Origin of the sequence: Roseburia sp. AM59-24XD (assembly GCF_003478445.1) — a bacterium.
Classification (GTDB): Bacteria; Bacillota; Clostridia; order Lachnospirales; family Lachnospiraceae; genus Jutongia.
The window spans coordinates 1-55,606 of sequence record NZ_QUET01000025.1; the positions used below are offsets into that span (position 1 = coordinate 1).

Genomic DNA, 55,606 nt, shown 5'->3' on the forward strand with positions numbered 1-55,606 from the left:
TGTATGAGGTAAAACATAGATTTGAGTTTTTTCGACTTTGATTCTAGTGAGAAAGTAAAATATAATAAAGAGGTTTTTTATAATATTAAAGGATATGTTGCCAGAATATATGACAATAATCAAAAGTCGGAGATTAAGGCTTTTTTGTCTATGTTTAGAAGAGCTATTATTTCTGGAAAACTTGATTTTGATGAAGAGGAGAAAATTGATTTAAAAACACATACAATAGCGTATATGTTACAGTTGGCTTGTTTGGAACCGATATTTGCATCGCGTTGTTATAGAGTTATAATTGAGATATTAGATTTAATTAATAAAGATGATAGAAAGGATGAAATTATTACTTTATTAAAATCAAAAAATGAATATATAAATTCTACATATCATGATTCGCTCTTGCAGATATGGCATTATTACGTTTTGAGCAAATATGATAATAAAGCTAATATTAAATGGTTAATAAGTAGCTTTGGTGGAGATGAAATAAATCCTATTATTTTATCAATGTTTGTAAAAGAAGAGAAGGCAGCGAATAAAGAAGTGTTTTGCTATATAAAAGACACATACTCTGCACATGTTCATAAAAAAGAAGAGAAGGATTTTTGGAAGAAAAGCATTATGTTTTCTAAATGGTGGTTGCCATTGCTGATTATATATTTAAGGGATGGAAAGAATTATTATAAATTTTATGAAAGCCAACACTTTCATGAAATTTACAAGAAAATAAAAGAAGATCAATAAATTTGGTAAAAAACATGTTGGCTTGATGGTTGAAATGGTCCTCAAGATAAATGGTAGGAATAAATCTTTGATATGATTGATTAAAGAATAGCCTATAGAACAAAGGAGAATTTAGAATGAATGGTAAATTAAGAAATATGACATCTTTGTATATATTGAAAGATGATAAGGTGTTACTTTTGTATCGTCAAGGAAGCAGAGTGGTTAATGATAAGTGGGTAGGATCTGCAGGTGGTCATTTTGAGCCGGAAGAACTAAATGATGCAAGAGCATGTGTGCTGAGAGAAATGCAAGAGGAATTGGGACTTACCCCGGATGATATATTTGAACTTGAGTTGCGCTATGTGACTTTGCGCAGGTGTAATGGAGAGATCAGACAAAATTATTATTTCTTTGCTAAACTTAGAGATGATGCTGATGTGAATATGCATTCCAATGAAGGAATTAGCCGATGGTTTGATTTGTCAGAATTGAACTCTTTGGAAATGCCGTTTACCTCACGATACGTGATTGATCACTATATGAGAATTGGATGTAAAAATAGTGATTTATATGGTGGAGTTGCGGATGGAGAAAAAGTTAATTTTATAAAAATGCCAGAGTTTTGATTGTCATGGCGAAGATGGTGATAAAAATGTAGCCTAAAAGAATTATTAGAGTCACATAAAAACACTTGTTTGTGCAACAAAGTATTGACATTGCCATACAACGGACTTATGATAGCTATATGAAATGGAGGAACAAATGAGATGAAAAAGTCAATTTCAATTAGTATAAGAGTAAGTGAAGAAGAATTAGAGAAATTCAAGCAGGCAGCCCGATTGGAGGCATATGCATCATATAGCGAGTTTGTAAGAAGAACAGCATTAATAGAAGCAGCCAGAATAATTAAAGAGAATAACGAAGGAGAGAATATCTATGAACATAATTAGTTTGTTTAGCGGCTGTGGTGGTTTGGATTTGGGATTTGAAATGGCAGGATTTGACATTCCGGTTGCAAATGAATTTGACGATAAAATATGGGCTACATATAAAGCTAATCATCCCTCTACTCATTTGATTGAGGGAGATGTAAGAAAAGTGACAAAAGAAGATATTGAACAGTTTATAACTGGCGAAGTTGATGGGATTATAGGTGGACCTCCTTGTCAGTCATGGTCTGAGGCGGGTTCATTAAAAGGGATTAAAGATTCCAGAGGACAGTTGTTTTTTGATTATATTAGAATACTCGAGGAATTTAAGCCTAAGTTTTTTCTTGCAGAAAATGTGAGAGGTATGTTAGCGAACAGACATTCCGAAGCGGTACAGAATATACTTAATCTTTTTGATGAGGCAGGATATGATGTATCGTTTACCCTTGTGAATGCAAAGGATTATGGGGTTGCCGAAGAAAGAAAGAGAGTATTTTATATAGGATTCAGGAAAGATTTAAAGATTGATTTTGGATTTCCTAAGGGCTCTACGAAAGAGGATGATAAGAAAATTACCCTTCGTGATATTATATGGGATTTGCAAGATACGGCGGTTCCATCAGGAGAGAAAAATCATCACAATCCAGAAGCAATCAATAACAATGAATATTACACAGGAGCATATTCTCCGATATTTATGAGTCGTAATAGAGTTAAGGCATGGGATGAACAAGCATTTACAGTGCAAGCGTCAGGAAGGCAATGTCAGCTTCATCCTCAAGCACCTAAAATGGTTAAGGTAGGACAGAATGATTGCAGATTCGTGGAAGGCAAAGAACATCTTTATCGTCGAATGACTATTAGAGAGGTTGCTAGAGTGCAAGGATTTCCTGATGATTTCAAGTTTATGTACGAAGATACCAATACGGCTTACAAAATGATTGGAAATGCGGTTCCGGTGAATCTTGCATATGAAATTGCGGTCGCAATAAAGAAATATTTAGAAGGTAAAGGCTCTGAGGTTGTTGTAGATATTGAGGTTGTGGATGCGAAGGAGGTTAATAAGAGAAAGGTGAGCACAAGGAGTAATGATCAAGGTAGGGCATACGAGCATGCTTGTATGCTGGCAATGTGTGAAAGAATACAGGATGTACGAAATATAAGAATAGTTGATAATTCTAGTTTACATGCGAATGAAAAGGCGTGGAAGCTTATGGATGAAGAGACACAACAGGTATTTATGACTTCGGCGGAAGCTGCTGTTGGTGCAGTAATTAAGATGGAACCTAAAATATTAGAGAATGATAATGATGACTTGATATTGGAATTCCAGCAGGATAGAGCCGGTGTAAAGGGCGATGTTAGAGATATTGTCATTCGTAGAAACGATATTGGATGGGAAATTGGCTTAAGTATCAAACATAATCACGATGCTGTAAAACACAGTAGATTGAGTCATAAGATTGATTTTGGAAAAGAATGGTTTGGTTTGCCTTGCAGTGATGATTACTGGGATGCTGTTAAACCTATATTTGATATGCTTAAGGACAAGAAAGATCGTGGAGTAAGATGGTCTGACATGGATGATAAAAATGAAAAAGTATATGTACCGTTATTACAGGCATTTATGGATGAAATTAACAGAGCATACAAAGAAGATTCGAATATACCACGTAAAATGATTGAGTATCTTATTGGCACAGAGGATTATTATAAGATTGTTAGTCGTGACAATAAGAAACTTACATCGGTTTATACTTTCAATATGCATAATACATTGGATATGGAAAGTGAAGATATGAGATCAGAGACTGTCGTTCCTGTTGTAGAATTGCCGATAAGAATTGAAACAATTCGCTTTAAACAAGGGAGTCGTAATACTGTAGAAATGTTTATGGACAATAATTGGCAATTAAGTTTCAGAATTCATAATGCAAGTACAAAGGTTGAACCAAGTCTGAAATTTGATATACAGTTTATTAAAATGCCGACATCTATATTAAATATAGAGTGTCAATGGCAATAAGGTGGTGTACATTTTGAGAAAAATGCTTTTAAGCTTCAGACCAGAAGTATACGAAAAAATTAAAGCGGGTCAGAAGATATTTGAACATAGAAGAAACTTTCCAGATGAATCTGTGATGGCATATATGTATGTTAGCTCACCAGTAAAGGCGATTACGGGGATTGTATATTTGGGGAAAAGACATTGTTTATTCGACTGGTTGGAAAAGTTTAAAGATGATAGTGATGCTGTTACACGAATAAAAGAATATATAGAAACTTATCATTATAGATATGCAATGGAAATAGAAAAGTTTCAAGAGACATCTCAGATAGCATTAGATGATTTAAGAGAAAATGTTCCCGGATTTGTAGCACCGCAGATGTATATATATTTGGATAATACAGAATTGTTGGAGTATATAGATAGTAACTTGAAAATGGCAGATTTGCAGGTAAAACATTTGTTTGAAAGAATAGAGGCTTGTCAGGTTTGCAAGCACTAATTATGTGTTTGCTAGAGAGGTGAGAATTAACGTTTTATAAAAAAATATGATTGTTATGATATATTGGAATATACATTTTATGCAAAAGGAATAGGAGATGAAATATTGGCTGATTATGAGGGTCAGGTGGAATTTGATGAGACCAAGATGCCAGTCTTTGATGCAGATAATGATGATTTTACATTGACTCTGTATAATCTGAATTATGGACATAATTATATTATGAATGTAAATGATATTCAGGGTGATAACAGGATTGATACTCAAGATGGCGCTCAAGGTGGCATTCAAGATGGCACTCAAGATGGCACTCAAGATGGCACTCAAGGTGGCACTCAAGATAAATTGCAGGAACAAATCTTTGATATGATTAAAGATAATCCTCAAATTTCTACATCAGAAATGGCAACAAAGTTAGGGGTTGGTGTAAGAACTGTGAAGAGAAGAATTAAGCAAATGACGAATATTGTATATGTAGGAAGTGGGTATAGTGGTCACTGGGAGATTAAATAGCGAAGATTTAGGTTGAACCGGAGGTTTGAAATGTATTTTTATGTTAGGCCGTAGGTGGGGGATATAATATGGTGCAATCTATGAAATACAATATCGGAGAAATAGTATGTGTGATCGAAAGACTAGATGAATTGGCATATAACACATATAAACCTATAGTTGAAAATATATGCATAAGAAAAGCATCGGAATTGGAAGTGGAACATTTGTTGGATTATATGGTCGGAATATGTAATAGCGACAGAATGGTTGAGTTATTTAAGCGGGTATGTAGAAAGTATATATATTTATATCCGGAAATAATTACATCAGCAATATACACATACAAAGAGATGTAGCCGTTGCCCTGCTCATTGCTACGATCAGGAACTTAATTGAGAACAATGCGACTACAATTAAGTTCAAGGAAATGATTTCTTTTGAATATGATGGTATAATAGGATAAATCATTAAGAATCAATTCCACCAGAAAGGAGCCCATGAAAATGAAAACACCACACACCTATCTCATACTCCCCCTCCTGTGCTTATTCCTGCTGTTCGCCCCGCTGACAGCCGCAGCCACCGCACAGGCTTCCGGCAGCGTCCGGCAAGCGAATGCGGTCACCGAGGTGACGCTGTACGATATGGACAGTTCATACGCCGAGGTGGTTTCCGTGCCTGCGTCCATGTCGCGGAGCTACCGGATTCCGCAGGACGGGACGGCAACGTACCGGGTTACGTCCGGCAGGAATTGCGTGCAGGTGTCAGCGGATGGACTGGTGACGACTGCGCGGACTTACTGGAAGAAAGGAAATGGTTATTCTTACTCGGTTTCGGAGGGAGAGGATTACGATTACTACACGGTTGAGCCGGGCGATGCGGAAATTACCGTGACCTCCGGAAGTGAGACTTGGACGTTGACCGTGCATGTGAAGGATTACGCCGAGGTTTATGTGGATCATGTGATGGATGCGTACATCACGGCAAATATTACGGCGGATATGAGTGACAGTGAGATTGCGGAGGCGATTGTGAAGTTTCCGGCGCAGTATGATTACAATTACAGATACCAGAGTGCACTCAGCATGGTGATCTACGGAGGCGGCGACTGTTGGGCGAGCACGAACACGATCATCCGGCTGGCAAAGAGAATGGGTTATGATGCTTGGACGAGAAGAGCCAATCAGGATGTCGGGGCAGGCAGTGGTCATGTGAATGCGCTGGTGGAGATCGGCGGCTGTTATTATGAGCTGGAGGCGGGCTATTCTTCCGGAAAGGATGAGAATGGTTTTCGTCCGTATGATGTGAAGAAAAGAAATTCTCTTTTTAGTTACTACACGACATATGAGAAAAAAGCGGTTGTTTATCAGTATGATGGGAAAACGTCCGAGGGAGAGATTGAGATTCCGTCCCGGCTTGGAGGATATCCGGTGACGGCGTTGGCGAAGTCGGCACTGGCGGGAACAGATTTTACGAAGGTGGTGCTGCCGGATACGCTGGAGAAGATTGGTGATTATGCGTTTAGTGCCTGCAGCAAACTGCGGGAGATTACGATCCCGGCATCGGTTGAGGCACTTGGAAACGGTGTGTTTACGCAGTGTGATGCGCTGGAGGAGTTTTCGATTGATCTGGCGAATCCTTATCTTAAGGAAACGAATCATGTGATCTATACGGCGGATGGAAAGACTTTGGTTGCGGCGGCAGGAAGAACCGATGAACGTATTGCTGTGCCGTTGACGGTGGAGAAGATTCAAAGCTATGCGTTTTATAATTGTGATACGTTGAAGGCGATTACGATTCCGGAATCTGTCCGGGAATTGGGAGAGGGCTGTTTTGGCGGCTGTGCGCATTTGAATCAGGTGGAGCTGCAGGACGGACTTGAGGTGATTGGCGCATATTGTTTCCGGGATAATTTTGATCTGTCAGTGATCCGGATTCCGTCGACGGTGAAACAGCTTCAGGCGGCGGCTTTTTATGGAGATTACAATCTGAGAAAGATTTATTTTTGTGGCGATGCACCGGAGTTTGGTTCGCAGATCAGTGGTACATATTATGACCGGGTATTTTACGGATGCGCAAAGGGCATGGAGGCGTACTATCCGGCTGCATACAGCACATGGGATGATACTGTGCTTTCGGATCATGACGGAAACGGTGTTGTCTGGGCGAACTGGACGAAGGGCAGCCTGAGCTCGATTGAGGATGCCGAGGTGACGCTCGATCGTGAAATATATGAGTATACCGGTGGGATTGTCCGCCCGGAGAAGATTACAGTTCGTATGGCAGGAAAGCTTCTGTCCGAGGGAGAGGATTATCTGGTGACATATCCGATTGCCGGAGAATATACGGAGGGAACGGCGACCGTCCTGATTATCGGAACCGGAGTTTACCGGGGCGTTAAAGTTGTAAATTATACGATTCGCAGAGCAGGTAGCGATACACCGGGCGTCACAGAATCACCGCATCCGGGAGCAAGCAGCACGCCGGGAAGTGCCGATCAGCCATACCCGGGGGCAAGCAGCACGCCGGGAAGCAGTGATCAGCCATACCCGGGAGCAAGCAGCACGCCGGGAAGCACCGAGCAGCTATACCCGGGAACAACAAGTACTGCTGCACCGGCAAGAACGATGAGTCCGGAGGAAGAGGAGGAGTTTCTGGCGTGGCTCCTCGGATATTCAAAGCCACAGAGAACGGCGACGCCATCCGCCAGTCCTTCTGCCGATGCAGAGGATGAGGAGGAAGATCCAAACCTTGGAGAGAAGTTCATTTACAAGAATGCGGTGTACTGCGTGACCGGAACGAAACAGGTTTCCTTCTGCAGACCGACGAAAAGCAGAAAGCAGGTGACCATACCGGCGAGCGTTGTGTTCTGCCAGAAGAGATATAAGGTGACGTCGATCGACGCGAAGGCATGTGCCGGGGATACGAAGCTTACCCGGGTTACCATCGGGAAAAATGTGACCCGGATCGGCAAGAGGGCGTTTTGGAAATGCAAGAAGCTTAAAAAGGTTATTTACAAAGGAAAAAAGATAAGGAAGAAAAACATCGGAAAACAGGCATTTTCCGGAACAAAAATAAAAAATCATAAAAGAGTATTGTAAGCCGTTGATGCACGAAATGAACTAAGGTTTAAATTTTGCCCGCTGAATAGCGGGCATTTTAGTATAAAAAAGATTTTAATAAACGTCGTTATAAATAATCGCTTCCTTCACGGCATCAGCAGTCGCTTTATCTTTCAGTGCTGCGATGATGGCTCCCGCAAATTCAATGCAGGTACCCATGCCGCGGCTGGTGATCACGTTGTCGTCTGTGACAACCGGCTGCTTCACATAATCGCCGGTCGCAAGCTTGTCTGCAAACGAAGGATAGCAGGTTGCTTTCTTGCCTTCCAGGATTCCAAGCTCGCCAAGAACGGTCGGAGCGGCGCAGACAGCAGCAACCTTCTTGCCGTTTGCAGCAAATTCCTTGAGCTTTTCGCAGAGAGCGGTGCAGGCGCGAAGATTTGGAGTGCCCGGAATACCACCCGGAAGGATCAGCATTTCTGCTTCCTCAAAGTTGACCTCGGAAAGAGTCTTGTCTGCGGTGATCGTGACGTTGTGGGAACTGGTAACCTCTTTCTGATCTGTGATGGATACCATATCAATGGAAATTTTGGCGCGGCGGAGCATATCTACTACCGTCAGCATTTCCACCTCTTCATAACCGGTTGCCAAAAAAATACATGCTTGTGCCATAATGAATTACCTCCTTTATCATTGAAAAGTTTATTGTCTGATTTTATAAAATTGCTGCGTTCCAAAAGAAATTATATTGTCTTATTCGGCAGAATAGTTTGTCTTGCCGGCTTCTCTGTGACAGACCAGACGGCAGATCGGGTTGCCCTTTTGGAAGAATTTCTCTTCGTATTCGGTCATAACGTTATTCGGTGCCGGACCGTTGGCATGCAGATCGAAGCTGCATTCATCGAGGATCCATCCGGTTTCCTTAATCTCCTCCAGAGAGAAATCGAACAGCGGACGGTTATCTGTCTTGAACTGGATCATGCCATCCGGTGCCAGGAAACGGTCGTACCGCTCCAGAAACTGGCGGGAGGTCAGACGGCGCTTGGAATGGCGGTCCTTTGGCCATGGATCGGAGAAGTTGAGGTAGATTTTCTGAACCTCGCCCGGCGCAAAATATTCGTCAATATCTTCGGCGTCCATGCGCAGAAAAAGAAGATTGTCGCTCTCGAGCTCCTCGCGGTGGTCCAGCGCACGCACCAGAACGCTGGAATATTTCTCGATGCCGATATAATTGATCTCCGGATTCTGACGTGCCATTTCCAGAATGAATTTGCCCTTACCCATGCCGACTTCGATGTGAACCGGATGATCATTGTGGAAATATTCGGCAGCCCATTTTCCTCTGTAATCAGCACCATCGGCACCGTCGGTCTGGATCGTGTATTTGTCTTCTAAAATGCGCTCCTGAGAGCCGGGAATATTTCGTAATCGCATATCAGTCCTCCATCAATAATATATTGAAATAAGCTGCCGGACAGCAATGGTATGGAAATATTGCTATCGTTTTAAATCCTGCAGCATGTCTTTATCCACAAGTAGTTTAAGATAATCGCCGGATAAAGTCAAATTGAAATGCCGCGCATAATTCGTTTTATTTTGGACACACTATCATTGTTATAAGGAAGATTAAGAAAAATGAGGCAACAAGTTGCTCAGAAAAGGAGGCAAGTGTGTAAAAATATTGCTGATGCAATCTTTTTACACAACTATTTGCTTTGGAGTACAAGCAAATAGCTCTGATGGCAGAAGAAAAATCACCTGCGTGAATTTTTCTTCGCCTCTTCGCAACAAGTTGCTCAGAAAAGAGGTAGTTATGGTATTAACAGAAAAAGAAACGGCGGCATTGAAGGATCTGCAGTCACAGGAGAAAATCTGTGCGAAGAAGTATGAGAAATACAGTCAGCAGGCGAAGGATCCGGAACTGAAGAATCTGTTTGAGACGATTCAGAAGGAGGAGCAGAAGCATTACGAATCGCTGGGGCAGGTGCTAGACGGAACCGTGCCGGAATGCGACTGCAATGACAGCAATGGCAAGGATTACACGCCGAAGGCAACGTATATGTCTGATGATAATTCGGAGGATAAGATGAATGACAGCTTTCTGGCGACCGACTGCATCGGCACGGAGAAGCTGGTGTCATCGGAGTACAACACGGATGTCTTTGTGTTTGGCGAGCCGGGGGTGCGCAAGCTTCTGGCAGACATTCAGGTCGAGGAGCAGAATCACGCGGAAATGCTCTATAAGTATAAGACCGTGAACCGCATGTCATAGAGGCAGCTTGCATAAGCAATTGTGCGGTGACGCGCAAAGTGGGTAAGCCCACTTTGTTCCGGTATAGGAAAATGCTCGTAACGTGGTGGAAGCAAGGGCAAAACGCTGGTTTTGCCCTTTTGTTCTTGGACGTATCGTGAATGCTCCGGGGGTAAACACTCCGGGGCGTTTCTACATATATTAAGAAAGTGTTCGCCGGGACTTTTGACACTCCTTTGACGATACCCGTGCCACATGTTATGATTGGGTTATCAATAACGGAGCATGAATGCCGCGTCAGGGGCGGCAGAATGGGGGCACGTATGAAGAAATTTCGATGGGTTGCAATTGTAGTTGGGATGATCCTTGTGGCAGCTATTGTGTTTTGCACGAAGGGAATCCGGCTGGAGCGTGATGAAGGCTCCTCACAGGGAGGGGAGCAGGTGGCAGTACAGACGGAGCTGCCGGCGGAAACGGAGACTACGCCGACCGAAGTGCCGCAGGATGAGACAGTAGATGATCTGGCGGAACAGGTGCCGGAGGATCCGAATCTGACGACGCTCTATGTGTATGATGAGGCGGCAGAGTCGTTCGGACTGCAGGACATGGGCTGGTTTGCGGATATCATGGCAAAGCGGTTCGGTGTGAGATTATATATGCTCAAGCATGTCGCGGCGACAAGGCTGGGCGATGATGTGTACCGAAAAATGGACATAGCGATCTGGGATACAGAGTCATCGTCCTATTATGTACAGGCGAAAGCGGAGGGGCGTCTGGAGAATATTCAGGTGTCGCATATGAAGAACGGAAAGGTAATCTCGATCGGTGTGCGGTCTGTGAATAAGAAGCTGTGCCGTAAGATCGTGAAATATATGAATTCTTCGGAGGCACAGATGGAGGCAACCTACGGTCCGAAGAAGATCTGCTGGTATTACCGGAAAGGAAAGGCGTATCTGACCGAGACGGGTGCGAGATGTATCGTCGATGCAGGCTGTAAGCTGGATGCCGGTCTGTCGGGACGCCGCAGCTTTTCGGAGGGACATTGCCCGATGTCATACCGTCTTGGTGAGATGTCGGACATTGATCCGAAGACCGGGGAGAGCTATGACGTTCTGGAAAAGACACGCCGCGTGGAGACGAAGGCGAAAAAGGGAGACCGGAATGCCGGTAAGGCTACGGCAGCTCCGAACCTTGCCGGGACTGCCAGAAATGACAAAAAGATCGGCAAGGATGTGTCCCAAATATTGGTCACATATAATATGAGAGGTTATCGTGCACTGGGAACGCGGACACTGGATGCATCACAGTTAAAGCAGGTGACCGAGTGGTTTGATGAGCTTAAGCTGACCAAACGTAAGAAGCCGGCGGAGGGGGATTCAGACTACACATCATGGCAGGATACGAAGGATAATTTCATTCACTACCGGTTAAAGGGTGGCAAATATAAGAATGTAATCTATTATCCGCAGACAGAGGTTGTACAGATTGATAAAAAGTGGTATAACAATTCTGTTTCCGTGGAACGGACACCGGCAGACACTTTCGCTAAGGGTGCCGGCAGTGATGGAACTTCATTCTATATTTATGGAAAGAAGTACGATCTGCGGGAGCAGGATGCGAATGTAAAGGCAATCCTGTACTGCGAGGATGTGGGAGCCGATGTTGCAGTGATCTGCCGTTTGAAAAAGGGCGGCGATGCCGCATTTATCTATGACCGCGTGTATCGAAAGTTTATCGCCGAGCGGAAGGGCACACACTTTGCGCTGAGCAGCCGCGAGGATGGCAATACGCTTGAGGACGGCATTTATGTGGATCCGAAGGGTGCTGTCAGAGATTACACCGGCGCACTGTACGGAAAAAAGATTGAACTCAAAAAGGGAGAGAAGATCTGCAGTCTGTATCAGCCGGATGGCAAGACGGAGTGGTGGACGATGATCGCAGATATCAGAGCCAATGATGTCCGCAATATCGAGATCGAGAAAGTGTCCGCTCAAAAGACAACGCCCAAAAAGCAGTGACAGAATGACCAAACAGAACGACAAAATGAAATGAGAAAAAGAGGTAAGGAAAGTGCATACATTAAAAAAGTTTATTCCATATTATTCTCCATACAAAGCAGTGTTTTTCCTGGATCTGATCTGTGCGGCAATGATCAGCCTGATCGATCTGGCATATCCGCAGATTCTTCGGACAATGACAAAGACGATTTTTGCGGGGGAGTCCGCTGCGATATTAAAGGCACTTGTGCCGATCGGGCTGGCGATGCTTGCCATGTACATTGTACAGATGCTTTGCAAATATTACGTCAGTTATCAGGGTCATATGATGGGTGCCAATATGGAGCGCGATATGCGGCAGCAGCTTTTTGATCATTATGAGAAGCTTTCCTTTGCTTATTATGACCAGAACAATTCCGGGCAGATGATGAGCAAGCTGGTGTCCGATCTGTTTGATATTTCCGAGATGGCACACCATGGACCGGAGAATCTTTTTATTTCACTGATTAAGATCATAGGCTCTTTTGTGTTTCTGTTTCTGATCAATGGACGGCTTGCTGTCCCACTTTTGGTACTCGTATTTTTCATGATCCTGTTTTCGTATGGACAGAACAAACGGATGCAGGCAACCTTTATGGATAACCGGCAAAAGATCGGTGATATCAACTCGAGCTTGCAGGACACATTGGCGGGAATCCGTGTTGTGCAGTCCTTTGCCAATGAAGAAATTGAGCGTGAGAAATTTTGCCACAGCAATGAAAATTTTCTGAAATCCAAGAACGCCAATTATCGCTGCATGGGGACGTTTATGAGCGGCAACCTGTTCTTTCAGGGGCTGATGTATCTGGTGACGCTTGTATTTGGCGGCTGGCTGATCGCGAAGGGTCAGATGGAGGTGGCAGATCTTGCCATGTATGCGCTCTATATCGGAATCTTTATCAGTCCGATCCAGATTCTTGTGGAGCTGACGGAAATGATGCAAAAGGGACTTTCCGGCTTCCGCCGTTTTCTGGCGGTCGTGGAGACGGAGCCGGACATTGTGGATGCACCGGATGCCACAGAGCTGACGGACGTGAAGGGCGAGGTGGAATACGACAATGTTTCCTTTCATTACAGCGATGATGACACGCTGGTGCTGGCAGATGTGTCCTTCCGTATTAAGGCTGGCAGATCGATTGCGCTGGTCGGACCGTCCGGAAGCGGTAAGACGACGATCTGTTCCCTGCTTCCGCGGTTTTATGATGTGACCGGCGGCACGATCCGAATTGATGGAAAGGATGTGCGCAGCCTGACGCTGGAGAGCCTTCGAAATCAGATCGGTCTGGTGCAGCAGGAAGTGTATCTGTTCTGCGGCACGATTCGGGAGAATATTGCGTATGGCAAGCCGGGGGCTTCGATGGAGGAGATCATTGACGCGGCAAAGAAAGCCAATATTCATGACTTCATTATGTCCCTGCCGGATGGATATGACAGTTATGTGGGAGAGCGTGGAACCCGTCTTTCGGGTGGACAGAAGCAGCGTATTTCGATTGCACGTGTTTTTCTGAAGAATCCGCCGATCCTGATCTTAGATGAGGCAACAAGTGCACTGGATAATGAAAGTGAGCGCTGGATACAGCACAGTCTGGAAGAACTTGCGAAAAACAGAACGACCATCACTATTGCTCATCGCCTGTCAACCATAAGGAATGCAGACGAGATCTTAGTGGTGGCCGATACCGGTATTGCCGAGCGTGGTACTCATGACGAGCTGCTGGCGTTAAATGGAATTTATGCACATTATAATGAAATGGCGTAATCCGAATGTCAGAAAAACATAAAGTTTTCTTAAGAAAAACGAGCGGATTTCTTAAAGCTTATCTGTTATCTTGATAATGGGAAACAAAAGACGGATGGCGGGCGCTTGCCGGAACGGATCAAAGCGCCCTGCCGCTTAGAAAGGTGCGATCATTATGAAGAGAAGAGGTAACGTAAGAAGCAGCGAGAAAAAGGGAAACGGTAAGAAAGTGGTTGTCAGCATGATCCTGCTGATCGTGGTGGCATGTGTGGCAGTGTACGGAATTGCATTATATCATGGGACGCCGCATGGCAATGATTATATAGAGATGGAGAATGGAAACGCATCATGACGAAGATATTGTTGGTAGAGGATGACCGGGAGATTGTAAAAAACTTAAGCCTTTTTCTGAAGGAGGAGGGCTTTAGCGTGCAGGCGGTCTCCGGCCAGAAGGCTGCCATGGAGCAGATCGAGGAGCATGGTCAGGAGATAGATCTGGTACTTTTGGATGTGTCTCTTGAGGATGGCAATGGATTTGCGGTGTGTGCCGCGATCAAGGCAAACACAGAGATTCCGGTGATCTTTCTGACGGCATCCGGCGATGAGTACAGCACTGTGACGGGGCTTGATATGGGGGCAGATGATTATATCAGTAAGCCGTTTCGTCCGAGGGAGCTGATCTCGCGCATGAAGGGTGTGCTGCGGCGGTGTGGCAGGACACAGTCGGTGTTAGAGCTGGGCGATGTCCGTGTGGACACGCTGGGCGGCACTGTAACGAAGAACGGACAGGAGATCATTCTGTCGGCACTGGAGTACCGGCTTTTACTGGTGTTTATCAATAATAAGGGAATCGTTCTGACACGGAATAAACTGTTGGAGGAAATCTGGGATGCCGCGGGGGAGTATGTCAACGATAATACGTTGACGGTTTATATCAAGCGGCTGCGCCAGAAGATTGAGGATGATCCGCAGGAGCCTGTGCTGATCCGCACGATCCGGGGCATGGGATACCGGGCGGACGCATAAATTAATGCGTTGGCATAGAAAGGGCACACTGGTATTATGGGATAAATTGCGACAAAATATTACGGCAGGACAGAAACGGACACGGTCGTTTGGCAGCAGTACAGAAGTGGGGATAATATATGAAGCTATTTCGAAATCCCGAGATCAAGAGGGAGATTCTTTACTATATAATTGTGTATCTGGCAGGAGCAGCGCTGGCATTCCGGCAGCTTGGCGGTAAGGGCGCAGGAATCGTCCTTCCGGCAGGCGCGGCAGCGCTGGTTCTGCATTTGTGTTTTACGGCGAAACGTTACCGGCGGATCGCACAGATGTCCGAAAAGATGGACAGTATTCTGCATGATGACGGAGAAACGCTACTGCAGGATTGTCAGGAGGGCGAGCTTGCAGTGCTTCACACGCAGCTAAGCAAGCTGGTGCTCCGAATGCGGGAGCAGGCGGGCAATCTTCAGCAGGACAAGATCTTTCTGGCAGATGCACTGGCAGATATTTCGCATCAGCTCAAGACGCCGCTGACCTCGCTGCAGCTTCTGGCAAGCTTTCTGCAGGAGGATGAAGTCAGCACTGAGCGTCGCCGTGAGATTGCGCGTGATATTGTGACATTGCTTGGCAGGATCGACTGGCTGGTGTATGCACTTCTGAAAATGTCGCGGCTGGACGCCGGAACATCCGGCATGAAGGAGGAGACGGTTTCGGTCGCAGAGCTTACGGAGCAGGCATATCAGCTTGTTGCGGTGTCCATGGATCTGCGGGATATCCGCTGGGATTGTCAGGTGGAGCCGGAGACGTCCTTTACGGGCGACATGTCCTGGAGCGTGGAAGCGGTCGGTAATATTTTGAAAAACTGTATGGAATATTCCGAACCCGGCGGGGCAATTCATGTGACGGGAACGGAGAATCCGCTGTATACGGAGCTTGTGATCCGGGACGAGGGCAAGGGGATTGCGCCGGAGGATCTGCCACACCTGTTTGAGCGCTTTTACCGTGGTAAGCAGAACAGCACAGAGAGCGTGGGAATCGGCCTGTCACTGGCACAGAAGATCATCGTGCAGCAGAACGGTACGATACAGGTGAAGAATGCGCCGGATCGGGGAGCGATATTTACGATCCGTTTCTATAAAACAGTGGTATAAGAACGAAAGTGACGAAACTGTCACAATAAAGTCACCGCCCTGTCATCTCATTCCATTATCATCTTATGATGTAAGATGCAAAGGGCAAAAGCAGATAGCAACGGAGTGATCTGTGACATCCGCTGCAATGAAAGCAGAACAGAAAGGAATGAGAAACGATGGAGATATTAAAGGTAGAACATCTGAAAAAGACATACGGAGAGGGAGAGAATGCGGTTCACGCATTGGACGATGTATCTTTTTCGGTAGAGAAGGGGGAATTTGTGGCGATCATCGGACCGTCCGGCTCCGGTAAATCAACCCTGTTGCACATTCTCGGTGCTGTCGATGTACCAACATCAGGAAAAGTATATATGGGCGGTCAGGACGTATTTGCACAGAATGAGGAGGAGCTGGCGGTGTTTCGGCGCCGTCAGGTGGGGCTGATCTATCAGTTCTATAATCTGATCCCGGTATTAAATGTACGTGAAAATATTACGCTGCCGATCCTGATGGATGGGCGCAAGGTCAATGAGAAACGTCTGCAGGACATGATTCACACGCTGCACCTCGAGGGAAGAGAAAAGCATCTTCCGAACCAGCTTTCCGGTGGTCAGCAGCAGAGAGTTTCCATTGGAAGAGCATTGATGAATGCACCGGCAGTTGTGCTTGCCGACGAACCGACCGGTAATCTGGACAGCCGCAACAGCCATGAGATCATGGGACTTTTGAAGGAGTCCAACAAGGCGTACGACCAGACGCTGATCATGATCACGCATGACGAAAGCATTGCCCTGCAGGCAGATCGTATCATTGCGATCGAGGACGGCAGGATCACAAGAGATGAGGTGATCCGGTCATGAATATATTCAATCAGTTTACACTTCGCACACTCCGCAAAAACAAGATCCGTACACTCGTAACAGTTGTCGGTATTGCACTTTCCGTGGCAATGTTTACCGCAGTGACATCATCGATCGCAAGCTTTCAGCAATATCTTCTGAATATGGAAGTTGTCAGAGAGGGTGCATGGGAAGGCAGAATGATGGCGACTGATCTGCAGAGTATTCAGAATATTACGGCAGATAAGCGGGTCAAGGACTGGACGCAGATGGATAATCTGGGCTATGCAGAATTAAAGGACTGTACCAATGATGACAAACCGTATCTGATGATCGAGGCGGTTGATAAGGATTTTACCAAATATAGTCCGATCACGCTGTTAGAGGGAAGAATGCCGAAGGATTCTTCGGAGATTGTGATCTCCAAGCATCTGGAATACAATGGCGGCGTGACATATAAGATTGGCGATACATTAAAGCTTTCGGTTGGAACAAGATACAGCAAGGCGATTTCGGGAGAAAAGTCAGAGGTACTGACGTCAAACGATCCGTACCGCCCGGGGGAAAACGTAAAAGAAAAGTCCTTAAAAACGTACACGGTGGTTGGCATCTGCGACCGCCCGGTGTCTGAGGATTATTCATCGGCAGGGTATACGGCATTTACAAGAAAGGACGACCAAAAGGCGGTTAACTATGATCTGTTTCTGACCTTCAACACGCCGGAACAGAGTTATGATATTATGACAAAATATGCTGCGACCGGTGTGTATAAAACGCATGAAGATCTGCTCTGTTTTGAGGGGAAAAGCACAAATAACAGTTTTAATGCCATTCTTTATTCGATGGGTGCGATTTGATGGCAATCATTATGGTCGGTGCGATTTCGTTGATCTACAGTGCATTTTCAATTTCGCTCAGTGAGCGTACCAAGCAGATGGGACTTTTAAAATCCATTGGTGCCACGAAAAAGCAGATAAGGCACAGTGTGGTCTTTGAAGCATGTGTACTTTGTATGGTTGGAATTCCTCTGGGAATCGCGGCGGGACTTGGAGGGATCGGAATTACGCTTCATGGAATTTCCGGATTGTTACTTAAGCTCTGGTCGGAAGACACGCCGCTCCGGATCCATCTTGTTGTGACATGGCAGGCGATTGCGATTGCGGTTATTGTCAGCTTTATTACCGTGCTGATCTCAGCGATGATCCCGGCTGCAAAAGCGGTGCGCATTCCTGCGATTCAGGCGATCCGCCAGAGTGATGACATTAAGATCCGTGCGGGCAAGGTTAAAACCTCCGGGCTGACATATAAGCTGTTTGGCTTTTCGGGAATGCTTGCCAGCAAGAATTTCAAAAGAAACCGTAAGAAATATCGTACCACGGTATTTTCCCTTTTCATCAGTATTGTGCTTTTCGTCAGTGCGACCAGCTCAGTGGTTATCTAAAGAAATCGTCCTCCATTGCGGACAGTCAGCAGGAAAGCTATGACATCGGCTGCTCTGTATCGGACAAGGCAGCGAACGGAAAGTCACCATCTGAGATTGCAGCCGGCATGGAGGCGATCGGTTCGGTCGACAGTGTCAGATACCTGAAGGAAAACTATAATCAGCAGATGGAGATTTCACGGGAATGTCTGTCCGACAAATATCTTTCCTATGTAAAGGAGAGTGATCCGGGGCGTATCAATGAAAAGAAGGGGACAGTGAGAATTCCGGTCAATCTGACCTTTCTGCAGGATGATGTATTCCGTGAATATCTGCAGGAGAAAAATATGGATGCGGACGAGTACATGACTACCAATCCGATGAACGCGCTGGTGTGGGATCGCTTTGTTCTGGAGGATGAAAAGAAAATCTATTCCATGGAGATCCTGAAGAAGGATAATGTTGATGCGACACTTGCCATGGCAAAGGCAGTAAAGGGATATTATTTCAGCTGGCAGGATGGAGACAAATATATTTATAACAGCGATGACAGCGAAGAGAGCAAAATGATCCCGGTGGACAAGGCGACGATCACACATCCGATTCACATCGGTAAAAGAATGACGGCAAATGCGCCGGCAGGTGTAAGTATTTCCAAGTGGGATGAGGCAGTCAACGTGGTTCTTCCGTACAGTCTGGTGAAGGATGGGATCCTGCGCGGAGTAGTTGACTCGGAGGATGGATATACAAGATATATTCTTATGGCAAAGCAGCATGAGAAAGCAAGCACAGATCTTGCGGGATATTTTGAGGAGGAGCTGTCCGGCGTGGATGCAGGTACGATCGTTGATGCTGCGGCAAGCCGTGATTCCGATCAGGCGCTGATCCTTATTCTCGATATCTTTTCCTATGGGTTTATTGTGCTGATCTCTCTGATCGCGATCGCCAATGTATTTAACACGATATCGACGAATGTTATGCTGCGCCGTCAGGAATTTGCGATGCTAAAATCCGTGGGCATGACCGGAAAGGGCTTCCGCCGCATGATGAATTACGAATGCATTCTGTATGGTATAAAGGGACTTATATTCGGGCTTCCGGTGTCTCTGGCACTTAGTTTTCTGATGTACAAGTCAATGGTGGATGGCATTGATGTAAGCTTTATGTTTCCGTGGCAGGGAATGCTGATCTCCGCTTTCAGTGTGTTTGCAATTGTATTTATCACAATGCTTTATGCAATGCGTAAGGTCGGCAAAGAGAATACCATCGAGGCACTCCGCAATGAAAATCTGTAATTATAAAAATTGAGCCGTGTATTATTTCTGTAACGTAAAAGTAATGAAATCTTATGATTTTTGTTATGGCGGTTTCAGAAAATACACGGTATAATTAGGGAAACAAACGACATGTTCAAGGGGGGAAGTGCGCGCAATCCGGTAGAACGGATGATCTGCACGGTTGTTTTGTGCCGGCGGTTTTAAGCCGAGGCTCTGAGAAAGGAATGAAAGATTAATATGCAGAATATTATTGTGCTTGACGATGAGAAGGAGATTGCGGATCTTCTGGAGGTGTATCTGACGAATGAGGGTTATCAGGTGTTTAAGTTTTACCGGGCAGAGGGGGTGCTCGACTGCATCCGGGACAATGAGATCTCACTGGCGATCCTTGATGTAATGCTGCCGGATATCGACGGCTTTCAGCTTTGCCGCAAGATCCGGGAGAACTGGTATTTTCCGATCATCATGCTGACGGCGAAGATCGAGGACGTGGACAAGATCACGGGACTGACCGTGGGGGCGGACGATTATATTACGAAGCCGTTCAATCCGATGGAGGTTGTTGCGAGAGTGAAGGGACAGCTCAGACGTTCCCAGACCTATAATCCGTCCATGAGCGGACAGGAAGAGGAGGAGTCCTACAACATCCGCGGGCTGGAGCTGGTGCCGAACATGCACACCTGCTATCTGTACGGCGAGAAGATCGACCTGCCGCCGATCGAGTATGACATTCTCGTTTATCTTTGCCGCCATCTGGGGAAAGTGGTTTCGGCAGAGGAATTATTTGAGGCGGTCTGGGGAGAGAAATATCTCAACAGCAATAATACCGTCATGGCGCATATCGCAAGGATCCGCGAGAAGCTTCATGAGAATGCACGCGCACCGAAGTTTATCAAAACAGTCTGGGGCGTTGGATATAAGATGGATCGGTAAGGATCCGAAACAGGGAAAGGAATGTAAGGATTTATGGAGGGTGACGTTCGTCAAAAGGTTGCAAAGCAGCTTGTAAAAGGATATCTGGTACACATGCTGGTCTATATTGTGGCAGTGCTGGCACTTCTTGGAATCGCCTATTGGTGGTGCAACAGCCAGATCTGGTATTCGTGGGACGAACTTTACCCTCTTGTTCATTGGCTTCATATCAATGTGGTCGCTGTCTTTCTTGGAGTGATGCTGATCGGCTGCGTGGCGATCACCTGTGTTCATTTCTATCAGATGGCACGTATGCTGGAGCTTGTCACTACGGCTGTAGATGACCTGTATTCCAACCGGATCAACAGCGTAAAGCTCCGGCTTCCCTGCAGGAGGTGGAGCGCAAGCTGAATGAGATCATGATAGGGATCCGTGACAGCCAGCAGGAGGCGAAGGATGCCGAGCAGCGCAAGAATGACATGATCATTTACATGGCGCATGATCTGAAAACGCCGTTGACCTCCGTGATCGGTTATCTGACATTGTTGAAGGATGAGCCGGAGATTTCACAGGAGCTTCGCCAGAAATATCTTGATATTGCCTGGAATAAAGCGGGACGTCTGGAGGATCTTGTCAATGAATTCTTCGAGCTGACCCGTATGAATTTTGCACATATGAGCCTGAATTGCAACATGGTCAATATGTCGATGATGGTGGAACAGTTTATGTATGAATTTAAGCCTCTTCTGACGGAGAAGGGGATGGATTATCAGCTGGAGACAGAGCCGGAGATCATGGTGTACTGCGACATCGAGAAGATGCAGAGAGTTTTCGACAACCTGCTTAAGAATGCGATCAATTATGGTTATCCGGACAGCATGATCCATGTTTATCTGGAGAAGAATGGCGAGAAGGGCATGCGGTTGATTGTTCAGAATCATGGACAGACGATCCCTGCCGAGAAGCTGAGCTATCTGTTTGAACAGTTCTTCCGGCTGGACAGCTCCAGAGATTCCCAAACCGGCGGAACAGGGCTTGGTCTTGCAATCGCCAAGCAGATCGTGGAGCTGCACGGAGGTAAGATTTCCTGCGAAAGTTCCAATGAAACAATTGTATTTATCGTGGAAATATGATCGGAGGCACGCCTGACATATGGAAAACCAGACCGGAAAACAACTGAAATATGTACAGATCGTTGAGGAGCTGAAGGGGAAGGTATTGTCCGGGCAGATCCAGCCCGGGGACAAGCTTCCTTCGGAAAATGTTCTTGCTGCTCAGTATCATGTGAGCCGGCAGACCGTGCGCAAAGCGATCGCGATCCTGGAGAACGAGGGCTACGTTTATGCGGAGCACGGAAGAGGAACCTTCTGTACGGAGCTTGTGCGCCACCGGCATGAATCGGGGAACATTGCTGTAGTGACGACGTATTTATCGGATTATATTTTCCCGGAGGTGATCCGCGGGATCGACGATGTGCTGACGAGAGAGGGTTACAGTATCATCCTTAAGAATACGAGAAATTCGCGGACGCAGGAGATACGTTGTCTACAGGAGCTTTTGCAGAAGGATATTGACGGCATTATTATTGAGCCGAGCAAGAGTCAGATCTACTGCAGACATACCGGGCTGTTTGAGCAGCTTAAGCAGTTTCAGATTCCGTATGTATTTATTCAGGGATGTTATGAGCAGATGAAGGATAGTCCGCAGGTGCTGATGGACGACTGTGCGGGTGGCTTTCTGCTTACGAAGCACCTGATTGAGCAGGGGCACCGGCAGATCGCCGGTGTTTTCAAGGCAGATGACATGCAGGGGCAGAACCGCCACAAGGGTTACGCCAGGGCGCTCGCCGAGGCGGGGATCGCATACGATCCGGACAAGGTTGTCTGGTTTTACACGGAGGATCGTGCACTGCACCCGTATGAGAAGCTCGGACAGATGGTGGCTGACGGAGTGCTGATGGATGGGGTTGTATGCTATAATGACCAGATCGCATTTGAGGTGATCCGTGCGCTGCAGCACGCAGGAGTGCAGGTGCCGGAGGATGTCTCGGTGTGTGGCTACGACAATTCGCCGATGGCGCATTCGGGGGAGCTGCGGCTGACAACGATCGCGCATCCGCAGGAACGTCTTGGCGCGATGGCAGCAGAGCTTTTGCTGCGGCTGATCGGCGGTGAGGAGCCGGGTGACGATAAGATTCTGGTGGAGCCGGAGCTTGTTATTGGCAATTCTACGATTTTAAGAAAAAACAACTTGTAAATACGAGTGTACAAGTTGTATCATGAGAATATAGAACAAACGGAGGAACAAGGCAGTGTGTCCGGGAGGGATGACCGCCTTGTTTATGTTATTCCGAAGGAGATCGTATCAGGGGATATCGGTGTAACTGTATATTTTGGGAAAGGCATGGTGAGTAAGATGAATGCAAAGGAAAGTATCTTAAACGGAAAAGCAGCACTTGGTATTGAGTTTGGATCCACCCGTATTAAGGCGGTGCTGATCGACGAGAACTGCGAGGCGCTGGCAGTTGGTTCCTATCATTGGGAGAATCAGCTTGTGGACGGTATCTGGACCTACAGTCTGGAGATGATACATACCGGTCTGCAGGCGTGCTATAAGGATCTGGCGGACAAGGTACGTGCACAGTACGATGTACCGCTTACGAAGCTGGCGGGCATCGGCATCAGCGCAATGATGCACGGCTATATGGCATTTAATAAGGAAGATGAGCTGTTGGTTCCATTCCGGACATGGCGTAATACCATGACGGAGGAGGCTGCGGCGAAGCTTACCGAGGAGTTTCAGGTCAATGTGCCGGAGCGCTACAGCATTTCACATCTGTATCAGGCAATCTTAAAGAACGAGGAGCATGTGAAGGACATTACGTTTTTCACAACGCTTGCCGGTTATATCCACTGGCAGCTCACCGGACAGAAGGTACTTGGCGTCGGTGATGCGTCCGGTATGTTCCCAATCGATTGTGCGACGAAGGATTATGACGAGGAGAAGCTTGCGAAGTTTGATAAGCTCATCGAGGGATATCATTTCCCGTGGACATTGCGTGAGATCCTGCCAAAGTCACTGACTGCGGGAGAGGAAGCAGGCGTGCTTACCGTGGCAGGCGCAAAGCTGCTCGATCCGACCGGTACACTGGAAGCGGGCATTCCGCTTTGTCCGCCGGAGGGCGATGCAGGTACCGGTATGGTCGCAACCAACAGTGTGAAGATACGCACAGGAAATGTTTCTGCGGGAACCTCAGTCTTTGCAATGATCGTTATGGAGAAGGAGCTTCAGAAGCTTCATACGGAGATCGATCTTGTGACAACACCGGCAGGCGATCTGGTGGCAATGGTGCACTGCAACAACTGTACCTCAGATATCAATGCGTGGGTCAACCTGTTCGGAGAATTTGCAGCGAAAATGGGTATGCCGGTGGTTGACAAAGGGAAATTATATGATCTGCTGTTTAAGGTTGCATTAGAGGGCGAGCCGGACTGCGGCGGACTTCTTTCTTATAACTACTTCTCCGGCGAGAGCATTACCGGCTTTGATGAGGGACGTCCGTTGTTTGTCCGTCATGCAGATGATAAGCTCAGCCTGGCGAACTTTATGCGCGCGCATCTGTTCACGGCGCTTGGTGCATTGAAGAACGGTCTTGACATTCTGCTCAAGGAGGAGAATGTGCCGGTTGATAAGATTTACGGGCATGGTGGCTTCTTTACCGTGCCGGGGGCCGGTCAGAAGATCATGGCAGCAGCGATGAATACGCCGGTTTCCGTGATGGATACGGCAAGCGAGGGCGGTGCCTGGGGCATTGCCGTGCTTGCTCAGTACATGGTAGACGGAGCAGACGAGGCGCTGGCAGATTATCTGGATCATCAGGTATTTGCCGGTCAGACGGGAACAACACTGGAGCCGGATCCGGCAGACGTTAAGGGCTTTGACGACTTCCTGATACGTTATAACAAGGGACTTGCGATCGAGCGGGCTGCCGTAGAGAGCATATAGAGTATATAAAGGCAGTGTATGTATATATAAAAAGTGTATGTATAAACATGAAAGTGAAGCAGAAAGGGGCAATTGCGATGTTAGAGGAATAAAACAGCAGGTATACGAAGCAAACATGGAGCTTCCGAAGAGAGGACTTATTACATATACATGGGGCAATGTCAGCGGCATTGACCGTAAGACCAATTATTTTGTCATCAAGCCGAGCGGCGTTGACTACGATAAGCTGAAGCCGGAGGATATGGTTGTGATGGATCTGAACGGCAATAAGATCGAGGGCGAATATAAACCGTCCTCCGACACTCCGACACATCTGGAGCTTTATCTGAGATATCCGGAGATCGGTGGTATTGTGCACACACACTCGCCGGAGGCAACCGCATGGGCGCAGGCGGGACGTTCCATTCCGCTGTACGGAACCACGCATGCAGACTACTTCTATGGAGAGATCCCTTGTGCCAGAAGCCTGACTCCGGAGGAGATTGACGAGGCATATGAGGCCAATACCGGTCTTGTCATCATTGAGACATTTGAGCTGGCGGGCTTAAATCCGATGTACACGCCGGGCATCCTCTGCAAGAACCACGGTCCGTTTACCTGGGGTAAGGATGCGGCAGAGGCGGTTCACAACGCAGTCGTGCTGGAGGAGGTTGCGAAGATGGCGACCAAGACCGAGCTGATCAATCCGAAGGTACAGCCGGCACCGGACAGTATCCGCGACAAGCATTTCTTCCGCAAGCATGGAGAGAATGCGTATTATGGACAGTGATCGGGAAAGTGAACGATACATGATATTTCAAAAACGAATAATGAATAAGATTTTATGGGTGTATGAAAATGCACCCATTTTTTGCTTTTGCATTATAGTTTCGGGGATTAAAGATAGCCAATTTTATATGGATTTGATACAATAAAACTAAAAAGAAAGGACTCGGGATCAGTAAGAAAGGGGGAGCATTTATGTACAAAGTATTTTTGATCGAGGACGAGATCGTGATACGGGAAGCGCTGGAACGGATGATTCCATGGAATGAATATGGTTTTGAACTGGTAGGAAAGGCAAAGGACGGAGAGATTGCGCTTCCTATGATACGCAAGACAAAACCGGACGTGCTGATTACAGATATTAAAATGCCGTTTATGGATGGTCTGACATTAAGTGGCATAGTGAAAAAGGAATTTCCGGATATTCGTATTGTGATCGTTAGTGGGTATGATGACTTTGAATATGCCAAAAAAGCGATTGCTCTCGGGGTGGACGACTATCTGTTGAAGCCGATCGCTAAGGCGGAGTTTGTCAATGTTCTTCAAAAAATTTATCAGGATTTTGAAGAAAAGGGGAAACAGCAGGATTACTATGAAAAATTCGAACAGGAATTTAAGAAATATGAGAATCATTCCAGACGTGATTTCTTTGAATTGCTTGTAACGAAGCATGTGGATCTGCAGGAGATTTACGAGAAGGCAGAAAAGCTTTCGTTTGATATTATGGCAGAAAGTTACAATATGGTGTTTTTCTCGTTGTCAGAGAGCAAAGACACAGATACGGTTGATCAGAGGTATTCGCAGAGAGTGGCAGATCTTCAGAAGCAGATTGATGATGCACTGCAAAAAGAAAAGGAGCTTTATGTGTTTCGCAATCAGACCTTCAGCTATGTGGTGCTTTTGATGGGAGATCATGAAAATATACAGGAAAGAACGAAACAGTGTGTAAAGCTGCTTCAGGATATTCTTGAAAATGATCAGAGCGGACTGGAGTGGATCGTGTGTGCATCAGAACCGGTGGAACGCCTGAGTCAGCTTCCGGAGTGTTATAAGAAGGGCATGCAGATATTTGCATACCGTTATTTGGGATATTCCCATGTCGTGTCGTCGGATATGGTTCCGGTGGGCGAGCATGAATCGGAGAACAGTGAGATCAAGGATCTGGTCAGCGTAGACAGTAATGTGGTGAATCCGGCGATATTCCAGAATTTCCTGTGCAATGCATTGGAGAATGAGGTGGAGGAGTTCGTGGACAATTATCTTCAGATGGTCGGAGAATCCGCACTGAAGTCGAAAATGTTCCGGCAATATATATTGTTGAACATTCATTTTTGTATTGTATCGTTTCTGCAGAAGCTGGGCTATGAAAAGGACGCAGCAGACAACTCGCTGCTGGAGGCATCCGGAATGAGTCAGCCGTTAGATATTGACCGGATTGAGGGGAGTATCTCTGCATCGTTAAAGCAGGCGATACAGCTGCGCGAAGAAAAGAGCAAGGGAAAATATCAAAATGTTTTACAAAATGCAGTTCAATATATGGAAGAAAACTTTGCAGATGAAAATCTTACCTTAAATAAAGTGGCATGTGTGGCAAATGTCAGTGCAAATCATTTCAGTGCAATGTTCAGCCAGAAAATGGGACAGACCTTTATCGAATACCTGACCTCTCTGCGTATGCATCGGGCGAAGGAGCTTTTACGCTGTACCGACAAACGTTCCGGAGAGATTGCATTGGAGGTCGGTTATAAGGATTCGCACTATTTCAGTTTTCTTTTCAAAAAAACGCAGGGATGTACACCGAGTGAATATCGTAATCAGGGGGCGGTTTAGTGAAGAAGCATCGAAGAACATATGAAGAGTTAAATCTTGACAAGAAAATACAATATCTGATATGGACGCTGGCAATCCCGATGGTATTCTGTATTTTGCTGCCGGTGGTATCCATGTTTATTTCGATTGGAAATTATTCAACGATCACACACAATATGAATCTGAGCAGTGATTTCAGTTTGAATTTTAAGGAAAATATGGATCTGAAAATGTATCACTACTGCGTTGGAAGTGCAGAGCAGAAAACACTTCCGATGAAGGATGTCAACAGGGCGATTCGTCTGGCGGAGGAACTGGAGCAGACAACAGTGCGTAAGGAAAGTAAACGTGCGATAGAGTTAGTGCTTCTTGACTGCAAAAATCTGAAAAAGAAAATGCGTGCGATAGAGGCAACGAAAGGGTACGATTCCAGACAGACGCAGCTCACGAATAATATTTATGTACTCACGGAGCTGGCGCAGAAAGCAATGGGAGATTACATATATTATGAAGCAGGATATCTGAAGCAGGTTGAGGATGATATGTTTGTGAGGATCCTGACAGTCGGTGTTTTGCTGGGCATTATTGTTGTCCTTGTGGTGGCATTTGTTCTTAAGAAGTCTTTCCGGCTCGCAAAAGAGATTACGGATCCGATTGCCAGTTTAAGTGAGAATGTACGTAAAGTGGGATATGGAGATTTCCGGATACAGTCCGTGGAGACAAATGTGATCGAAGTGAAAAACCTGAATCAGGGTGTCCAGAAAATGGCACGGCGTATTGAGACACTTTTACAGAATGTTCAGGAAGAAGAACGGAAACAGCACATGATCCAGCTGGAACTCTTGCAGGCGCAGGTCAGCCCTCATTTCCTGTACAATACGCTTGATACGATCGTTTGGATGGTCGAAGCAGATATGCATGATGAGGCGATTGAAATGCTGACGCATCTGTCTGTTTTTTTCCGGACCGTGCTGTCAAAGGGAGAAGACGTTATTTCTCTGGGGGATGAGGTGTTACATACCAGGAGCTACCTGGAGATCCAGCAGATCCGTTACAGTGATATTCTGGATTACAGCATTGACCTTCCGGAAGGGTTCTCAGATATCCGTCTGCCGAAAATGACGCTGCAGCCGATCGTAGAAAATGCATTGTATCACGGTGTTAAGGAAAAGCGCGGAAAGAGCAGCATCCGGATTTTCTTTGAGGATAACGGAGAAGATATTGTAATGCAGGTGAAAGATGATGGCATCGGTATGACACAGGAACGGCTGGCAGAGGTTCAGGAGGGGCTTCGCAAAAAGGAGGGTGTAGGCTTTGGTATGTCCGCCGTGGAGGAACGCCTGAAGCTCTATTATGGGGAAAAGTACGGTATTGACATAAGTTCAAAATATAATGAGGGGACAGTTGTGTGTATGCGTATTCCGAAAAATTTCAACTTTTCCAATAAAAAAATAAACTAAATGAAAAAGCAGATAAAATAGTAAACTTTTTGCATAAGTATCTTCATGGTAAATGAGCAAAAAATATCTATAATAATAATTGTAGATGACATACAAACTCAATAAAAACAGAGGAGGAAAATGATATGAGAATAAAGAAAATATTATGTTCTGCATTATTAGTATCCTGTATGGTATTTGCAATGACAGCATGTGGCTCCAAGAAAGCCGCCCAGACAGGGTCAGATGCCAAGAGTGGCAATATCACAGTTGGATTTTCGCAGGTAGGAGCTGAGTCGGATTGGCGTACCGCAAACTCAACATCCATGAAGGAAACCTTCAGTGAGAAAAACGGTTACACACTGATTTTTGACGATGCACAGCAGAAACAGGAAAATCAGATCAAAGCGATCCGAAATTTCATTCAGCAGGAAGTTGATTACATCGTATTGGCACCGGTAACAGAAACCGGATGGGACACCGTATTAAAAGAAGCAAAGGACGCCGGAATCCCGGTGATCATCGTTGATCGTATGGTTAAGGTTTCTGACGAAAGTCTCTACACAGCGTGGGTTGGTTCAAACTTCGAACTGGAAGGTAAGAAAGCAGCCGCATGGCTGAAAGCTTATCTGGACAAGACAGGACGCGGAGACGAACAGATCAACATTGTCGATATTCAGGGAACCATCGGAGCTTCTGCCCAGATCGGACGTACGAAGGGGCTTGAGGATGCCTGCAAGGAGAACAAAAACTGGAATCTTCTGGCAGAGGAAACCGGAGAGTTTACACAGTCCAAAGGACAGGAGGTTATGGAATCCCTGTTAAAGAAGCATAAGGACGATATTGACGTAGTATACTGCGAGAATGATAATGAAGCATTTGGAGCAATTGATGCGATCACTGCAGCCGGAAAGACAGTTGGAACAGGAAAGGACGATATCCTTGTAATGTCCTTCGATTCAACAAAGACCGGTCTGACGGATGTAAAGGATGGCAAGATCATTCTTGATACAGAGTGTAACCCGCTTCACGGTCCTCGCGTAGAGGAGATCATCAAGGCTCTGGAAGCCGGAGAGACACCGGAAAAGCAGCAGTATGTTGATGAGGAAATCTTCGCAGCAGTCGAAGATGTAGACAGTGTTAAGGTTGAGGATCAGGACTATAGTGTTACAGTAGTGACAGACGATGTGATTAAAGGACGCGCTTATTAAAATCTTCATAATAATCTCATAAAAAGCAACGCTAAAAGTGTTTCAGAAATAGCGCAATATAGAAGCCGCCAAAACTGTATTGCGCTATTTTTGTACCCTTTTCCGCAGAAAGCAGGTGGAATGAAATGGCTCAGAACGAAATATTAACAATGAAAGGCATTACAAAAACTTTCCCTGGGGTTAAAGCTTTATCGAATGTGGATTTCAAATTGTGCAAAGGGGACATTCATGCTCTGATGGGAGAGAATGGAGCCGGGAAATCAACACTGATCAAAGTGCTGACAGGAATTTATCCCTTTGATGCCGGGGAAATCACAATGGATGGCAGACCGATGGTGAATCGATCGCCGCAGGACGCACAGAACAACGGGATCAGTACTGTATATCAGGAAGTCAATCTTTGTCCGAATCTTACCGTGGCAGAGAACCTGTTTATCGGAAGAGAACCAAGAAAGCTTGGTATGATCAACTGGAGCGAAATGAATGCAAGATCCAGAAAACTGCTGCAGTCGTTAGACATTGAGGTCACACCGACAACGCTCCTGGATGAGTGTTCTATCGCAATTCAACAGATGATCGCCATTGCAAGGGCAGTTGATATGGAATGTAAGGTTTTGATTCTGGATGAACCGACCTCTTCCCTGGATGAGGATGAGGTTGAGAAACTGTTTGTCCTGATGAAAAAGCTTAAGGCAAAAGGTGTTGGAATCATATTTGTAACACATTTCCTGGAACAGGTATATGAGGTCTGCGATAAGATCACGGTTCTTCGAAACGGAGAGCTTGTCGGTGAGTATGACGTGGAAAATCTTCCGAGAGTCCAGCTGGTTGCCAAAATGATGGGCAAGGATTTTGATGACCTGGCAGATATTAAGAGTGAGAGGATCGGCTCGGTCAAAGAAGGAGAATCCGTTATCGAAGCAAAGGGAATTTCTCATCATGGAACGATCAAACCGTTTGACATGATCTTTAACAAAGGAGAAGTAGTTGGTCTTACCGGTCTGCTTGGCTCCGGACGTTCCGAGATGGTACGTTCCATTTATGGTGCAGACAAGGCGGATTCCGGTGAAATCCGTGTATTTGGCAAAAAGGTAAAGATCAATACACCGTTAGATGCCATGAAAGCAGGAATGGCATATCTTCCGGAGGATCGCAAAAAGGATGGAATCCTGGCAGATCTTTCCGTAAGGGAGAATATTATTATTGCGCTTCAGGCAAAACGCGGCATGTTCCATCCGATGAAACGAAAGGAAATGGAGGATGCGGCAACAAACTTTATCAATTTACTGCAGATTAAAACGGCAAGTATGGAAACACCGATCAAGAGTCTGTCAGGAGGAAACCAGCAGAAGGTTATTCTGGGTAGATGGCTTTTGACCAATCCGAGATTCCTGATCCTGGATGAGCCGACCCGTGGTATTGATATTGGAACGAAGACGGAGATACAGAAGCTGGTGCTTCGGCTGGCTGACGAGGGTAAGTCAATAGCATTTATTTCTTCCGAGGTGGAAGAGATGCTTCGTACCTGCAGCAGAATGGCAGTTCTTCGTGACGGCAAAAAGGTTGGCGAGATAGAGGGCGATGATCTGACACAGGAGAAGATCATGGAGACCATAGCAGGAGGTGAAAAGTCCAATGAGTAACGAAAAGAAAAAATTTAATTGGAAAGCGGTTACACAGCATCATTTGTTTTTACCAATTGTCTGTCTGCTTGTTGTACTTTTAGTAAATGTGATCAAGACACCGGATTTCTTTGTAATATCCATGAAGGGCGGTGTCCTGTACGGGTATTTGGTCGATGTTGTCAATCGTGCCTCAGAGCTTGTGATCGTAGCGATCGGAATGACTTTGGTTACGGCGGCATCCGGAGGACAGGATATCAGTGTTGGAGCAGTCATGGCGGTGGCGGCTTCGGTATGCTGCCAGATATTATCCGGAGGACAGGTGTCGACAGATACGCTGATGAACTCCATGGCATTAGCCATTATTGCAGCAATCATTGTTGCAGGTCTCTGCGGTGCATTTAATGGATTTCTTGTGGCGAATCTGGGAATCCAGCCAATGGTTGCAACGTTAATTCTGTATACGGCAGGAAGAGGAATCGCGCAGCTTGTTACAAAGGGACAGATCACATATGTCCGTGTCGATTCCTTTAAGGTAATGGGCGGTTACATTGGAAAATGTCCGATACCGACACCGATCTTTTTCGCCATTGCAGCAATCATACTGATCAATATTATATTGAAAAAGACAGCGCTTGGTCTTTACATTGAGAGTGTTGGAATCAACGGTTCCGCATCACGGCTGGTTGGTCTGAACTCCACGATGATCAAATTCCTGACTTATGTCATCTGTGGTGTACTTGCAGGTGTGGCAGGAATTGTTGCTTCCAGCCGGATCTATTCCGCTGACGCCAATAATATCGGATTGAATCTGGAGATGGACGCGATCCTTGCAGTTGCACTTGGAGGCAATGTTTTAAGTGGTGGTAAATTCAGCATCATGGGATCTGTCATCGGAGCTTATACGATCCAGGCGCTGACAACCACGCTTTACGCAATGGCAGTTTCTGCGGATCAGCTTCCGGTTTACAAGGCAATCGTTGTCATCATCATTGTTGTGATCCAGAGCCCGGTATTTCGCAGAAACATGGAAGCATGGAAGCAAAAAAGAGCTTTAAGGAATAAAGCGATGGAAGGTGGTCATTGATATGGAAAAGAAAAAATCAAAAAAGAAAATTAATAGCAGCACATTCCTGTTGATGATTACAATCGCATTATTTGCAGTAATGTATATTGCGGGAATGATAATATTCAACGACAAAGGCTTTGCAAAACCGCAGATGTTCATGAATCTCTTTATTTCCAATGCCGGTCTGATCGTGATCGGATGTGGTATGACACTTGTAATGATCACAGGCGGAATTGATATTTCTGTCGGCTCGGTCACTGCACTGGTGTGCATGTCTGCGGCTTATGCCATGGAAAATAAAGGAATGAGCGCCGTGGCAGCAGTTGTGATCTCTCTTCTGATCGGTACACTTTTCGGAATCGTTCAGGGTTATCTGGTGACATATCTGGAGATCCAGCCGTTTATCGTAACACTTGCCGGAATGTTCTTCGGGCGCGGGCTAACGGCAGTGATCAGTACAGACATGATCGCTATCCAGAATAAAACATTTTTGAAATGGGCAAACTACCGGATCAACCTTCCGTTTGGAACATATAACCGAAGGGGAATCTTTATTCCGGCATACATATATCCAACGGTGATCATAGCGTTGGCGGTAGTGATCCTGATCACAATCATGCTGAAGTTCACAAAGTTTGGCAGAAGCCTTTATGCCATCGGCGGCAATCAGCAAAGTGCTGTTATGATGGGCTTAAATGTAAAACGAACCAAGATGAAAGCATATGTGCTGGACGGCTTCTTAGCTGGTCTGGGCGGCTTCCTGTTTTGCTTAAACAGTTGTGCAGGCTTTGTAGAGCAGGCAAAGGGACTTGAGATGGATGCGATCGCTTCTGCGGTCATCGGTGGTACACTGTTAAGCGGTGGTGTTGGAACGGTAATCGGAACCCTGTTTGGTGTACTGATCAACGGTACTATTTCCAGTCTGATCACGACACAGGGAACACTGTCTAGCTGGTGGGTAAGAATTACATTATCTGCTCTGCTTTGCTTCTTTATTGTATTGCAGGCTGTGATCGCCGCAGTAAAAAGAAAGAAAAAGAAGAAATAAAACAAGAAACAACTATAATGATAATATGCCAGAGAAACTGTCCTGCAAGCGGTGGATTGCTTGTGGGGCAGTTTTTTGAATTAAATTAAAAAATCCTGAAGACTTTCTCTCCCGCCACTCGTTATATATAATGAGAGGGGGACAAAGGAGGTGATGAGACTTGACGGACAATTCCATACAGACAAAGCGGCTGGAGATCGCGCTGGAGCAATATGAGCGGCTGATCTTTTCCATTTGCTATCGTATGGTAGGTGATTATTTTGACGCACAGGATGTGACGCAGGAAACATTTCTTACATATTACAAAGTGCTGGAACGCTTCAATGGACAGAACGAGAAAGCGTTTTTAACAAAGATCGCTACCAACAAATGTCTGGATTTCCTGAAGCAGAAGCGGCGGAAGGAAATGCCTTCCGAGGATGAGGTGCTGGAAAGCCGGGCCGGGACAGTTTCATCGCCGGAGGAACGATTTCTGGATGAAGAGATCAAAGGGGAACTACAACAGGCGTGCCGCGATCTGAAGCCGCCGTATGGACAGGTAGCGTATGAATTTTACTGCTGTGACCACACAGCGAGGGAGATTGCAGACATGCGGGGCGTGAAGCTGAAAACCGTGCAGACGCAGATCGGCAGGGCGAAGAAAATGCTTCAGAAGAAATTGAAACACCGGATAGCAGAACCATGAAAGGAGGCGCATTATGGCACATATTACGGAAGAACAGATCCGAAAATATTATCGGCATGAATTAGAGCAGGCGGATGAATTTGCATTGTTACATCATGTGGCACAGTGCGAATACTGTGCAGGAAAGCTGGCAGCAGGACTCCCGGAAAGTCAGGTGTTATCCGTGCCGCGGGGGCTTCGGACAGAGATTCTGGAACAGGCAGACAGGATTCCAGGAAGGCGTCAGCGGCAGCGGGAATATTACCGTTATTGCACCAGAGTGGCACTTGGCATGTGCATGGCACTGGGACTTATGGTGTCTGTGAATTTCATGGACAACAGTGCATGGCAGCAGATGGCATCCTGGAAAAATGCTGTGACAGAGCTTTCGACACAACGAGAGCGGACGGCTTCCTCGGATGAGGCGGCAAGAAAGCAGCAATATGAAAAGGAGCAGTCCAAGAGGCTGCAGGAACAGAAGGAGAAGCAGCGAAAATATTTAGAGCAGCGAAAACAGGAAAGAACCGAACCGGACAGCCGCCGGGGTGCGGAAAAATGGTTTGATCAATTTAAATAAGGAGGCTTATTGTAATGAGAAAGAAAAAAAATCCGTTTTTAACGTTTTGTTTTGCATGTATCCCCGGAGCCGGACAGATGTTTCTGGGATTCTTTAAGCAGGGTGTCAGCCTGATGTCAACATTTATTGTTGTGGCGCTGCTGTCCAGCATGTTCTATGATATCCCAATCTATCTGTTTGATTTTGTGATCTGGTTTTACGCATTTTTTGATGCGATCAACAAAAATGCGATGACGGAAGAGGAATTTGCGGCACAGGAAGATAAGTTCATGTTTGTGGATGGTCTGGATGCTTTGCCGAAGATGAATGCCGGCAAGAGAAGAAAAGGTCTTGCGGCAGTGCTGATCTGCCTTGGTGCATATCTTCTGTGCAACGATGCACTTTCCATCCTGACGCGGTTTGATATCTGGATTCCGTACGCGGTCAATGAAATGATCCGCAGAGATCTTCCGCAGCTTATCGTAGCATGTCTTGTGATCTGGTTCGGAATCCGTCTGATCCGCGGCAAAAAGGAAGATCTAACAGAGGATGAGAGGAAATATCTGGAAGGGAGAGATGAGAAATGAGACAGCGAAGGATAGGAACGGTAACACTGGGACTTACGCTTGTGGCATTTGGTGTCCTGTTTTTGGTACACATCTTTGGCGGTGTATTGGATTATATACTAATATTCCATTTTTGGCCGGCGATTCTGGTTGTGCTGGGCGTTGAAATATTATTTTACACACTCATATCTCCGACCGGAAATGAAAAATATGATTTTGGCGCACTTGTGATCCTGTTTCTGCTGACGGGCTTTACGATGTGCATGGCGGGAGCGGACTGGCTTCTGACTAACGTACCGGAGAACGTCTGGATTCACTGGTGAAATAAAACTTCCTGTAAAAGATATTTTGCAGGAAGTTTTTAATTTACTAAGACTTCCCATACCAAGAACATGAATTAGCCCATAATATTTCTTATGTCCGTCTGTTCAGAAACCATATTTTGCCTGCCAATATATTAAAAATCCGTGAGCTATGACTTAAAAATTGTCTTGTCACTTACGGATTTCGAAAATTCTAATTGCTTTGCTGCTTTGATCTTCGATAAACGCATCCTGCCGTACTCGCCCCAAGGTGGGATTCGGATGTTTCGAGAGGCACTTGCACCCGCCGGTACTTACGCCCCGGATTTCGTAAACGCTACGGATAATCTATTCAACATCCGGCGTTATGTACCGCTGCGTGGTGCAGTTGTAGCGGGAGCGTGCCGTCCGAAACAGCTGAGCCCACCTATGGGGCTCAGTCGTACGGATGCGTATTTATCAAAGCATTGCAAAGCAAAGATTTTTCAGAAATCCTACTGATCTGCGTCAATTTTTTAGTCATAGCTCACGGATCAATTTATTTCCCCAGGCAAAATTGATATTTTATTTTCCGGACATAAGAAATATTATGGGCATACATCCATTTGAGGTATGGGAAGTCTTAGTAATTTATAGAAAACGGTTCGTAATGCGACGAAAAAATAAGGGCAAAATTCCCATTTTTTTGCAACCTTTTCGAAAAAAGCGTGTCTATATAAGTAGATGATGCAAGCGAGCAATCCGTAGCATCAGTTGATGCAAAAGACATCTTGTCCCGACATCAAACAGATTAATCAGAAAGGAATGATTATTATGCGGAAAAGACACGTTTTAGGAAAGGCGGTGGCACTCGGAATGGTGCTTGCGGTGACAATGACGGGCTGTGGTGCGGCTTCGGATGTCGCAAGTGGGTGGTACAAGGAGGGCTGTTTCAAGGCGGAAAGGACAGCGGAGCCAACGACTGGGAACGCTTCGGCACAGCAGGGCGGCGTATCAGGCGGAAATACTTCTTCAGCACAGGGCGGTGTATCGGGGGAAGCGGCGTTACTGAGTTACACGGAGGCGCAGAAATTGTATGTGGAGTATTGCCGGAAATCCCTGCGGCAGTTTCTGAAGCAGAGCTGGGGCGATAACCCGCAGCAGGCGGCGGTGTTATATTCACCGGCAAATCTGTATCTTGTGCTTGGGATGCTGACGGAGATGAGCGACGGGCGGACAAGGGAGCAGATCCGCAATGCGATAGGCGGGATTGCGGTGAATGGGGATTTTTCGTCAGACATGAGTAAGGAGGAGGTGGACGCCGCACTCCGCAAGCAGGAGCAGGCGGTGATCCGGAAAGCTGCGCAGATGCTGTATGCATCGGTCTCTTCTAAGAAATGCCGGCTGGCGGATTCGGTCTGGCTGAGCGATCGCTACGATTTCCGGGCTCCGGTTTTAAAGGCATTGGAGAAGAACTACCGGGCTGCATGTAATACCGGAACGATGGGCGATTCTTCGTTTGACCGTCAGATCAAGGGTTGGGTTGACGAGCAGACCGGAGGAAAATTAAACGAACAGACCGCAAAGAGTATTCAGACAGAACAGAATATGGTGCTGATGCTTCTTTCGACGCTGAATTTTAAGGATCAGTGGGATGAGCCGATTTTTGATAAGAAGTATACGCACACGGGGACATTTTACGGACAGAGCACTTATACCTGCGGCAATACAACGGAGGAAGAAAAGATTGATCCGGAGAAATGTGAATTTATGAGCACAAATTTCACCGGAATGTTTATGGAGACGAAGAAATTCCAGGCGGTTTCACTGCCGCTGCGCAGTGCGAGGATGAATGTGATCCTTCCTAAGAAGGGGATTTCTGCAGAGGAGTTTTATAAGGAAGGAACGATCAGCAGGATAATCTCACTGTGTGATCCGCAGTCTTCTGACTGGACGCAGGCGATGGTTGATCTGACAATGCCGAAGCTTGATTTTAAGTCCGAACTGAATTTGATCCCGATGCTTGAGGAGATGGGTGTTCATAATGTATTTTCGGAGGAAAAGGCAGACTTTTCTCCGCTGTTTCAGGATGGAGGGAAGAAGGATGTTTTTGTCTCGGATGCACAGCAGTTTGGTGCAATGCGGGTTGACGAGAAAGGATGTAGTGTGGCATCCTATACGCAGGTGGTGATGAACAAGTCGTTGGCGTGGGCGGATATAAAAATGGTGATGAAATGCAATCGCCCATTTCTGATCGTAGTCAGCAATGAAAAGGGACTGCCGCTTTTTGTGGGGGCGGTCAACCGGATAGAATAAGCAAGGACAGGAGAAGTGTATGGAGGATCAGGAGATTGTACAATTGATCTGGGACAGACAGGAGCATGGTCTCAGAGAACTTTCAACTAAATATAACGGTTATTGTTACAGCGTATCGTACCGGATCGTTCACGATGCGGAGGATGCCAGAGAGTGCGTCAATGATACCTGGTTAAAGATCTGGAATGCGATCCCGCCGGAGCGGCCGAGGGCATTGCGGGGCTTTCTGGCGAAGATCGTCCGTAATCTTTCTCTGAACAGATACCGTAACATGCACGCAGACCGAAGAGGAGGGGGTATTGTGAAGCTGGCACTGGAGGAGCTGCAGGAATGTGTTTCTGATGGCAGAAGAGTCGAGGAGCGTATCGAGCTTCAGGAACTGACCGGGGCGATTGAAGCATTTCTGCGGCAGCAGACACAGAGAAATCGGTCAATCTTTCTACAGAGATATTTCTATTTGATGCAGATACGGGAAATTGCGGAGAGGCACGACATGCGGGAGGGAACTGTGAAGTCGGTGCTTGGCCGTATGCGCAAAGAGCTTCGGACATGGCTTAGAAAGGAGGCGGTGTATCTGTGAGCAAACGGGGGATAACGGAGGCGGAAAAGCTGCTGGATGCGATCGGACAGCTTCCGGAGGATATGCTTGAGCAGGCACTTGAGACAGAGGAAAACGAGACGGAGACAAGGGCTTACCGCAGACAGAGAAGGCACAGACGGGAGATTATCGGCGGGCTTGCCGCTGCGGCAGTATTATGTGTGGTCGTTTTGGGGAAACACGACCGGGATTTTGTGCGGCAGCAGCAAAGTGTTGAAAAATCAGGTATATTACAGAGCGATTCCGGGAGTGCAGCGGATCAGCCGAAGAATACGAAGGACGCGGCAATCGAGGTATGGGCTTTGAATGAATATGCCGGTGTAAAAAGCAGTGAAAGCGGTAAAAGCAAGAGCAGTGCCGGAGAAACGCAGAAGCAGCTGTTCAGTGATAGTGCAGACATGCTTTTGGAAAACGGAGAGGACAAAGACGGCGATGCTGCCGGGGATACAGATACTGCTTTAAAGGGGGATAAAATAGAAGCAAAGAAAAGAACCGGACTTTGTGTGACCGGAACCGGATCCGGCAAGAAAAAGAAAGTACAATTTGCGCTGCAGTTTGGCGGACAGGATACGCAGGGGGAATACAGGCTGACTGCATCCGGAGCGACGTTACACATGGTGGAGGAAGGACAGACGAAAGCGAAAGCTGCGAAGTTTGTCCGGAAAGAAAACAAAACAACGGTCGTAATCTGTCCGTCCGGAACACAGCTTCGTTGTGTGATGAAAGCATCAGCAAAGGCGGAGATCAAGATTCTGTGTACGGACGCCGAAGGGAATAAGGTTTCTGATGGAAGACTGACGATCAGATGTACCGGTGGAAAATATGAGGCAGTGTTACAATAAAAAGGGGCAAAAGGGGATGTGATTTTATTAAAAGGAAGAGTTTCGCCGGCGGATATGAATATGGCGGTAGAGGAAGCAAGAAAGTTTACACTGGATATATGTGAACAGTTTTGGTAAGGTGAAAGATTTAATTATTTAAAGTTTTTGACTTTAAACCCTAAAAGTACTTGCGTTTAAGGGTTAATAGGGGCTATACTATTATGGTATCTGTCCGGGAATCAGGCTGTTGTAGATGACGTGAGCAGCATGTATCCCGGATGTTGTGAGTATGGAAGAGGGTTTAAAGTATGATAGTTACTCTGATTGAGAAAGTATATAGTTTTCTGTGGGGAGATCTGGTGCAGATTCCACTGCCGGGCGGCAGCACTCTGGGGATTTCGCTTCTGATTATATTACTGATTCCTACAGGAATTTATTTTACGGTTCGGACGCGTTTTCTGCCGATTCGCCTGTTCCCGGATATGGTGCAGGCACTGGTTGAGAAGAAACAAGAAAAAAACAGTCTGTCTTCATTTCAGACACTGATCGTTTCGACGGCAACCCGTGTCGGTATGGGAAATCTGGTCGGTGTTGTTGCGGCAATTTCGGCAGGCGGCGCCGGTGCGGTTTTCTGGATGTGGGTGACGGCAATTATCGGTTCATCAACAGCTTTTATTGAAGCGACACTGGCACAGCTTTATAAAGAAAAAGATCCGCTGTACGGAGGTTACCGCGGCGGTCCGGCGTATTATATTCATGCATATGTAGAAGAAAAACAGAAGAAAAAGAGAAACAAAGTGGTGATTTCTGTGTTGTTTGCAATCTCCGGTCTGATCTGCTGGTGCGGTATCAGTCAAGTGATCAGCAATTCTGTTGTTTCTTCATTTAAAAATGCATTTTCCATTCCGCCGATCTATATGACGGTAGTACTTGTTGCTGTGGCTGCTGTGATAGTGCTTCGTAAAGATGCGACAGTTAAGATCCTGGATATGGTAGTGCCGGTCATGGCGGTATGCTATTTTGCAATCACGATTCTGATCATTGTGATGAATCTTGGAAGTTTGCCGGGTGTTTTTGCAAGAATTTTTGAGGAAGCATTTGGATTCCGACAGGCAGCAGCCGGCGGTTTTGGCGCAGTCCTAATGAATGGAATCAAACGTGGACTGTTTTCGAATGAAGCAGGTTCCGGATCTGCTCCGTGTGCGGCAGCAGCGGCAGAATGTGACCAGCCGGTCAAAGCCGGATTGGTACAGGCGCTCGGGGTATTTGTGGATACGATCGTGATCTGCAGCTGTACAGCATTTATCATGCTGCTTGCGCCGGAAGAAAAAGTTACAGGACTTTCCGGAATGGATCTTCTGCAGACAGCAATGGAACATCATCTTGGCCGTTTTGGTGTGATCTTTATTGCGGCGACGCTGTTTTTATTCAGTTTTTCGACGTTTCTGGGCATCCTTTTTTATGCGAGATGCAATGTTGCATATCTTTTCGGAGATAACTGGGCTTCACAGACTGCATACAAAGTACTGGCGCTTGTGATGATGTTCATCGGCGGCCTTGCAGCATATACATTTGTGTGGGATCTTGGTGATGTTGGAATCGGACTGATGACGATCTTTAATATCATCATTCTTTACCCACAGGGTGAGAAGGCTCTGAAAGAACTGAAAGAATACGAAAAAGAAAAAAGAAAATGAAAAACACAAAGAGAAAGCATTTGAAACTATGTCTGTTGTTATTGTTTATGGTTCTGGGATGTTTTGCGATAACCAATGTCAGGACGACAACGGTGCAGGCATCATCGCGGACGTTCAAATCAAATGGCAGAACCTATATGGAAAAGCATAATGACAATACACTTAATACGGTATTGTATCAAAAGTTTCCGGACGTTACAAACAGGTTGCGAAATCGTCAAGATATCTCATCTACAGATTTTCTTATGGAAAGAAATTGTATTTTTCAAGTGCTGACGATGAAGAACTGTATGACCGTGAACCGTTTACGGTAGAAGTTGGAAATACAGAAGACATTGATAAAATCGCAGATATTCTCCGTGAGCTTGGAGACCATTATCTGGAAGAAGATGTAGCATCTATTCCGTTATCACTCACTGCTTATATGAAAGTCACATCTTTTAATCCAGTTGTATATGAAGTTTGCTACATGGATAAAGAAAGAAAACAGAGGACAGTAGAAGAGGAGAAACTTCGAAAAGAAGCAGTACAGGAACTTCTGATATACCAGGGGTAATTTTCGAATATTTTTTGGGGATGTGAAAAAACTCAATCGAGTTTTTCACATCCCCTTTTGCATCAGATGATATAGAACCACGTCTCCTCCGGGTCGACCGGTTCATTGACAGTCTTGTGTCCCTGATGGTACTTTAATTCCTGATTCTTGATATTGACCTTGGTTCCAGCCGGGATCGATGTCGTAATGAAAACGTTACTGCCGATCACGCAGTTCTCGCCGATAATACTGTCGCCGCCCAGAATAGATGCACCGGCGTAGATCGTTACATTGTCGCCGATCGTAGGGTGACGCTTCTTACCCTGCAGCTTCTGACCGCCGCGGGTGGAAAGAGCACCGAGGGTAACACCCTGATAAATCTTGACATTCTTGCCGATGGTGGTCGTCTCGCCAATAACGATGCCGGTTCCGTGATCGATGAAGAAATATTCGCCGATGGTTGCGCCCGGGTGGATATCAATACCGGTCGTGCTGTGAGCATACTCTGTCATGATACGCGGGATCAGAGGCACCTTAAGCTGGAACAGCTCGTGCGCGAGACGATTGATCGTGATCGCCTGCAGACCCGGATAAGAAAGAATAACCTCCTCCTTGGAGTAAGCAGCAGGATCGCCGTCAAAGGCTGCCTGCAGATCGGTTTCCAGAAGAGCGCGGATCTTTGGAAGTGTGTGGAAGAAAGCAACCGTCAGACGCTGTGCCTCCACATGGAGTTCGCAGTCGTCGGCGTTTTCGTAATCCGGAGAATATTTGAGCGCCAGCTCGATCTGCTTATTCAGACGAAACAGCGTATCCTCGATCAGTACACGGGTACTGTTCTCCATAATGTAGATCTTGTGGGAGGTGTCCCGGAAATAGCCCGGATACATGATCTTCATCAGATTGTCGATGATCTTGATGATCACAAAGCGGTCCGGCTGGGTGAACAGTTTCATTTTGTCGATGGAACGGTCATGCGTGTAATCGTTCAGAATGGTGTCGACAATATCATTTACATTATGTTCTATAATTTTATCCATGTTATTCAATCCTCGTTTCTGATTTATTATGATGTTGGAGGTGTTTGGCGGGTCAAGCCACCAGATAGCAATTTGTGTGTAAACATACATTGCTATCTGCTTTTGACCCTTACATCATATTATATACGTTTATGTGCTACGGTGTGATCGTATCCAGATCCTCCATCCACATTGCCACAGAAGCATCGCTTGGCATGCGCCAGTCACCGCGTGGGGAGAGGGCAACACTTCCGACCTCGGACCATCCGGCAGACAGGAACGCTTAAACTGCTGGGAGAAGAATCTCCGGTAAAAGGTGCGCAGCCATTTGTAGATCGTGGCTCTGTCGTAGGCATCCCGGAAGGTGTAGCAGGCGAGACGGTAGATCTTCGAAGGTGTGTAGCCGAATCGCATCATATAGTACAGATAAAAGTCGTGTAGCTCGTATGGTCCGACCAGATCCTCGGTCTTCTGGGAAATCTTGCCATCCTTCGGTGGCAGCAGCTCCGGGCTGACCGGTGTATCCAGAATATCCAACAGAACATCGCGAAGCATGGAATCCTCGGTGGTCTCTGCATAATAAAGCACAAGATAACGCACTAACATTTTAGGTATTGAACAATTGACACCGTACATCGACATGTGGTCACCGTTGTAGGTTGCCCAGCCGAGTGCCAGCTCAGACATATCGCCGGTGCCGATCACCATGCCGCCGGACTGGTTGGCAACATTCATCAGGATCAGCGTGCGCTGGCGTGCCTGTGAGTTCTCATAGGTAACATCGTGAACTTCCGGATCGTGTCCGATATCACGGAAATGAAGATTGACCGCTTCGTGGATCGGGATCTCCGTCAGGGTTGCGCCAAGCTTTCGGGTCAGCGTACAGGCATTGTTCATCGTGCGGTCGGTTGTGCCGAAGCAAGGCATTGTGATCGCCCGGATGCCGGAGCGGTCCAGACCGAGCAGATCAAATGCACGCACTGTGACAAGGAGTGCCAGTGTCGAGTCGAGTCCGCCGGAAATGCCGATCACAGCACTCTTACAATGTGTATGGGCGAGACGCTTTTTCAGTCCCATTGCCTGAATATTGAAGATCTCGTTGCAGCGGCGGTCGCGGTCTTCCTTGACATTTGGCACGAACGGTGTCCGCGAATAGAAGCGGGTCAGCGTTGTCTCCTCCGGCTGTCCGAACGAGAAGCTGCAAACCTCATAGCCTGCCTGTGCCGGCGGGGTGATCGTAAAGGTTCCCATGCGGCGTCGTTCACTTACCAGACGTCCAAGATCCAGTTCGGAGATGGTCATTTCATTATGGAAACGCTCCGACTGTGCGAGAATGCTGCCGTTCTCGGCGATCAGGTTGTGACCGGCGAAGACGAGATCCGTGGAGGATTCGCCCTCTCCGGCATCCGCGTAAATATATCCGCAGATAAGCCGCGCGGACTGATTGCTGACAAGCTGTCGGCGGTAGGCTTCCTTGCCTGTCGTCTCATCGCTGGCGGAAAGATTGGCGATCACGGTTGCCGATGCCATGGCATGATAGCAGGACGGCGGAATCGGCATCCAGAGATCTTCGCAGATATCAATGCCGAGAACAAAATCCGGAAGATCCTCTGCCGCAAATAACAGCTTTGCGCCGAATGGGATCTGATGACCGTGTGCGCCGAGTACCGGGATGTTGACGTGCTCGTTGTCCGCCGGTGCCGGTGCGAAGTGGCGTGCCTCGTAAAATTCCGAATAATTTGGGATGTGCTGCTTTGGCACGAGTCCGAGCAGTCTGCCGCGGAAAAGCACAGCGGCAACATTGTAGAGACGTGCGTGCAGGAGAAACGGAAGTCCGGCCACGATGACCATATCCATTGCTGCGGAGGCACTGCGGATCTGCTCCAGCCCTGCAAGGCAGCCGTCAAGAAGGATGTCTTGCAGGAACAGATCATTACAGGTATAGCCCGAGATACAAAGCTCCGGGAATACCAGAAGTTTCACATGTTCCTTTTGCGCCTGCTGCATACACGACAGGATATGCTCCGTGTTGAAGGCGGTATTGCCTACTTCGATATCCGGGGTGGCTGCGGCGACCTTGATAAATCCATCTTTCATGACGATGTCATCCTTTCTGATTTGTTTTATTCTTTCATTATACCCGAAAGCGGGGAAAAAGCAACATAACCAGCTCTTTGAGAGTGGTGGGATTTGTGTTACAATAACGGATGGAAATTATATGATGCAAGGGACAAAGGATGGTGTGATCCCAACATTATGATATATTTTATAAATATCGGCGAGTGGAGAGACTTTGTTTTATGAATAATGTAGATATGCTGTATCGTATTTTCTATACGGTATTTTCGATGAGCTGCATGGCACTTGTGCTTCTGCCGGCGGTGCTTGTACTGCGGTTCCTGTTTCGCGGGCTGTCAAAGAAGTTCCGGCTTGCGTTGTGGGCGATTCTGTTTTTCCGGGCGGTATGTCCGGTGGGAATGAGCAGCCCGGTATGTATTTACGGGGCGTGGAACAGACAGTTTCATACGCTTCTTCGTTCCCTTGGACTGACGATCACTCCGGACCGGGGACTTCTGACCGGATGGCGGTATGTATTTGAGGGCGAGGTGACGGCTTCGGTGGCGTACCGGGCATGCACGCTGATCTGGCTCGCGGGAGCAGTGCTGTTACTGCTTGTGACAGCCGTAAAGCAGCTTGCGCTGGCCCGGAAGCTGCAACGCTCCTCCGAGCTTTTGTTTGACAACATATATCAGTCCGGGCAGATCGCATATCCGGTGCGTACCGGATTGTTTCACGGCAGAATTTATCTTCCGGAGGGACTGCTGGCAAAAGAAATGAAAGAAATCGTTGCTTATCAGAGGCTTCGTCAGAAACGGGGCGATGATCTGTGGCGCAGACTTGCATTTCTGGTCTGTTGTATCCATTGGTGGAATCCGGGGATCTGGTATGCGTATTATCTGTTGTGGCGGGATCAGAACCTCGCGTGCGATCAGGCGTTTGCACAGCATCCGGGATCCGGGCAGCAGTTCCATTGCGCACAGGTTCTTGTGAATATGAAGCAGGAGAAACGGCAGAAGCTGTCATTATCCCTTGTGACAGGCTATGAGTCGGATCTGTTCCGACGGTCCGAGGGGCTTTTGTATGCACGGCGTAAACCGTTATGGCAGTCCGGGATCGCAGCGTTTATCCTGACGGTGCTGGTTTTTGCGGCATTTGGGCTGTCGACATTTCGGGGGGGACAGACAGCGGGAGAGTCTGCGGAGACGTTGTTTGACAGCAATGCGGTCAAGCAGATCAACAACCGTGTCATTGCGCGGTGTGAAACGAAAACGGCGAGTGGCAGTGCGGTGACTCTTGAGCTTGTGGTCGAGAAGGGAACGCACAGGGCAAGCAGCGGATATCACGGAAGATGCCGGCTTCGTCTGCGGAACAGTCAGAAGGAAACGCTTGCCGCGCTGGAGCTTTCTGAGGTGTTTGCGGGTAGTGCCACACAGGATTTCAGAGATGATATTTCGCTGGAGACCGTCGATTATAATGAAGATGGACGCATGGAGGTTGCCGTTGGACAACGTTCTGCGAGAAAGGCGTCCGATGAGGCGGTAAGTGTGACGAACTCCGCTGTGGCAAGGCAGCTCAAGAAACAGAATACTTATGAATATTATGTAATTGATATCGGAGAGGACAAGCTGACGTCGGTCAGCCCGGAAATATACGTGTCCGATGTGACGCCGCTGCAGGAGGGAAGCATGGTCTTTTCCTATGTGCAGGGTGCGGGTGGCGTGATCACGGTATCGGACGGAGAGGACACCTCCTATTATGTATGGAACCACAAGAAGAGCAGGTACGAGCTGAAGGATCTGACCGATGAGCAGCTTGAGAAGCGGCGGGCGAAATACGGGACAGACAGTGCGCAGACGCAGCAGTATTCCCTGAAGGCGGATGACGGGAAGGAAATCATGGATGTGTCGGTCAGCGCGCAGAGCAATGGCGGGCTTTCGATCAACCGGATCCGGATCAATCCGAAGGGGCTGGATCAGCGTGCGGGAACGAAAACGATCACGAATGTGGAAGGCTATTATTATGATCTGCAGTGGGCGCAGTCCGACAGCGAGGAGCAGCGTTATGCACTGCTTAGCTACAATGGAACGGCAGGAAGAACCTTTGCCCTGTACGATGTGAAAAAGCAGAGGCTTTGTTATCAGCCTGCGGAGGGTAACGAGGCACTGCAGAAGGTTTTTAAGGAATATGGAGCGGACGATATTAAATTCGAGAAAAACGGAGCGGTTGTATATTCCTAATGGAAATTACCGGGGATGATGTTTTGAAGGTCAATTTTGCGGCGAGCGCAAAGGATGATATTTCCGTGAAGGGAACGTATCAGTATCGTCTGTCCACCGGAAATGTAACTTCGTTGCAGTACAGCAGAGAATCGTAGTTTTGTGTGTACGCTTTTTGGGACAGATGCCTGACTCTACGAAATAATTCATTCTTGCGGAGGACGTATGTTTGGAGTATAATAATTTCAAATGCACAAGCGCAGGAAAGCTGTTTTTCAAGGGTTTCCTTTGGAAGTGATGATACATGACGAGAACAGGAGGTGTTTTCATGCTTGCAAGATCAGGGGAATTATTTGTGGATACACCGCGGTGTACGCAGTGTGGACGTATTCTGCCGGATGTCTACGAGGAGGACGATATCTGTCCGAGCTGCAGGGAGGCGAATCTGTTTGCAGAGGTAAAGGATTTCATCCGTGAGAACGAAGTGCGGGAACTTGATGTGGCGGAACACTTTAATATACCGATCGCGAAGGTCAGAAAGTGGATCCGCGAGGGAAGGATCCAGTATAAGGGAGAGGCAGGCAAGACGATTTCCAGCATTTACTGTCAGATCTGCGGTAAGCCGATCGAATTTGGAACGTTGTGTCCGGAGTGTCACAGACTGCAGGGGCTTAAGATTGTTGCGCAGCAGTATGCAGAGCAGAAGTCGGAGATGCGCTTCATTAATAAAGGGAAGAAGTTCTAGGCGGTAAGACAGGACGATTGCAGAACAGTGGGAAGAGATTAACGCAATATCAGCAGCCATAAAGGAGTAGCGGTAGATTCCGCGCTCTTTTTTTTGCGCAAAAAACGGGGTCAATATCCGTGCAAGCTTCGGCGCGATCCCGGGTGAAACGCCGATGAAAATACATCCATAGCGCACCATCCCTGTTTTAATTCTTTTTTAATCTTATAATAGTATGGTAGATATTGAGAAAGTCATACATTATTTGTGAAAAAGGGGTGTGCCACAAAAATGACATATCAAAAAGATAAATATTAATGGAAAAATTTACATAAAAAGAGAAACGGGCAAAGGAGGAACAGCAGTGCGCATATTGACAGTTGGTGATGATCCGGAATTGAAAACAGTGATCAAAGAAAAGCTTTTGCGGGAGAACTGCATGGTGGATTCCTGTAATTCCGGGAGCGCAGCATTGGATTATCTGCAGTTGGCAGAATATGACGTAGTATTGATGGATGTTGATCTTCCTGACCGGAGTGGAGTAGATATTGTCGATGCGATACGGCGAAAGGACATTCAGACCCCGGTAATGCTTCTGACGGCACAGGCGGAGGTTGCCGATATTGTGCGGGGACTGGATGCCGGTGCGGATGAGTATATGGTTAAACCGATTCATTTTTCAGAGCTGATGGCACGGATCCGCGTGCTGATCCGCAAAAAGGATGGTGTCCGCGGAAATGTATATCGCTGCGGTGACCTTGAAATTAATGTCAATGATCAAATGGTGCGCAGAGCCGGGAAGCAGATCGAGCTGTCTCCGAAGGAATACTCGATGCTGTTATATATGATGCGTAACCGCAATATCGTGCTGACGCGCGAACAGCTTGAGACGAACAGCTGGGATTACCGGAGTGAGAGTTCGTCGAATGTGGTCGATGTTTATATCCGCTATCTGCGCAAAAAGATCGATGAGGGCTTTGACAAAAAGCTGATCCATACGATCCGCGGTGTCGGCTATGTCCTCGAAGTGAAGATTAGCGGCTTAGGCGGAGATTGGTGGCGGGTCGCCGACAGAAAATTCCACAAAATTGCCACATTTTTTTAATCTTTATTTCACCTTTGCCGGGTAGAATATCACCGATGACGACAGGAAGAGGAGTAAAGAAGCGCATGAATACGGACAAAATATTATATCTTCATATCGGAATGCCAAAGACAGGAACGAGCTCTCTGCAATTATTTCTGATGCAGAATCCGGAAGCGTTAGCGCAGAATAACTGCAGTTATCCGATGATGCCCGGAAGATATCCGATGGTATCTCCGAACCGCAATGCACATTTTCTGGTCGGAAAGATCATGAATGCGGACGGCAGTGCAGATATGGAGAAAACGAAAGAGATCGAGAAACAGTCCTTCGAGCTTCTGGAACAGGCGTTTCAACGGACAGACCGGGTTATTCTCAGTGATGAAGCAATCTGGAATACCTATAAGGGGGATCATCCGGAATGTCTGGAAAAGATCGGAGCATTTTGTGAGCGGCACGGCATTGCGTTAAAGCTGATCGTTTATCTGCGCCGTCAGGATCAGTATCTGGAATCTTACTGGAAACAGCAGATAAGGCGCAAGGGCGTGACCTGGAAATGGGTCCGGATGGTGAAGCAGACGCCGCGTTACATTGTGTTAGATTATTATCATCATCTGCAGGTGCTGGCAGGGTTTGCCGGGAAAGAAAATATCATTGTGCAGCCTTATTATGAAGGAAATTTTGACCTGTGCAGCGACTTTCTGCGTGTGCTTGGAATCACTGACACGGACGCATTTGAACCGTTAGAGAGTAAGGTGAATTTAAGCTTGAATAATAATTATGCGGAGATCAAGAGAATCTTAAACGGACTTCTTTCCGACGAACCTTCCCGGTGGAACAGAGAACAGTGCTGGCTGGAGAAGCTTGTCGTGGATTGTTCGCGCACAGAGAAAAAGCAATATGAAAGCTCTATGTTTTCCGTGGAAGAGCGACAGAAATTTATGGAGCGCTTCGGTGAGATCAATCAGCGGATCGCCAGAGAATATATGGGACAAGAGACGCTTTTCGATGCCAGACCGGAGAAGGAGCTGCCGGAATGGAAGAAGGACAATGACCTGCAGTACGAGGATACGATTCTTTTCTTTGGAAAGGCACTGTTTGATCTGAAAAGAGAGCAGGATCTGCAGCGCCGGAGACTGCAGGAACTGGAAGGAAAGAAAAATATTCTTCGCCGCATCGTAAACAAGTGCCGGATGCTTCTGTAGATGCAGGTACTTATATTAGCCGGGATTTTGATGCGACACACAAATGGGTTTTGCCCTTTTTAATACCGTGATACGGCAGCGGTGTTGACAAGCCGGTCGTTCCTGCTTATTATAAGTAGGTAACCCTATGAGGACAGGATTCTGAATAGAAAGATCGGTATGTTATATGATAATCATTGAAGAGACAGAGGAAGATAAGAACAGTGTGCCGGTTCCGGATGAAGATTTTATTGAGGAAGAGGAACTTACCACAGAGGAGCAGAAATACCGGAGTGCCCAGGAGCTGTTAGATTCGCTTGCGTGTGTGACGCGTTACGAACAGGGTGTGAAAACGCTTCTTGATGCGGCGGCAATGTTTGAGGAGATCAACGATTACGGGGACAGCGCAAAGCGTGCAGCGGACTGCAGAAAGCGCGCCGGGGCATATGAGAAGAAAGGTATAGAGAAAGCGTACCGGGAGGCAGTAAAGCTGTGTGAGGAAGCAGTCACGAAGATGGATTACCGGACAGCGATCTCGGAGCTGAATCGTTTTCCGGATTACAAGGACTGTAAGGAACGGATTGATGTTTGTAAGAAAGCAGTCGAACGTGAGGAGACGAAGCAGGCGTGGAAGCATCGTGTGATCGCAGCAGTGATCGTCGTGGCAGCTGTCATTGGCGTCTGGGCGGTTTTCCGGCTCATTTAATAATTAAGAATACATTAAGGCATGGAAGCACTCGTTTTCATGCCTGTCTGCATGTATGGACATGCGGAGGAAAGGATAAACTATGTATTATGTACTGAAGGATTTATTAACAACCAATCAGATTGCCATGCTGGGCGTTCTGGTATCATTTTTGCTGACATTTCTGATGCTGCGCTTTCCGTTTCCGTTCCTGCCGAAGGATCAGGGACGTGCATTTGCGGTAAACGGTGCATTGTCCAAGGGCAAGCTGCGAGGCGTGGGACTGACTTTCGTTTGTGCGTTTATTGTCTGCTCGCTGCTGTTTCTGCCGATCACGAGAGAGTATGTGATCTATTGTATTCTTTTGTTTGCGATGATGCTCAGCGGATATCTTGACGATGCATCCGACAAGCCATGGAACGATTACAAGAAGGGCGCCATTGATCTGGTGCTGTCCCTTGTTGCAATGTGGACCTTCGTGACCAATAACTCAACCGATATTATGCTGTTCGGCAATACGATCGCGATTCCGGTTCCGGTTTATTTTATCCTTGGCGTGGTACTTCTGTGGGTATCGGTCAATGTAACGAATTGTACCGATGGCGTTGACGGTTTGTGTGCGAGTCTCTGCATGGTTGTGCTCGGTGGCTTTACGGTGCTTTTCTCGAAGGATCTTGGACAGTATGGCATTGCGAGTTTGATGTTTATGGGCGTGCTGCTTGCGTATCTGTACTTCAACTCCAAGCCAAGCTCTATGCTGATGGGTGATGCCGGTTCCCGCGCGCTGGGCTTTTATATTGCGGTGATCGCAATGAAGACGGGGCATCCGTTCGCATACATAATCCTTGCGCTTGTGGTTATCATAGATGGTGGAATTGGTCTGGTAAAGATTTTTCTCAAGAGATTCTTCAAGATCAGTATTTTAAAAAATACGCTGACACCGCTTCACGATCATGTCCGTAAGAATAAGGAATGGTCAGATACACAGGTTGTTTTCCGATTCTGTATTTATCAGATCGTGCTGGTGGCAGTTGCATATATTTTTGTGGCATATCTGTAAAAGGAGAAACGATAATGGTAGTGACGAAATATTCATTGATCGGGGCGGTGCTTCAGGCATATCCGTCCGCAGAGAAATGCTTTAATGAGATGGGAATGCACTGTGTATCCTGTCATATGTCTCCGAGAGAGACGCTGGAGCAGGCGTGCCGGGTGCATTCTTGTGATGTGGATGAGCTGATCCGGAAGCTGGATGAGCATATCAATGGTCCGGTCTGACAGGAAAGACTGTGCGGCGCATGCCGATCAATAAAAATACAAGAATAAAAGATACGATGTTGTCGTGTGTTGTAAAGCGATCACAGGATTACGATGCTGGCGCAGGAAAGATCCTCAGCCAGATTGTAGACCTTGCCGCTCTGCAGACCGACAACTGTCGGACGAAGTGCAGAAAGCTCGCTGTTTTTGACAACGCGGGCTTTCTCGCCGTTACTGAGCTCTACGGTAGAGTCGACCGGATAAAGAATAACGCTGGATAGAAAGCTTCGCATGGCGTTAATATCCAGCTCGCCGGACATGGACATGACCATCTCCACGGCAGTCCGCTGGGAGTACGCTTTCTTGTAAGGGCGCTCGGTTACGAGTGCGTCATAGACGTCAACCACGGAAAGAATCTTGGCATACGGAACAATCTTATCACTGGAAACGCCCATCGGATAGCCGGAGCCGTTCATCTTCTCGTGATGCTGCAGAACCGCGAAGCAGATGCTGTCGTTGAATTCATTTTTCTCTTTGATGATGCGGTAACCCATAAGAGAATGCTCCTTCATAAGAGAGAACTCCTCGGTGGTCAGCTTGCCCGGCTTGTTGAGAATCTCAAGCGGGATCTTGGACTTGCCCATGTCGTGCAGCAGTCCGGCGATGCCGATATTGTAGACATCCTGTGAGGACATTTTCATATTCTTGGCAATGATCATGGACATCGTGGCAACATCCACGCTGTGCTTGAAGGTGTATTCATCGCTGGTGCGCAGGGCGCTGATATCCACTGCGATCGCCTCGCTGTCATCAATGGCACGCATCAGATCGCTGGTGATCGTCGTGGTCGTCCGGGTGAAATGAGGATTGTTTGTGTCGCTGTACAGATGCTGGACACCCTCGGAAATCCTCTTCTTGACGCTGACAGACAGACTGACCTTGGCAGGATCTGCTTCGCGGTATTTGGCAATGTTATTCCGCGCGATGGCAGAAACCGGTTCAGCAGAAGCAGAGAGATCCTCGTCGTCCTCTCCCTCCTTGATATAAATACCGTTGATATTCAGTTTCTTTAGTGCCTCGATCTGGTACTCGTCCAGATAAGAGCCACGCACGATCAATGAACGTCCCCAGCTGTTCTGGATGTCCTGATCGATCCGCATCCCGGTCTGCAGGTCGCGGATTCTGACGAAATATCGTTTCACCACTGTAGATCTCCACCTTAAATTTTGTCACAAATTATAACTACAAATAGTATAACCTATTTTAAAACAGAGATAAAGACTTCTGTGAAAACAAAATAGAAAATTTGAAAAAACTATCGCATTTTAAAACAAAATTCGTTATACTTGAAAGAAGTAGTTTTCAAATAGTACTTTAGGCAAAGAAAGGAAGATTGCTATGAATCGTAAAGAATGCTTTGCTGTGAAATTTCTTGGAATCATGACAGCACTGTTATTGTGTGCGGTTCTGTCCGGCACAGGGCAGAAGGAAGCACAGGCGGCAGTCTCATCGGATGGTGCATATCAGTACGAGTTGGATGCCAATGGACATGCCGTTTTGACAGCATACTTAGGACAGGACACCGAGGTGGCGGTGCCGGCGACAATGGACGGCATCAGCGTGGCGGCTCTGTCCGGTACCTATCAGAATCATGACAGGATCACGAAGGTTACGATCCCGGCAGGGGTTGTTTCTGTGGATGAGACTGCCTTCGCCGGCTGCTATGGGATTACCGGCTTCACGGTAGACCCTGCAAACGCAGGTCTTTCCAGTGATGCGGATGGTGTGCTTTTCAGTAAGGACGGATCACTTCTGCTGCGTTACCCGGTTGGAAAGCATCAAAGTTCAGGAACCTACCGCATCCCGGCAGGCGTTGTCAATGTTGGAGGCTATGCATTTGAGGGCTATAACACGCCGGGAATTGAGATACCCTCCAATGTGCGCGTGATCGGCGATTATGCATTTGCCAATACCCGTAATTTTAACGGCGTCACCAAATGGGAAGAGGGAACGCAGACGATCGGAACCTTTGCCTTTTACAAATGCACCAATCTAAAGCTTTTGGATCAGAGTGCGTTGCCGGCATCCGTGACGAAGCTTGGTGTTTATGCATTTGCCGAATGCTCCAATATTCAGATCGATATTTCGAAATCAAGCATTACAGAGATTCCGGATTATCTGTTTTACAATTGTGATAACCTGCATAACCTGACGCTGCCGCAGACAGTGACGAGCGTGGGTGCATATGCATTTTCGGAGTGCAACAATCTGAATGAGGTAATCTTTGATGCAGCACTGACGCAGATCAGGGAGGGTGCATTTGCAAAATGCGGCAATCTGCATACCGTCAACATTCCGGAGGGGGTGACAGCCATCGAGAACAATACCTTCAACGGCTGCCAGAATCTGAACACGGTCGTGCTGCCGGACACGTTGAAAACGATCGGTGATGGAGCATTTGCAGGCTGCCGGAATATCCATTCCATCAATATTCCGAAGGGTGTCACCTATATTTCCAACACAAGCTTTGACGGCGTGGACACCACAGCGATCGCACTTAATGTCAAGGTAGGGAAGACAAAGTTGAATCAGGCGAAACGGAAAGGAAAGAAGCTGACGATCCGCTGGAAAAAGACAGCAGATGCGAAGGGGTATGTGGTGTACCGTTCCATGAAGAAGAACGGCGGCTACAAAAAGGTTAAAACGATCAGCAAGGTATCCGTCTGCAAGTTCAGCCAGAAGGCGAAGAAATTAAAAAAGAACCGAAAATATTACTACAAGGTCAAGGTTTATAAGGTTGTCCTTGGAAAGAAATATTTCAGCGGCTTCAGTAACGTGAAAGCCGTGCGTTAAAAGGGAGAAGCACCATAGAAACTGTGCATTGACAGAAAGAAAGGCAGAATGATTATGGACGATTTATTTTCTTTTGGAGAAGAGGAAGAAATGGTTTTAAAAGCACAGGAGAAGGAACAGAAAAAGATGTCAGAGGGGGATGGGTTTTCACTTCTTGGCGAAGAAGACATGAATGGTTTCGGCGATTTTACATCGGACGATGCAGATGAAGACCTGTGGTAATACAGGTCTTCATCTGCAAAATTTCTTGACAATTGGCGCATTTGCGAATAATATGTAAATTAGATTACATAATACATGCAGGAGAGGAGGTATGACAAGTATGCCGCCAAAGATACAAATACCAAAAGAAAAAATTCTTCGTACAGGACTGGATCTAGTGATCCGTGAGGGATATGAGGTTATCAATATTAAACGTCTGGCGCAGGAGATCGGATGTTCGACACAGCCGATCTCCTGGTCGTTTGGCAACATGGAAACATTTCGTGAGGAACTGTTCCGATACGCACTGAATTATATGAATTCCAAGATGCGGTCGAATGGAAACAATCCAGGAGCGGCGTTGTTTTCAGTAGGAGAGACATATGTGAATATGGCATTTGATGAGCCGAACCTGATCCGTTATCTGCGGACAGATTCCAAGGGGCTTGTTGCGATGGGAGGAATCGGGGCTGTATTTGACGAAACGAAGAATAAAACCCTGTGCGAGGCACTTAGCCGCGTGGTAGGCTTCAGCGAGGAGAAAGCACGTGAGTTCATGAATACAGTCGTGATCTATACACAGGGACTGGTGACATTTATTATCGATGGAACGATCACCGTGAGCAGGGAAGAAGCACTTCAGATGCTCGAGAATGTCGGTGTAATGCATATGGTATATGCGGGTATTCCGTATGAAAAGGCGTGTGTATTGCTGAGGCAGTAAGCGGCTGAAAGGCGAACGACAAGCCTAAAGCGCAAGGCTTCGGCAAAAGTTAAGGAGGTTTCAATGAAAAAAATGAAGAGAATGGTATTATCATGGATTCTTGTGCTTGCCATGATACTGTCCGGTGTGGCTCTGCCACAGGGGCAGCAGGTGAAGGCAACGGGTACGTCGTATGACCTGAGCGTATCAGAGGGGGCAAGCCCGCTTACGCTTGCAAAGAATCAGTGGGGCGATGATTACATTGCGGATATCCTGTTTCAGGTTCCGGA

At 46.8% G+C, this 55,606-nt stretch carries 55 protein-coding genes and 1 pseudogene; 51 read left to right on the plus strand and 5 right to left on the minus strand.

Translation table 11 applies throughout. The annotated features are described in order from the left end of the window. The first annotated feature begins 21 nt into the window (after positions 1-21). The 7 genes from DXA20_RS12045 (at position 22) to DXA20_RS12080 (ending at position 7,758) form a co-directional block, all read left to right on the plus strand. Positions 22-741, plus strand: a complete 720-nt coding sequence (locus DXA20_RS12045; protein WP_118561071.1) for a hypothetical protein — start codon at positions 22-24, stop codon at positions 739-741. A gap of 116 nt (positions 742-857) precedes the next feature. Beyond that, the gene (locus tag DXA20_RS12050) at positions 858-1,349 is read left to right on the plus strand and encodes an NUDIX domain-containing protein (RefSeq protein ID WP_118561073.1); all 492 of its coding nucleotides are present in this window, start codon (positions 858-860) and stop codon (positions 1,347-1,349) included. Between the two features lie 141 nt (positions 1,350-1,490). Continuing rightward, the gene (locus DXA20_RS12055; RefSeq protein ID WP_118561075.1) at positions 1,491-1,673 is read left to right on the plus strand and encodes a type II toxin -antitoxin system TacA 1-like antitoxin; all 183 of its coding nucleotides are present in this window, start codon (positions 1,491-1,493) and stop codon (positions 1,671-1,673) included. Then, complete coding sequence (locus tag DXA20_RS12060; RefSeq protein ID WP_118561077.1) at positions 1,660-3,678, plus strand: HaeIII family restriction endonuclease; 2,019 nt, start codon at positions 1,660-1,662, stop codon at positions 3,676-3,678. The genes DXA20_RS12055 and DXA20_RS12060 overlap by 14 nt, the downstream gene beginning before the upstream one ends. 13 nt (positions 3,679-3,691) lie before the next feature. Then, entirely contained in the window at positions 3,692-4,162 is a 471-nt protein-coding gene (locus tag DXA20_RS12065) for a hypothetical protein (RefSeq protein WP_147403748.1), read from the plus strand. Positions 4,163-4,267: 105 nt separating this feature from the next. Then, positions 4,268-4,675 (plus strand): winged helix-turn-helix domain-containing protein, encoded by a 408-nt coding sequence (locus tag DXA20_RS12070; RefSeq protein ID WP_243100644.1) that lies wholly within the window; start codon positions 4,268-4,270, stop codon positions 4,673-4,675. A gap of 479 nt (positions 4,676-5,154) precedes the next feature. After that, on the plus strand, positions 5,155-7,758 hold the full coding sequence (locus DXA20_RS12080; RefSeq protein ID WP_118561081.1) for a leucine-rich repeat domain-containing protein: 2,604 nt from the start codon (positions 5,155-5,157) through the stop codon (positions 7,756-7,758). A 75-nt stretch (positions 7,759-7,833) separates the two neighbouring features. On the opposite strand, the gene DXA20_RS12085 is transcribed toward DXA20_RS12080, so the two are convergent. Together DXA20_RS12085 and trmB are read right to left on the minus strand one after the other, a co-directional pair. Next, complete coding sequence (locus DXA20_RS12085) at positions 7,834-8,391, minus strand: DJ-1 family glyoxalase III (protein WP_022307288.1); 558 nt, start codon at positions 8,389-8,391, stop codon at positions 7,834-7,836. Between the two features lie 81 nt (positions 8,392-8,472). After that, positions 8,473-9,153 carry a tRNA (guanosine(46)-N7)-methyltransferase TrmB gene (gene trmB / locus DXA20_RS12090; protein ID WP_022307287.1) on the minus strand — a complete coding sequence of 227 codons (681 nt, stop codon included), beginning with the start codon at positions 9,151-9,153 and terminating at the stop codon, positions 8,473-8,475. 253 nt (positions 9,154-9,406) lie between these two features. On the opposite strand from trmB, the gene DXA20_RS12095 reads away from it, so the two are divergent. The 32 genes from DXA20_RS12095 (at position 9,407) to DXA20_RS12235 (ending at position 41,353) form a co-directional block, all read left to right on the plus strand. After that, positions 9,407-9,991 (plus strand): ferritin-like domain-containing protein, encoded by a 585-nt coding sequence (locus DXA20_RS12095; protein WP_118561083.1) that lies wholly within the window; start codon positions 9,407-9,409, stop codon positions 9,989-9,991. Positions 9,992-10,293: 302 nt separating this feature from the next. Next, positions 10,294-11,988 carry a hypothetical protein gene (locus tag DXA20_RS12100; protein WP_147403749.1) on the plus strand — a complete coding sequence of 565 codons (1,695 nt, stop codon included), beginning with the start codon at positions 10,294-10,296 and terminating at the stop codon, positions 11,986-11,988. Positions 11,989-12,040: 52 nt separating this feature from the next. Further along, complete coding sequence (locus DXA20_RS12105) at positions 12,041-13,765, plus strand: ABC transporter ATP-binding protein (protein WP_118561087.1); 1,725 nt, start codon at positions 12,041-12,043, stop codon at positions 13,763-13,765. Positions 13,766-13,919: 154 nt separating this feature from the next. Continuing rightward, positions 13,920-14,096 carry a hypothetical protein gene (locus tag DXA20_RS16230; protein WP_022307283.1) on the plus strand — a complete coding sequence of 59 codons (177 nt, stop codon included), beginning with the start codon at positions 13,920-13,922 and terminating at the stop codon, positions 14,094-14,096. Further along, on the plus strand, positions 14,093-14,770 hold the full coding sequence (locus DXA20_RS12110) for a response regulator transcription factor (RefSeq protein ID WP_022307282.1): 678 nt from the start codon (positions 14,093-14,095) through the stop codon (positions 14,768-14,770). Before DXA20_RS16230 ends, DXA20_RS12110 begins: the two co-directional genes overlap by 4 nt. Before the next feature lie 119 nt (positions 14,771-14,889). Continuing rightward, a complete protein-coding gene (locus tag DXA20_RS12115) occupies positions 14,890-15,900 on the plus strand; it encodes a sensor histidine kinase (protein ID WP_118561089.1) in 1,011 nt (336 codons plus the stop codon). Between the two features lie 158 nt (positions 15,901-16,058). Beyond that, positions 16,059-16,742: an ABC transporter ATP-binding protein gene (locus tag DXA20_RS12120; protein WP_022307280.1), complete on the plus strand. Its 684-nt coding sequence runs from the start codon at positions 16,059-16,061 to the stop codon at positions 16,740-16,742. Then, on the plus strand, positions 16,739-17,578 hold the full coding sequence (locus tag DXA20_RS12125) for an ABC transporter permease (RefSeq protein WP_118561091.1): 840 nt from the start codon (positions 16,739-16,741) through the stop codon (positions 17,576-17,578). Before DXA20_RS12120 ends, DXA20_RS12125 begins: the two co-directional genes overlap by 4 nt. After that, positions 17,578-18,162, plus strand: a complete 585-nt coding sequence (locus DXA20_RS12130; RefSeq protein ID WP_118561093.1) for an ABC transporter permease — start codon at positions 17,578-17,580, stop codon at positions 18,160-18,162. Before DXA20_RS12125 ends, DXA20_RS12130 begins: the two co-directional genes overlap by 1 nt. Positions 18,163-18,269: 107 nt before the next feature. Next, positions 18,270-19,436 carry an ABC transporter permease gene (locus tag DXA20_RS12135; protein WP_118561095.1) on the plus strand — a complete coding sequence of 389 codons (1,167 nt, stop codon included), beginning with the start codon at positions 18,270-18,272 and terminating at the stop codon, positions 19,434-19,436. Between the two features lie 219 nt (positions 19,437-19,655). Continuing rightward, positions 19,656-20,351 (plus strand): VanR-ABDEGLN family response regulator transcription factor, encoded by a 696-nt coding sequence (gene vanR, locus DXA20_RS12140; protein WP_022307278.1) that lies wholly within the window; start codon positions 19,656-19,658, stop codon positions 20,349-20,351. Positions 20,352-20,384: 33 nt separating this feature from the next. Next, on the plus strand, positions 20,385-20,741 hold the full coding sequence (locus DXA20_RS16435) for a hypothetical protein (protein WP_199877076.1): 357 nt from the start codon (positions 20,385-20,387) through the stop codon (positions 20,739-20,741). After that, positions 20,726-21,463, plus strand: coding sequence for a sensor histidine kinase (locus tag DXA20_RS12145; protein ID WP_199877077.1), 738 nt, complete (start codon positions 20,726-20,728; stop codon positions 21,461-21,463). Before DXA20_RS16435 ends, DXA20_RS12145 begins: the two co-directional genes overlap by 16 nt. Positions 21,464-21,482: 19 nt before the next feature. Further along, positions 21,483-22,586, plus strand: a complete 1,104-nt coding sequence (locus tag DXA20_RS12150; protein WP_118561097.1) for a GntR family transcriptional regulator — start codon at positions 21,483-21,485, stop codon at positions 22,584-22,586. 159 nt (positions 22,587-22,745) lie between these two features. After that, the gene (locus DXA20_RS12155) at positions 22,746-24,335 is read left to right on the plus strand and encodes a xylulokinase (protein WP_118561130.1); all 1,590 of its coding nucleotides are present in this window, start codon (positions 22,746-22,748) and stop codon (positions 24,333-24,335) included. Between the two features lie 37 nt (positions 24,336-24,372). After that, positions 24,373-25,104 (plus strand): L-ribulose-5-phosphate 4-epimerase, encoded by a 732-nt coding sequence (locus DXA20_RS12160; protein ID WP_118561099.1) that lies wholly within the window; start codon positions 24,373-24,375, stop codon positions 25,102-25,104. Between the two features lie 191 nt (positions 25,105-25,295). Continuing rightward, positions 25,296-26,930, plus strand: a complete 1,635-nt coding sequence (locus DXA20_RS12165; RefSeq protein ID WP_118561101.1) for a response regulator transcription factor — start codon at positions 25,296-25,298, stop codon at positions 26,928-26,930. Beyond that, positions 26,930-28,369 (plus strand): sensor histidine kinase, encoded by a 1,440-nt coding sequence (locus DXA20_RS12170; protein ID WP_022307272.1) that lies wholly within the window; start codon positions 26,930-26,932, stop codon positions 28,367-28,369. Before DXA20_RS12165 ends, DXA20_RS12170 begins: the two co-directional genes overlap by 1 nt. 131 nt (positions 28,370-28,500) lie before the next feature. Continuing rightward, positions 28,501-29,559, plus strand: a complete 1,059-nt coding sequence (locus tag DXA20_RS12175) for an ABC transporter substrate-binding protein (RefSeq protein WP_118561132.1) — start codon at positions 28,501-28,503, stop codon at positions 29,557-29,559. Between the two features lie 125 nt (positions 29,560-29,684). Next, positions 29,685-31,202 (plus strand): sugar ABC transporter ATP-binding protein, encoded by a 1,518-nt coding sequence (locus tag DXA20_RS12180; RefSeq protein ID WP_022307270.1) that lies wholly within the window; start codon positions 29,685-29,687, stop codon positions 31,200-31,202. Continuing rightward, a complete protein-coding gene (locus tag DXA20_RS12185; RefSeq protein ID WP_022307269.1) occupies positions 31,195-32,268 on the plus strand; it encodes an ABC transporter permease in 1,074 nt (357 codons plus the stop codon). The genes DXA20_RS12180 and DXA20_RS12185 overlap by 8 nt, the downstream gene beginning before the upstream one ends. 1 nt (position 32,269) lies before the next feature. Next, positions 32,270-33,298, plus strand: a complete 1,029-nt coding sequence (locus DXA20_RS12190; RefSeq protein ID WP_022307268.1) for an ABC transporter permease subunit — start codon at positions 32,270-32,272, stop codon at positions 33,296-33,298. Between the two features lie 160 nt (positions 33,299-33,458). Continuing rightward, positions 33,459-33,983, plus strand: coding sequence for an RNA polymerase sigma factor (locus tag DXA20_RS12195; RefSeq protein WP_118561103.1), 525 nt, complete (start codon positions 33,459-33,461; stop codon positions 33,981-33,983). A gap of 13 nt (positions 33,984-33,996) precedes the next feature. Further along, the gene (locus DXA20_RS12200; RefSeq protein WP_118561105.1) at positions 33,997-34,539 is read left to right on the plus strand and encodes a hypothetical protein; all 543 of its coding nucleotides are present in this window, start codon (positions 33,997-33,999) and stop codon (positions 34,537-34,539) included. Between the two features lie 14 nt (positions 34,540-34,553). Further along, positions 34,554-35,105, plus strand: coding sequence for a hypothetical protein (locus tag DXA20_RS12205; RefSeq protein WP_118561107.1), 552 nt, complete (start codon positions 34,554-34,556; stop codon positions 35,103-35,105). Beyond that, positions 35,102-35,407, plus strand: coding sequence for a LiaI-LiaF-like domain-containing protein (locus tag DXA20_RS12210; protein ID WP_022307263.1), 306 nt, complete (start codon positions 35,102-35,104; stop codon positions 35,405-35,407). The genes DXA20_RS12205 and DXA20_RS12210 overlap by 4 nt, the downstream gene beginning before the upstream one ends. 261 nt (positions 35,408-35,668) lie before the next feature. Continuing rightward, entirely contained in the window at positions 35,669-35,887 is a 219-nt protein-coding gene (locus DXA20_RS16030; protein ID WP_147403750.1) for a hypothetical protein, read from the plus strand. A 312-nt stretch (positions 35,888-36,199) separates the two neighbouring features. Continuing rightward, positions 36,200-37,681, plus strand: a complete 1,482-nt coding sequence (locus DXA20_RS12215; RefSeq protein WP_158577228.1) for a serpin family protein — start codon at positions 36,200-36,202, stop codon at positions 37,679-37,681. A gap of 19 nt (positions 37,682-37,700) precedes the next feature. Beyond that, positions 37,701-38,261: an RNA polymerase sigma factor gene (locus tag DXA20_RS12220; RefSeq protein ID WP_118561111.1), complete on the plus strand. Its 561-nt coding sequence runs from the start codon at positions 37,701-37,703 to the stop codon at positions 38,259-38,261. Beyond that, positions 38,258-39,121 (plus strand): hypothetical protein, encoded by an 864-nt coding sequence (locus tag DXA20_RS12225; RefSeq protein ID WP_118561113.1) that lies wholly within the window; start codon positions 38,258-38,260, stop codon positions 39,119-39,121. The genes DXA20_RS12220 and DXA20_RS12225 overlap by 4 nt, the downstream gene beginning before the upstream one ends. A gap of 287 nt (positions 39,122-39,408) precedes the next feature. Beyond that, on the plus strand, positions 39,409-40,797 hold the full coding sequence (locus DXA20_RS12230; protein WP_118561115.1) for an alanine/glycine:cation symporter family protein: 1,389 nt from the start codon (positions 39,409-39,411) through the stop codon (positions 40,795-40,797). Between the two features lie 256 nt (positions 40,798-41,053). Further along, positions 41,054-41,353, plus strand: coding sequence for a hypothetical protein (locus DXA20_RS12235; protein WP_118561117.1), 300 nt, complete (start codon positions 41,054-41,056; stop codon positions 41,351-41,353). A gap of 62 nt (positions 41,354-41,415) precedes the next feature. Here the strand turns inward: DXA20_RS12235 and epsC are convergent, their stop codons facing one another. Together epsC and DXA20_RS12245 are read right to left on the minus strand one after the other, a co-directional pair. Continuing rightward, positions 41,416-42,369 carry a serine O-acetyltransferase EpsC gene (gene epsC / locus DXA20_RS12240; RefSeq protein WP_022307259.1) on the minus strand — a complete coding sequence of 318 codons (954 nt, stop codon included), beginning with the start codon at positions 42,367-42,369 and terminating at the stop codon, positions 41,416-41,418. Between the two features lie 136 nt (positions 42,370-42,505). After that, positions 42,506-44,445 (minus strand): annotated as a pseudogene (locus DXA20_RS12245) (NAD(+) synthase). 203 nt (positions 44,446-44,648) lie between these two features. Here DXA20_RS12245 and DXA20_RS12250 point away from each other — a divergent pair. From DXA20_RS12250 to DXA20_RS12280, 8 genes are all read left to right on the plus strand, one after another. After that, positions 44,649-46,646, plus strand: a complete 1,998-nt coding sequence (locus DXA20_RS12250) for a M56 family metallopeptidase (RefSeq protein ID WP_118561119.1) — start codon at positions 44,649-44,651, stop codon at positions 46,644-46,646. Beyond that, on the plus strand, positions 46,646-46,783 hold the full coding sequence (locus tag DXA20_RS16510) for a hypothetical protein (RefSeq protein ID WP_207664224.1): 138 nt from the start codon (positions 46,646-46,648) through the stop codon (positions 46,781-46,783). Before DXA20_RS12250 ends, DXA20_RS16510 begins: the two co-directional genes overlap by 1 nt. Positions 46,784-46,953: 170 nt before the next feature. Beyond that, positions 46,954-47,370, plus strand: coding sequence for a hypothetical protein (locus DXA20_RS12255; RefSeq protein WP_199877078.1), 417 nt, complete (start codon positions 46,954-46,956; stop codon positions 47,368-47,370). 343 nt (positions 47,371-47,713) lie between these two features. Continuing rightward, positions 47,714-48,454 (plus strand): response regulator transcription factor, encoded by a 741-nt coding sequence (locus tag DXA20_RS12260; RefSeq protein ID WP_118561121.1) that lies wholly within the window; start codon positions 47,714-47,716, stop codon positions 48,452-48,454. 35 nt (positions 48,455-48,489) lie between these two features. Continuing rightward, entirely contained in the window at positions 48,490-49,638 is a 1,149-nt protein-coding gene (locus tag DXA20_RS12265) for a hypothetical protein (RefSeq protein WP_207664225.1), read from the plus strand. A 166-nt stretch (positions 49,639-49,804) separates the two neighbouring features. Continuing rightward, a complete protein-coding gene (locus tag DXA20_RS12270) occupies positions 49,805-50,323 on the plus strand; it encodes a hypothetical protein (RefSeq protein ID WP_118561128.1) in 519 nt (172 codons plus the stop codon). 82 nt (positions 50,324-50,405) lie between these two features. After that, the gene (locus DXA20_RS12275; RefSeq protein WP_022307251.1) at positions 50,406-51,362 is read left to right on the plus strand and encodes a hypothetical protein; all 957 of its coding nucleotides are present in this window, start codon (positions 50,406-50,408) and stop codon (positions 51,360-51,362) included. A gap of 14 nt (positions 51,363-51,376) precedes the next feature. Next, a complete protein-coding gene (locus tag DXA20_RS12280; protein WP_022307250.1) occupies positions 51,377-51,580 on the plus strand; it encodes a DUF1858 domain-containing protein in 204 nt (67 codons plus the stop codon). Between the two features lie 80 nt (positions 51,581-51,660). Here the strand turns inward: DXA20_RS12280 and DXA20_RS12285 are convergent, their stop codons facing one another. Beyond that, positions 51,661-52,764 (minus strand): HD domain-containing phosphohydrolase, encoded by a 1,104-nt coding sequence (locus DXA20_RS12285; protein WP_243100646.1) that lies wholly within the window; start codon positions 52,762-52,764, stop codon positions 51,661-51,663. A 193-nt stretch (positions 52,765-52,957) separates the two neighbouring features. Here DXA20_RS12285 and DXA20_RS12290 point away from each other — a divergent pair, with 193 nt between their 5' ends. The 4 genes from DXA20_RS12290 to DXA20_RS12300 form a co-directional block, all read left to right on the plus strand. Further along, complete coding sequence (locus DXA20_RS12290; protein WP_022307248.1) at positions 52,958-54,412, plus strand: leucine-rich repeat domain-containing protein; 1,455 nt, start codon at positions 52,958-52,960, stop codon at positions 54,410-54,412. Between the two features lie 54 nt (positions 54,413-54,466). Further along, positions 54,467-54,634, plus strand: coding sequence for a hypothetical protein (locus DXA20_RS16235; RefSeq protein ID WP_022307247.1), 168 nt, complete (start codon positions 54,467-54,469; stop codon positions 54,632-54,634). A 91-nt stretch (positions 54,635-54,725) separates the two neighbouring features. After that, positions 54,726-55,337, plus strand: coding sequence for a TetR/AcrR family transcriptional regulator (locus DXA20_RS12295; RefSeq protein WP_147403751.1), 612 nt, complete (start codon positions 54,726-54,728; stop codon positions 55,335-55,337). Between the two features lie 63 nt (positions 55,338-55,400). Next, positions 55,401-55,606 (plus strand): hypothetical protein (locus DXA20_RS12300; protein WP_147403752.1); only part of this gene is annotated, 206 nt, incomplete at its 3' end.

Excerpts from the sequence above, each read along its gene's own strand:
- DXA20_RS12265 (WP_207664225.1), top strand. The coding sequence starts at position 48,490 with ATGACGACAGGAAGAGGAGTAAAGAAGCGCATGAATACGGACAAAATA.
- epsC (WP_022307259.1), bottom strand. The coding sequence starts at position 42,369 with ATGGATAAAATTATAGAACATAATGTAAATGATATTGTCGACACCATT.
- DXA20_RS12185 (WP_022307269.1), top strand. The coding sequence starts at position 31,195 with ATGAGTAACGAAAAGAAAAAATTTAATTGGAAAGCGGTTACACAGCAT.
- DXA20_RS12110 (WP_022307282.1), top strand. The coding sequence starts at position 14,093 with ATGACGAAGATATTGTTGGTAGAGGATGACCGGGAGATTGTAAAAAAC.
- DXA20_RS12230 (WP_118561115.1), top strand. The coding sequence starts at position 39,409 with ATGATAGTTACTCTGATTGAGAAAGTATATAGTTTTCTGTGGGGAGAT.
- DXA20_RS16435 (WP_199877076.1), top strand. The coding sequence starts at position 20,385 with ATGGAGGGTGACGTTCGTCAAAAGGTTGCAAAGCAGCTTGTAAAAGGA.
- DXA20_RS12130 (WP_118561093.1), top strand. The coding sequence starts at position 17,578 with ATGGCAATCATTATGGTCGGTGCGATTTCGTTGATCTACAGTGCATTT.
- DXA20_RS12270 (WP_118561128.1), top strand. The coding sequence starts at position 49,805 with ATGATAATCATTGAAGAGACAGAGGAAGATAAGAACAGTGTGCCGGTT.
- DXA20_RS12125 (WP_118561091.1), top strand. The coding sequence starts at position 16,739 with ATGAATATATTCAATCAGTTTACACTTCGCACACTCCGCAAAAACAAG.
- DXA20_RS12280 (WP_022307250.1), top strand. The coding sequence starts at position 51,377 with ATGGTAGTGACGAAATATTCATTGATCGGGGCGGTGCTTCAGGCATAT.
- DXA20_RS12115 (WP_118561089.1), top strand. The coding sequence starts at position 14,890 with ATGAAGCTATTTCGAAATCCCGAGATCAAGAGGGAGATTCTTTACTAT.
- DXA20_RS12060 (WP_118561077.1), top strand. The coding sequence starts at position 1,660 with ATGAACATAATTAGTTTGTTTAGCGGCTGTGGTGGTTTGGATTTGGGA.
- vanR (WP_022307278.1), top strand. The coding sequence starts at position 19,656 with ATGCAGAATATTATTGTGCTTGACGATGAGAAGGAGATTGCGGATCTT.
- DXA20_RS12055 (WP_118561075.1), top strand. The coding sequence starts at position 1,491 with ATGAAAAAGTCAATTTCAATTAGTATAAGAGTAAGTGAAGAAGAATTA.
- DXA20_RS16230 (WP_022307283.1), top strand. The coding sequence starts at position 13,920 with ATGAAGAGAAGAGGTAACGTAAGAAGCAGCGAGAAAAAGGGAAACGGT.
- trmB (WP_022307287.1), bottom strand. The coding sequence starts at position 9,153 with ATGCGATTACGAAATATTCCCGGCTCTCAGGAGCGCATTTTAGAAGAC.
- DXA20_RS12150 (WP_118561097.1), top strand. The coding sequence starts at position 21,483 with ATGGAAAACCAGACCGGAAAACAACTGAAATATGTACAGATCGTTGAG.
- DXA20_RS12135 (WP_118561095.1), top strand. The coding sequence starts at position 18,270 with ATGGAGGCGATCGGTTCGGTCGACAGTGTCAGATACCTGAAGGAAAAC.
- DXA20_RS12255 (WP_199877078.1), top strand. The coding sequence starts at position 46,954 with ATGCTTGCAAGATCAGGGGAATTATTTGTGGATACACCGCGGTGTACG.
- DXA20_RS12190 (WP_022307268.1), top strand. The coding sequence starts at position 32,270 with ATGGAAAAGAAAAAATCAAAAAAGAAAATTAATAGCAGCACATTCCTG.
- DXA20_RS12250 (WP_118561119.1), top strand. The coding sequence starts at position 44,649 with ATGAATAATGTAGATATGCTGTATCGTATTTTCTATACGGTATTTTCG.
- DXA20_RS12275 (WP_022307251.1), top strand. The coding sequence starts at position 50,406 with ATGTATTATGTACTGAAGGATTTATTAACAACCAATCAGATTGCCATG.
- DXA20_RS12080 (WP_118561081.1), top strand. The coding sequence starts at position 5,155 with ATGAAAATGAAAACACCACACACCTATCTCATACTCCCCCTCCTGTGC.
- DXA20_RS12290 (WP_022307248.1), top strand. The coding sequence starts at position 52,958 with ATGAATCGTAAAGAATGCTTTGCTGTGAAATTTCTTGGAATCATGACA.
- DXA20_RS12100 (WP_147403749.1), top strand. The coding sequence starts at position 10,294 with ATGAAGAAATTTCGATGGGTTGCAATTGTAGTTGGGATGATCCTTGTG.
- DXA20_RS16235 (WP_022307247.1), top strand. The coding sequence starts at position 54,467 with ATGGACGATTTATTTTCTTTTGGAGAAGAGGAAGAAATGGTTTTAAAA.
- DXA20_RS12200 (WP_118561105.1), top strand. The coding sequence starts at position 33,997 with ATGGCACATATTACGGAAGAACAGATCCGAAAATATTATCGGCATGAA.
- DXA20_RS12180 (WP_022307270.1), top strand. The coding sequence starts at position 29,685 with ATGGCTCAGAACGAAATATTAACAATGAAAGGCATTACAAAAACTTTC.
- DXA20_RS16510 (WP_207664224.1), top strand. The coding sequence starts at position 46,646 with ATGGAAATTACCGGGGATGATGTTTTGAAGGTCAATTTTGCGGCGAGC.
- DXA20_RS16030 (WP_147403750.1), top strand. The coding sequence starts at position 35,669 with ATGTTTCGAGAGGCACTTGCACCCGCCGGTACTTACGCCCCGGATTTC.
- DXA20_RS12220 (WP_118561111.1), top strand. The coding sequence starts at position 37,701 with ATGGAGGATCAGGAGATTGTACAATTGATCTGGGACAGACAGGAGCAT.
- DXA20_RS12155 (WP_118561130.1), top strand. The coding sequence starts at position 22,746 with ATGAATGCAAAGGAAAGTATCTTAAACGGAAAAGCAGCACTTGGTATT.
- DXA20_RS12295 (WP_147403751.1), top strand. The coding sequence starts at position 54,726 with ATGACAAGTATGCCGCCAAAGATACAAATACCAAAAGAAAAAATTCTT.
- DXA20_RS12215 (WP_158577228.1), top strand. The coding sequence starts at position 36,200 with ATGCGGAAAAGACACGTTTTAGGAAAGGCGGTGGCACTCGGAATGGTG.
- DXA20_RS12050 (WP_118561073.1), top strand. The coding sequence starts at position 858 with ATGAATGGTAAATTAAGAAATATGACATCTTTGTATATATTGAAAGAT.
- DXA20_RS12120 (WP_022307280.1), top strand. The coding sequence starts at position 16,059 with ATGGAGATATTAAAGGTAGAACATCTGAAAAAGACATACGGAGAGGGA.
- DXA20_RS12165 (WP_118561101.1), top strand. The coding sequence starts at position 25,296 with ATGTACAAAGTATTTTTGATCGAGGACGAGATCGTGATACGGGAAGCG.
- DXA20_RS12095 (WP_118561083.1), top strand. The coding sequence starts at position 9,407 with ATGCAATCTTTTTACACAACTATTTGCTTTGGAGTACAAGCAAATAGC.
- DXA20_RS12160 (WP_118561099.1), top strand. The coding sequence starts at position 24,373 with ATGTATAAACATGAAAGTGAAGCAGAAAGGGGCAATTGCGATGTTAGA.
- DXA20_RS12205 (WP_118561107.1), top strand. The coding sequence starts at position 34,554 with ATGAGAAAGAAAAAAAATCCGTTTTTAACGTTTTGTTTTGCATGTATC.
- DXA20_RS12085 (WP_022307288.1), bottom strand. The coding sequence starts at position 8,391 with ATGGCACAAGCATGTATTTTTTTGGCAACCGGTTATGAAGAGGTGGAA.
- DXA20_RS12210 (WP_022307263.1), top strand. The coding sequence starts at position 35,102 with ATGAGACAGCGAAGGATAGGAACGGTAACACTGGGACTTACGCTTGTG.